The sequence below is a fragment of the Roseovarius ramblicola genome (assembly GCF_042430665.1).
Lineage (GTDB): Bacteria > Pseudomonadota > Alphaproteobacteria > Rhodobacterales > Rhodobacteraceae > Roseovarius > Roseovarius ramblicola.
Window position 1 is genome coordinate 108,921 of sequence record NZ_JBHMEC010000009.1, and the last position, 56,780, is coordinate 165,700.

Annotated in this window: 51 protein-coding genes and 1 tRNA gene (2 of these 52 cut by a window edge); 26 read left to right on the forward strand and 26 right to left on the reverse strand. The window is 68.3% G+C overall.

The window, feature by feature from the left end; genetic code table 11:
• From ACFFU4_RS05950 to ACFFU4_RS05965, 4 genes are all read right to left on the reverse strand, one after another.
• Nucleotides 1-433 carry the 5' end (the start) of an acyl-CoA dehydrogenase family protein gene (locus tag ACFFU4_RS05950; protein ID WP_377068063.1) on the reverse strand. Its footprint begins 794 nt before the window's first position, so 433 of the gene's 1,227 nt are visible here — the first part of the coding sequence; the start codon lies at nt 431-433; its stop codon lies off the left edge, out of view.
• 80 nt (nt 434-513) lie between these two features.
• A complete protein-coding gene (locus ACFFU4_RS05955; protein WP_377068065.1) occupies nt 514-2,877 on the reverse strand; it encodes a thiamine pyrophosphate-binding protein in 2,364 nt (787 codons plus the stop codon).
• A gap of 22 nt (nt 2,878-2,899) precedes the next feature.
• Nucleotides 2,900-4,018, reverse strand: coding sequence for a glycine cleavage T C-terminal barrel domain-containing protein (locus tag ACFFU4_RS05960; protein ID WP_377068067.1), 1,119 nt, complete (start codon nt 4,016-4,018; stop codon nt 2,900-2,902).
• A gap of 24 nt (nt 4,019-4,042) precedes the next feature.
• Nucleotides 4,043-5,245, reverse strand: a complete 1,203-nt coding sequence (locus ACFFU4_RS05965) for a methionine gamma-lyase (RefSeq protein WP_377068069.1) — start codon at nt 5,243-5,245, stop codon at nt 4,043-4,045.
• Between the two features lie 111 nt (nt 5,246-5,356).
• On the opposite strand from ACFFU4_RS05965, the gene ACFFU4_RS05970 reads away from it, so the two are divergent.
• Nucleotides 5,357-5,812 carry an Lrp/AsnC family transcriptional regulator gene (locus ACFFU4_RS05970; RefSeq protein ID WP_377068071.1) on the forward strand — a complete coding sequence of 152 codons (456 nt, stop codon included), beginning with the start codon at nt 5,357-5,359 and terminating at the stop codon, nt 5,810-5,812.
• 560 nt (nt 5,813-6,372) lie between these two features.
• Here the strand turns inward: ACFFU4_RS05970 and ACFFU4_RS05975 are convergent.
• From ACFFU4_RS05975 to ACFFU4_RS05985, 3 genes are all read right to left on the reverse strand, one after another.
• Nucleotides 6,373-6,459: transfer RNA gene (locus ACFFU4_RS05975), tRNA-Leu, on the reverse strand.
• A 114-nt stretch (nt 6,460-6,573) separates the two neighbouring features.
• Nucleotides 6,574-7,869: a peptidoglycan-binding domain-containing protein gene (locus tag ACFFU4_RS05980; protein ID WP_377068073.1), complete on the reverse strand. Its 1,296-nt coding sequence runs from the start codon at nt 7,867-7,869 to the stop codon at nt 6,574-6,576.
• Between the two features lie 185 nt (nt 7,870-8,054).
• Nucleotides 8,055-8,546 (reverse strand): DUF2306 domain-containing protein, encoded by a 492-nt coding sequence (locus ACFFU4_RS05985; RefSeq protein WP_377068075.1) that lies wholly within the window; start codon nt 8,544-8,546, stop codon nt 8,055-8,057.
• 101 nt (nt 8,547-8,647) lie between these two features.
• Between ACFFU4_RS05985 and ACFFU4_RS05990 the strand changes: the two genes are divergently transcribed.
• From ACFFU4_RS05990 to folP, 7 genes are all read left to right on the forward strand, one after another.
• Complete coding sequence (locus tag ACFFU4_RS05990; RefSeq protein WP_377068077.1) at nt 8,648-9,433, forward strand: LytTR family DNA-binding domain-containing protein; 786 nt, start codon at nt 8,648-8,650, stop codon at nt 9,431-9,433.
• The gene (gene lipB / locus ACFFU4_RS05995) at nt 9,426-10,079 is read left to right on the forward strand and encodes a lipoyl(octanoyl) transferase LipB (protein WP_377068079.1); all 654 of its coding nucleotides are present in this window, start codon (nt 9,426-9,428) and stop codon (nt 10,077-10,079) included. Before ACFFU4_RS05990 ends, lipB begins: the two co-directional genes overlap by 8 nt.
• Before the next feature lie 84 nt (nt 10,080-10,163).
• The gene (locus ACFFU4_RS06000; protein ID WP_377068081.1) at nt 10,164-10,553 is read left to right on the forward strand and encodes a c-type cytochrome; all 390 of its coding nucleotides are present in this window, start codon (nt 10,164-10,166) and stop codon (nt 10,551-10,553) included.
• 464 nt (nt 10,554-11,017) lie between these two features.
• A complete protein-coding gene (gene rlmJ, locus ACFFU4_RS06005; protein WP_377068083.1) occupies nt 11,018-11,797 on the forward strand; it encodes a 23S rRNA (adenine(2030)-N(6))-methyltransferase RlmJ in 780 nt (259 codons plus the stop codon).
• Between the two features lie 202 nt (nt 11,798-11,999).
• Complete coding sequence (ctaD, locus tag ACFFU4_RS06010) at nt 12,000-13,673, forward strand: cytochrome c oxidase subunit I (RefSeq protein WP_377068085.1); 1,674 nt, start codon at nt 12,000-12,002, stop codon at nt 13,671-13,673.
• 489 nt (nt 13,674-14,162) lie between these two features.
• Complete coding sequence (locus tag ACFFU4_RS06015) at nt 14,163-15,089, forward strand: dihydroneopterin aldolase (protein WP_377068087.1); 927 nt, start codon at nt 14,163-14,165, stop codon at nt 15,087-15,089.
• On the forward strand, nt 15,090-16,091 hold the full coding sequence (gene folP, locus ACFFU4_RS06020) for a dihydropteroate synthase (RefSeq protein ID WP_377068089.1): 1,002 nt from the start codon (nt 15,090-15,092) through the stop codon (nt 16,089-16,091). It abuts the gene before it with no gap.
• 109 nt (nt 16,092-16,200) lie between these two features.
• On the opposite strand, the gene ACFFU4_RS06025 is transcribed toward folP, so the two are convergent.
• Together ACFFU4_RS06025 and ilvC are read right to left on the reverse strand one after the other, a co-directional pair.
• A complete protein-coding gene (locus ACFFU4_RS06025; RefSeq protein ID WP_377068091.1) occupies nt 16,201-17,124 on the reverse strand; it encodes a DMT family transporter in 924 nt (307 codons plus the stop codon).
• Between the two features lie 66 nt (nt 17,125-17,190).
• Entirely contained in the window at nt 17,191-18,258 is a 1,068-nt protein-coding gene (ilvC, locus tag ACFFU4_RS06030) for a ketol-acid reductoisomerase (protein ID WP_377068093.1), read from the reverse strand.
• Between the two features lie 86 nt (nt 18,259-18,344).
• Between ilvC and ACFFU4_RS06035 the strand changes: the two genes are divergently transcribed.
• From ACFFU4_RS06035 to ACFFU4_RS06050, 4 genes are all read left to right on the forward strand, one after another.
• On the forward strand, nt 18,345-18,800 hold the full coding sequence (locus tag ACFFU4_RS06035; protein WP_377068095.1) for an Lrp/AsnC family transcriptional regulator: 456 nt from the start codon (nt 18,345-18,347) through the stop codon (nt 18,798-18,800).
• Nucleotides 18,797-19,255 carry an Lrp/AsnC family transcriptional regulator gene (locus ACFFU4_RS06040; RefSeq protein ID WP_377068097.1) on the forward strand — a complete coding sequence of 153 codons (459 nt, stop codon included), beginning with the start codon at nt 18,797-18,799 and terminating at the stop codon, nt 19,253-19,255. Before ACFFU4_RS06035 ends, ACFFU4_RS06040 begins: the two co-directional genes overlap by 4 nt.
• 65 nt (nt 19,256-19,320) lie before the next feature.
• The gene (locus tag ACFFU4_RS06045) at nt 19,321-20,448 is read left to right on the forward strand and encodes an aminotransferase class V-fold PLP-dependent enzyme (protein WP_377068099.1); all 1,128 of its coding nucleotides are present in this window, start codon (nt 19,321-19,323) and stop codon (nt 20,446-20,448) included.
• 294 nt (nt 20,449-20,742) lie between these two features.
• A complete protein-coding gene (locus ACFFU4_RS06050) occupies nt 20,743-22,167 on the forward strand; it encodes a protein adenylyltransferase SelO (RefSeq protein WP_377068101.1) in 1,425 nt (474 codons plus the stop codon).
• A 296-nt stretch (nt 22,168-22,463) separates the two neighbouring features.
• On the opposite strand, the gene ACFFU4_RS06055 is transcribed toward ACFFU4_RS06050, so the two are convergent.
• The gene (locus ACFFU4_RS06055) at nt 22,464-23,144 is read right to left on the reverse strand and encodes an FkbM family methyltransferase (protein WP_377068103.1); all 681 of its coding nucleotides are present in this window, start codon (nt 23,142-23,144) and stop codon (nt 22,464-22,466) included.
• A 74-nt stretch (nt 23,145-23,218) separates the two neighbouring features.
• Between ACFFU4_RS06055 and pth the strand changes: the two genes are divergently transcribed.
• The 4 genes from pth (at nt 23,219) to ACFFU4_RS06075 (ending at nt 25,949) form a co-directional block, all read left to right on the forward strand.
• Nucleotides 23,219-23,893 carry an aminoacyl-tRNA hydrolase gene (gene pth, locus ACFFU4_RS06060; protein WP_377068105.1) on the forward strand — a complete coding sequence of 225 codons (675 nt, stop codon included), beginning with the start codon at nt 23,219-23,221 and terminating at the stop codon, nt 23,891-23,893.
• 66 nt (nt 23,894-23,959) lie between these two features.
• Complete coding sequence (locus ACFFU4_RS06065; RefSeq protein WP_377068107.1) at nt 23,960-25,123, forward strand: serine hydrolase domain-containing protein; 1,164 nt, start codon at nt 23,960-23,962, stop codon at nt 25,121-25,123.
• Nucleotides 25,124-25,230: 107 nt separating this feature from the next.
• Nucleotides 25,231-25,551: a heme-degrading protein HmuQ gene (hmuQ, locus tag ACFFU4_RS06070; RefSeq protein WP_377068109.1), complete on the forward strand. Its 321-nt coding sequence runs from the start codon at nt 25,231-25,233 to the stop codon at nt 25,549-25,551.
• A 32-nt stretch (nt 25,552-25,583) separates the two neighbouring features.
• A complete protein-coding gene (locus ACFFU4_RS06075; RefSeq protein ID WP_377068225.1) occupies nt 25,584-25,949 on the forward strand; it encodes a DUF2237 family protein in 366 nt (121 codons plus the stop codon).
• Between the two features lie 133 nt (nt 25,950-26,082).
• Here the strand turns inward: ACFFU4_RS06075 and ACFFU4_RS06080 are convergent, their stop codons facing one another.
• From ACFFU4_RS06080 to ACFFU4_RS06090, 3 genes are all read right to left on the reverse strand, one after another.
• Nucleotides 26,083-27,285, reverse strand: coding sequence for a UbiH/UbiF family hydroxylase (locus ACFFU4_RS06080; protein WP_377068111.1), 1,203 nt, complete (start codon nt 27,283-27,285; stop codon nt 26,083-26,085).
• Nucleotides 27,286-27,318: 33 nt separating this feature from the next.
• Complete coding sequence (locus tag ACFFU4_RS06085) at nt 27,319-27,525, reverse strand: hypothetical protein (RefSeq protein WP_377068113.1); 207 nt, start codon at nt 27,523-27,525, stop codon at nt 27,319-27,321.
• 93 nt (nt 27,526-27,618) lie between these two features.
• Nucleotides 27,619-28,263: a pyrimidine 5'-nucleotidase gene (locus ACFFU4_RS06090; protein WP_377068115.1), complete on the reverse strand. Its 645-nt coding sequence runs from the start codon at nt 28,261-28,263 to the stop codon at nt 27,619-27,621.
• A 106-nt stretch (nt 28,264-28,369) separates the two neighbouring features.
• Here ACFFU4_RS06090 and ACFFU4_RS06095 point away from each other — a divergent pair, with 106 nt between their 5' ends.
• Complete coding sequence (locus ACFFU4_RS06095; RefSeq protein ID WP_377068117.1) at nt 28,370-29,014, forward strand: GntR family transcriptional regulator; 645 nt, start codon at nt 28,370-28,372, stop codon at nt 29,012-29,014.
• Here ACFFU4_RS06095 and ACFFU4_RS06100 read toward each other — a convergent pair.
• The gene (locus ACFFU4_RS06100) at nt 28,955-30,892 is read right to left on the reverse strand and encodes a glycosyltransferase (protein ID WP_377068119.1); all 1,938 of its coding nucleotides are present in this window, start codon (nt 30,890-30,892) and stop codon (nt 28,955-28,957) included. The genes ACFFU4_RS06095 and ACFFU4_RS06100 overlap by 60 nt on opposite strands.
• A 94-nt stretch (nt 30,893-30,986) precedes the next feature.
• Entirely contained in the window at nt 30,987-32,135 is a 1,149-nt protein-coding gene (gene carA, locus ACFFU4_RS06105) for a glutamine-hydrolyzing carbamoyl-phosphate synthase small subunit (protein WP_377068121.1), read from the reverse strand.
• Nucleotides 32,136-32,289: 154 nt separating this feature from the next.
• Between carA and ACFFU4_RS06110 the strand changes: the two genes are divergently transcribed.
• Nucleotides 32,290-32,748 carry a GatB/YqeY domain-containing protein gene (locus ACFFU4_RS06110; protein ID WP_377068123.1) on the forward strand — a complete coding sequence of 153 codons (459 nt, stop codon included), beginning with the start codon at nt 32,290-32,292 and terminating at the stop codon, nt 32,746-32,748.
• Nucleotides 32,749-32,989: 241 nt separating this feature from the next.
• On the opposite strand, the gene ACFFU4_RS06115 is transcribed toward ACFFU4_RS06110, so the two are convergent.
• Nucleotides 32,990-33,769, reverse strand: a complete 780-nt coding sequence (locus ACFFU4_RS06115) for an SDR family oxidoreductase (protein WP_377068125.1) — start codon at nt 33,767-33,769, stop codon at nt 32,990-32,992.
• Between the two features lie 209 nt (nt 33,770-33,978).
• On the opposite strand from ACFFU4_RS06115, the gene ACFFU4_RS06120 reads away from it, so the two are divergent.
• Both ACFFU4_RS06120 and ACFFU4_RS06125 read left to right on the forward strand, forming a co-directional pair.
• Entirely contained in the window at nt 33,979-34,980 is a 1,002-nt protein-coding gene (locus ACFFU4_RS06120) for a Hint domain-containing protein (RefSeq protein ID WP_377068127.1), read from the forward strand.
• A gap of 42 nt (nt 34,981-35,022) precedes the next feature.
• Complete coding sequence (locus tag ACFFU4_RS06125; protein WP_377068129.1) at nt 35,023-36,630, forward strand: peptide chain release factor 3; 1,608 nt, start codon at nt 35,023-35,025, stop codon at nt 36,628-36,630.
• A 29-nt stretch (nt 36,631-36,659) separates the two neighbouring features.
• Here the strand turns inward: ACFFU4_RS06125 and ACFFU4_RS06130 are convergent, their stop codons facing one another.
• From ACFFU4_RS06130 to ACFFU4_RS06150, 5 genes are all read right to left on the reverse strand, one after another.
• The gene (locus ACFFU4_RS06130) at nt 36,660-37,256 is read right to left on the reverse strand and encodes a NapC/NirT family cytochrome c (RefSeq protein ID WP_377068131.1); all 597 of its coding nucleotides are present in this window, start codon (nt 37,254-37,256) and stop codon (nt 36,660-36,662) included.
• A gap of 75 nt (nt 37,257-37,331) precedes the next feature.
• A complete protein-coding gene (locus tag ACFFU4_RS06135; RefSeq protein ID WP_377068133.1) occupies nt 37,332-38,054 on the reverse strand; it encodes a c-type cytochrome in 723 nt (240 codons plus the stop codon).
• A gap of 103 nt (nt 38,055-38,157) precedes the next feature.
• The gene (locus ACFFU4_RS06140; RefSeq protein ID WP_377068135.1) at nt 38,158-40,509 is read right to left on the reverse strand and encodes a TRAP transporter large permease; all 2,352 of its coding nucleotides are present in this window, start codon (nt 40,507-40,509) and stop codon (nt 38,158-38,160) included.
• A 15-nt stretch (nt 40,510-40,524) separates the two neighbouring features.
• Nucleotides 40,525-41,415: a TRAP transporter small permease subunit gene (locus ACFFU4_RS06145; RefSeq protein ID WP_377068137.1), complete on the reverse strand. Its 891-nt coding sequence runs from the start codon at nt 41,413-41,415 to the stop codon at nt 40,525-40,527.
• Nucleotides 41,416-41,524: 109 nt separating this feature from the next.
• The gene (locus ACFFU4_RS06150; protein WP_377068139.1) at nt 41,525-42,607 is read right to left on the reverse strand and encodes a TRAP transporter substrate-binding protein; all 1,083 of its coding nucleotides are present in this window, start codon (nt 42,605-42,607) and stop codon (nt 41,525-41,527) included.
• 190 nt (nt 42,608-42,797) lie between these two features.
• On the opposite strand from ACFFU4_RS06150, the gene ACFFU4_RS06155 reads away from it, so the two are divergent.
• The 4 genes from ACFFU4_RS06155 to lexA all read left to right on the forward strand — a co-directional run bounded on the left by ACFFU4_RS06155 (nt 42,798) and on the right by lexA (nt 46,955).
• The gene (locus ACFFU4_RS06155; RefSeq protein WP_377068141.1) at nt 42,798-44,060 is read left to right on the forward strand and encodes a SulP family inorganic anion transporter; all 1,263 of its coding nucleotides are present in this window, start codon (nt 42,798-42,800) and stop codon (nt 44,058-44,060) included.
• A 49-nt stretch (nt 44,061-44,109) separates the two neighbouring features.
• On the forward strand, nt 44,110-45,531 hold the full coding sequence (locus ACFFU4_RS06160) for a cache domain-containing protein (RefSeq protein ID WP_377068143.1): 1,422 nt from the start codon (nt 44,110-44,112) through the stop codon (nt 45,529-45,531).
• Complete coding sequence (locus tag ACFFU4_RS06165; protein ID WP_377068145.1) at nt 45,528-46,175, forward strand: response regulator transcription factor; 648 nt, start codon at nt 45,528-45,530, stop codon at nt 46,173-46,175. Before ACFFU4_RS06160 ends, ACFFU4_RS06165 begins: the two co-directional genes overlap by 4 nt.
• Nucleotides 46,176-46,250: 75 nt before the next feature.
• A complete protein-coding gene (gene lexA / locus ACFFU4_RS06170; protein ID WP_377068147.1) occupies nt 46,251-46,955 on the forward strand; it encodes a transcriptional repressor LexA in 705 nt (234 codons plus the stop codon).
• Here the strand turns inward: lexA and ACFFU4_RS06175 are convergent.
• Nucleotides 46,949-48,958 carry a ComEC/Rec2 family competence protein gene (locus ACFFU4_RS06175; RefSeq protein ID WP_377068227.1) on the reverse strand — a complete coding sequence of 670 codons (2,010 nt, stop codon included), beginning with the start codon at nt 48,956-48,958 and terminating at the stop codon, nt 46,949-46,951. The two genes, lexA and ACFFU4_RS06175, sit on opposite strands and share 7 nt — an antisense overlap.
• Nucleotides 48,959-49,052: 94 nt before the next feature.
• Here ACFFU4_RS06175 and gltX point away from each other — a divergent pair, with 94 nt between their 5' ends.
• Both gltX and gltA read left to right on the forward strand, forming a co-directional pair.
• Nucleotides 49,053-50,468, forward strand: coding sequence for a glutamate--tRNA ligase (gene gltX, locus ACFFU4_RS06180; RefSeq protein ID WP_377068149.1), 1,416 nt, complete (start codon nt 49,053-49,055; stop codon nt 50,466-50,468).
• 78 nt (nt 50,469-50,546) lie between these two features.
• The gene (gltA, locus tag ACFFU4_RS06185) at nt 50,547-51,842 is read left to right on the forward strand and encodes a citrate synthase (RefSeq protein ID WP_377068151.1); all 1,296 of its coding nucleotides are present in this window, start codon (nt 50,547-50,549) and stop codon (nt 51,840-51,842) included.
• Nucleotides 51,843-51,985: 143 nt separating this feature from the next.
• Here the strand turns inward: gltA and tdh are convergent, their stop codons facing one another.
• The 4 genes from tdh to ACFFU4_RS06205 form a co-directional block, all read right to left on the reverse strand.
• A complete protein-coding gene (tdh, locus tag ACFFU4_RS06190) occupies nt 51,986-53,008 on the reverse strand; it encodes an L-threonine 3-dehydrogenase (protein ID WP_377068153.1) in 1,023 nt (340 codons plus the stop codon).
• Nucleotide 53,009: 1 nt separating this feature from the next.
• Nucleotides 53,010-53,945 (reverse strand): PLP-dependent cysteine synthase family protein, encoded by a 936-nt coding sequence (locus ACFFU4_RS06195; protein ID WP_377068155.1) that lies wholly within the window; start codon nt 53,943-53,945, stop codon nt 53,010-53,012.
• Nucleotides 53,942-55,138: a glycine C-acetyltransferase gene (locus tag ACFFU4_RS06200; protein ID WP_377068157.1), complete on the reverse strand. Its 1,197-nt coding sequence runs from the start codon at nt 55,136-55,138 to the stop codon at nt 53,942-53,944. Before ACFFU4_RS06200 ends, ACFFU4_RS06195 begins: the two co-directional genes overlap by 4 nt.
• Before the next feature lie 72 nt (nt 55,139-55,210).
• A protein-coding gene (locus ACFFU4_RS06205; RefSeq protein ID WP_377068159.1) for a hydantoinase/oxoprolinase N-terminal domain-containing protein crosses the window boundary here: on the reverse strand, nt 55,211-56,780 show its 3' portion. The gene runs 431 nt beyond the window's last position; only the last 1,570 of its 2,001 coding nucleotides appear in the window; its start codon lies off the right edge, out of view; its stop codon occupies nt 55,211-55,213.

Below are 56,780 nucleotides of genomic sequence, written 5' to 3' on the forward strand. Positions count from 1 at the left end.
TTGCCACCTCCGGCTCGGTCATCAGGTAGGCCGAGCGGATCTCGCCCGCCATCAGCGGTTTCAGCCACCGCGCCTGCATGTCGGCGCTGCCATAGCGGTGAAACACCTCCATGTTGCCGGTGTCGGGCGCGTTGCAATTGAACACCTCCGGCGCCAGCGGGCTGCGGCCCATGATCTCGGCAAACCAGGCATAGTCCACGGTCCGCAGCCCGGCCCCGCCGTCTTCGGTCAGCCACAGGTTCCACAGCCCCTCGGCCCGCGCCCGCGCCTTCAGACCTTCGAGGATCTCCACCTGCCGCGGGCTCAGCGCCCAGCGGTCGCCACGCGCCACCTCGGCGTGAAACTCCGCCTCGCTAGGGGCGATCTCGTCGCGCACCATCGCCGCCACCTGTTCGAGACGCCCCTGCAACTCGGGCCGCAAACCCAGATCCATCCCGCTCTCCCCTGTCGCCAGATCCTGCCCGGCAGACTGCGCGCCAACGCGCACGGGTTACAAGCCCCGAATCGATCCGCTCATCCCCCGGTGGCCGAGGCCGCCAGCGCATCGCGGTCGATGCGGTAATGCCTGTAGAGATCGCCGATGGTGCCGGTCTGCCCGAAATGCTCCACCCCGTGGGAAATCACCCGGTGCCCGGCCACCGCCCCCAGCCAGGCCAGCGTCGCCGGGTGACCGTCGATCGCCGTCACCAGCGTGCAGTGCCGCGGCAACGGGGCCAGCAGCCGCTCGGCATGGCTCACCGCGTCCGCGTTGCCGCGGGCGCGCTCGCGCTGCGCCGCCGTCCAGCCCGCGTTGAGCCGGTCCGCCGAGGTCACTGCCAGCACGCCGACGTCGCGCCGCGTGCCGCCCGCCAGCCCCGCCGCCGCGATGGCCTCGTCGGCCACCGCGCCCTGATAGGCGATCACCACCTCGCAATTCGGCCCCGGCGGCCGCAGCCAGTAGGCCCCGTCGATGGCGCCCTGCCGGAATGCGTCATCGGCGCGCTTGCCCGGCTGTTCCAGCGGCTTGGTGCTCAGCCGCAGGTAGACCGAGCCGCCGGTCTCGTCGCGCAGCCATGTGCGCTCGTCCACGCCGCCTCCCCTGTCGCCCTCGCCATCGCGCTGCAAATAGTCGAACGCCCATTCCAGGATCACCGCCAGCTCGTCGGCAAATGCGGGCTCGAAGCTCGCCAGCCCGTCCTGCGCCATGCCCGTCAGGGGCGTGCCCACCGATTGATGCGCGCCGCCCTCGGGGGCCAGCGTCACCCCCGATGGCGTGCCCGCCACGATGAACCGCGCATCCTGGTAGCAGGCGTAATTGAGCGCATCGAGCCCGCGATGCACGAACGGATCATAGACCGTGCCGATGGGGATCAGCCGCCGGCCCCACAGGCTGTGCGCCAGCCCCGCCGCCCCCAGGAGCAGAAAGAGGTTCATCTCCGCGATACCCAGCTCAAGGTGCTGCCCCTCGGGCGAGAAATTCCACTTCGCGGTCGAGGGGATGCGATGCTCGATAAAGGCATCGCGCTGCTCGGTCCGCGAAAACAGCTTGCGCCGGTTGACCCACGGCCCCAGCCCGGTGGTGCCGGTCACGTCCGGCGAGGTGGTCAGGATGCGCGCCGCCAGCGCGCTGTCGCCCCGCGCCAGCCCGTCGAGCATCTTGCCGAACGCCATCTGCGTCGAGATTTCGCGGTCCGTCACCGCCGCGACGGCGGGCACCGCCAGCCGGTCGTCGCCGTACCGCCGCGCGCCCCCGGCAAAGAACGGCACAGCGTCGAGATAGGCGCGCAGGCTGTCCGCATCCCCGACCCCGGCAAGCGGCTCCCATTCCTGCCCCTCGGGGATGCCCATATGCGTCTGCCATTCGGCCATCTGCGCGCGGGTCATCAGCCCGCCATGGTTATCCTTGTGGCCCGCGATGGGTGTGCCCCAGCCCTTGATCGTGTAGGCGAGGAAACAGGTCGGGCGGTCGTGGTCGATGCCCGCGAAAGTCTCCGCCATGGTCGCCACGCAATTGCCGCCGAGGTTCTCCATCAGGTCGGCCAGTTCGCGATCGCTCCGCCGCTCGATGAGCGCGGTCACCTCGCCCTGATCGCCGAGGTCGTCCATCAGCCGCTGCCGCCAGACCGCGCCGCCCATATAGGTCAGCGCCGAATACTCCGCGTTGGGGCAGGCGTCGATCCAGTCGCGCAGCGCAGCACCCCCCGGCTCGGCAAAGGCCGCCCGTTGCAGCGCGCCGTATTTCACCCGCACCACATCCCAGCCGAAGGCGTCGAAAATCTTCTCGATCCGCTCGAACAGACGCTCGCGCACGATCCCGTCCAGCGATTGGCGGTTGTAGTCGATGATCCACCAGCAATTGCGCAGATCGTTTTTCCAGCCCTCCTGCAACGCCTCGTAGACATTGCCCTCGTCCAGCTCCGCATCGCCCACCAGCGCCACCATGCGCCCCAGCGGCACATCGGCACCCCAGTCCTTGGCGGCGATGTAGTCCTGCACCAGCGCGGCAAAACTCGTGATCGCCACGCCCAGACCCACCGACCCGGTAGAGAAATCGACGTCGTCCACGTCCTTGGTGCGGCTTGGATAGCTCTGCACGCCGCCATAGCCACGAAACGCCTCCATCCGCGCGCGGTCGAGATTGCCCATCAGGTATTGCATCGCGTGAAACACCGGCGAGGCGTGCGGCTTCACGGCCACCCGGTCCTCGGGACGCAGCGCCGAGAAATAGAGCGCCGTCATGATCGACACCATCGACGCCGAACTCGCCTGATGCCCGCCGGTCTTGATCCCGTCCACCTTGGGCCGGACGTGGTTGGCGTGGTGGATCATCCAGTGCGACAGCCACAGCAGCCGCTGCTCGATGGTCCTGAGGTGGTTATCGGTCTCTCTATCGGTCATGGCGCGCCCCATCGCTCTGTTTTCACTGATCCGCGAACGGAATCGGCGTGATCCGCGCCGGCACCGTGCCATCCTCCAGCACGGCCGTCAGCCCCTCGGCTCCCGCCGCCAGATCGGCCCGCACAATCCCGACACCGATGGTCCGCCCAAAGCGCCGGGAAAAGGCGAACTCGCACACCCGACCGACGGTCTCACGCCCCATCGCCAGCGGCACCGGGTGGCCCGGCGGCACCGGGCGGCCATCGAGGATCAGCCCCACACGCCGGCGCGCCGGGCCCTGCGCCGCGATCCGCTCCAATGCGGCGCGACCGACGAAATCGTGCCCCGCCCCGAGATCGACCAGCGCACCCAGCCCCATCTCGAACGGGTCCGCCCGCGCACCCTGCCAGCGCATGTCGGCCCCGTAGGAAATCAGCCCGCTTTCCAGCCGCTCGATATCGTTGGGCGCCCCGGGGCCGATCCCGTAGGGCGCGCCCGCCTCGGCCACCATCTCCCACAGCTCGCCACCGCGCGCGCCGTCCCTGAGATACAGCTCGAACCCGCCCTGCTTGGACCAGCCCGACCGCGCGAGGATCAGCGGGATGCCGCGCAACACGGTTTCCTCAAAGCCGAAATACCGCATGTCCCGCACCCGCGAACCAAACAGCGCCTCGGCCACCAACACCGCCTTCGGCCCCTGGATCGCCAGCGGCGACACGTCCGGCTCACTCACCGCCACGTCCCAGCGTCGCTCGCGCCCGATGGCCGCCGCCCACAGGTGGATGTCGCTGTCGGCGACCGACAGCCAATACCGGTCCTCGGCCAGCTTCAGCAGCACCGGGTCGTTGATCAGCCACCCCTCGTGATCGCAGAGCGGCACGTAACGGCCCTGCCCGATCCGCGTCGCGGTCAGGTCGCGCGGCGTCAGGTACTGCGCCAGCCGCCCGGCATCCGGCCCGGTCAGCTCCACCTGCCGCTGCGCCGCCACGTCCCACATCGCCACCCCGGTCATCAGCCGGTCATACTCGACCTCGGGATCACCGAAATGGCCGGGGATCAGCATGTGATTGTAGACCGAGAACCCCCGCACCCCGCTTCGAACGGTGGCATCGAAGAACGGCGATTTGCGCAGGTTCGGGCCGATGGAAATCTGGAATGGCATCAGCGTGCTTTCGTGCAGGACATATCAGGCGGTGTCGCGGAGCACGGTACGGCTCAGCGCCCCGTCCAGATCGTCGAGGATATCGGCGACATCCTCAAGCCCGACCGACAGCCGGATCAGCCCGTCGCCGATTCCGTGCGCGGCGCGCTCCTCGGGGCTGTAGGTCGAATGCGTCATCGACGCCGGATGCTGGATCAGCGTCTCGGCATCGCCCAGCGACACGGCGCGCGCGATCATCCGCAACCCGTTCATCATCCGCCGCCCGGCCTCCAGCCCGCCCTTCAGTTCGAAGGCGATCATCGCGCCGGGCAGCGCCATCTGCCGGCAGGCCAGCGCGTGTTGGCCAAAGCTCTCCAGCCCCGGATACTGCACGGCCGCCACCTCCGGGTGCCCCTCCAGCCACGCGGCCACCGTCTGCGCGCTTGCGCAATGCCGCTCCATTCTCAGGCTCAGCGTCTTGAGCCCGCGCATCACCAGCATCGCGTTGAACGGGGCCATCACCGCGCCGGTCATGTCCTTCATGCCCACCAGCCGGATCTCGCCTATCGCCTCGGCACGGCCCACGACCAGCCCCGCCACCAGGTCACCATGCCCGCCCAGGTACTTGGTCGCCGAATGCACCACCAGATCGGCCCCCAGCGCGATGGGGCGCGTCAGGTAAGGGGTGGCATAGGTGTTGTCCACCACCACCTGCGCGCCGTGCCCGTGGGCGATGGCCGCCACCGCCTCGATATCCACCAGCCGCATGTTGGGGTTGGCGGGCGTCTCGAAATAGACCACGCGGGTGCGATCCGACATCGCCGCGCGCAGGGTCTCGGGCTCGGTCATGTCCACGTGGGTCACCGTGATGCCGAACTTGCGCAGCCCGTGATGCATGAACGCAAACGTGCAGCCATAGAGCGTCTCGTCCACGATCACCTCGTCGCCGGGCGCCAGCAGCGTCCACAGCACGGCGGTGATCGCGCCCATCCCCGAGGCCAGCGCCAGCCCCGCCTCGGCCCCCTCGAGCGACGCCGCGCGACGCTCCAGCAGGTCGAGCGTGGGGTTCGAGATGCGGCTGTAGACGTGGCCCGCGCGCTCGCCGGCGAATATCTCGCCCCCCGCCTCTGCCGTGTCGAAGGCAAAGGTCGATGTCAGGTGCAGCGGCGGCGTCAGCGCGCCCTCGTGGTCGAGCGGGTCATAGCCGAGATGGATGGCGCGAGTGGCGAAACCTTGGGAATTGCTCATGTCTGATCTCCTGTTTTGTGGCAGGATATCGCAAAACATCCGCGCATATATTGCGCTTTTGACCCTGATGAGCCATCATTTTGGCATTACCTGCCAGAAAGAGGCTCCAGAATGGACGACAAGGACCGCCAGATCATCCGGGCCCTGCAACGCGACGGGCGCATGTCGAACCAGGACCTCGCGGCGCAAGTCCACCTTTCGCCCTCGCCCTGCCTGCGCCGGGTGCGCAACCTCGAAAAGGCGGGGGTGATCCGCGGTTACGCCGCGCGGGTGGACGCGCGTGCCTACGGGCTGCCGATCACCGCCTTCGTGCGCATCCGGTTGGAGCGGCACGACGAGACCACGGTACAGACCTTCGAGCGCGCCGTGGCGGGGATGGAAGAGGTGCTCGAATGCCACGTCATGACCGGGCAGACCGATTACCAGCTTCGCGTCGCGACAGCCTCGCTCGACGCCTACGAGGCGTTCATCCGCGCCCGGCTCCAGCGGATCGGCGGCATCGGCTCGATCGACACCAGCTTCGCCTACGGTGTCGTCAAGGACAGCCCGGTGTTCCCGGCGGGCTGAGGAACGCCGCCGCCCGCCCCCGTGTCATCCGCGCGGCACACCGCCACGCCGGCCGGATCTGTCCTGACGGGAGCGATTGGCGCGGTCCCCGACGACAACGATCCATGCCGTCGCCGTCGCTGCGCCAACGGCGGGCCATCGCCCGGACGGTGGTGGCCAAGCGCGTATCGCGCGGGCGGGCGATCGACCGGATTGGCCTGTTCCCGCCATTCGCCTCCCTGGCCCCGGCGCGGAATCAAGGCCGAAGGCCGCCGCCCCCTCCGCGACAACTCCCCCCACAGGCGGCACCGTCCGCACACCTGCGCCCGGATCGCGGTCCTCGCACCCGGGCGCGCCAGAGCCAGACCGGACGCGTATCGTCAGGGGGCCAACACCAGGTCTTTCGTCTCGAGAGAGCGGAAAATCTCTTTCTGTCCGACCACGGATTGACCCTCGACCGGACCCGGCAATCTGATGGCGCAGACGTCGCCACGCTTGCAAGGTGCTTTGGGAGATGTGCGGCTCACGGGTCATCCTTCCCCTTGCAGTGGGGAGAGTAAGCCCTTGATTTTATTAGGATTTGGTGCGGTCGAGAAGACTCGAACTTCCACGGGTGTTACCCCACAGCGACCTCAACGCTGCGCGTCTACCAATTCCGCCACGACCGCACGTGCCTGGTAGGCTGCGGGGCGTATACGCAATGCGCAAATGGTTGTGAAGGGGCAAATCGCATCGCCCCTCCGGTTTTTGCGCCCCGCACCAAAGACCCGCGCCGTCGGGCGTCAGTCCACGTCGAAGGTGGGCAGCGTCGAGGCGGGCTGCACGTCGCCGCCCTGCACGCCCGCCCCGAACACGGCCTTGCGCAGCAGCGCGTTGCGCCCCGAATCGCCGGGGGCAAAGACCGGCTCGGCGCCGTTCTCCACCGCCTCGACCGCCGCGGCGAACCACTCCTTGGCCAGTTCGGGGCGGCGCGCGGTGCCGAAGCCCTCGTTGAGGTGATGGCCCATCAGCTCGGAATAGGCGTCCTCGCCCAGCGCCGCCAGAAGCAGGCCGGACCCGAGCGCCACGTTCATGTTGTCGATGCGATACCCCACCGACAGGCAGATACGCGCCGTCCCGCCAAGCTGCGCGGGCGATTGCCCGGTCTCGCGCACGAATCCGCGCACCCCGTCGAGCACCTTTTGCCGGCCGTCGAGCGACAGCGCCGCGACGTGCTCGCGCATCGCCGGGCCAAAAGCGCGGCACTGCTCCTCGAGTTTTTCGGGCGAGATCCCCTTGAGCGAGGCGGCCATGCTCTCGCCCTCGGCGATGGCATAGGTCCGCGCGATGCAGAACTGCTCGTTGAGCGCGAACCGCGCGTCCTGCATCGAGGCGGCGGTGACAAAGCCGCCGTTCGAGCTGGTCACGAGGCTGACCTGGTTGCAATGCGACGCCAGCGACGGGCCGTCCCCGCCCGAGGCCATCAGGTTGGGCAGCGCCGAGCCGCCCGAGGCCGACGCCGATGCCGATTGCGTCTGCCCCTGCGTCTGCTGTTGTGAAGCCGAGGCCGTCGTCCCGCCCTGCCCCTGTCCCTGCTGGCGCTGGATACCCAGCGCCTCGTCACGATAGGCATGCAAAAGGCCGCGCGTGCCCTGCCCGCGCTGCGCGACGAGCTGCGCGGTGGCCGCACCGCCCGACTGCGCCCGGTAATAGGACGAGATCAGGAACTGACGCTCGTAATCCTGCAGGTGCCCCGTGGCGGGATAGCCCATATGCGCCTGGAACTGCGCCACCGCGTTGCGCGTGTTGCGCCCGCGGATGCCGTCCGGCGTGCCCGCCGGAAAGCCGAAATAGTTGAGCGCGGTCTGATTTTCGCGGACCTGCTGGCTGGAGACGGAGGGCGCGCGATACACCCGTCTTGTCGTCGTCGACCGCTTGCGCTCGCGCGCCTTGGCGCTCTCGTTGACGATGATGCCGCTCACCGCGCCGCCGACCAGCCCGCCGACCAGCCCGTCGGCGAAATCCGCCGCCGCCCGCGTCCCGGGCACGACCGCGACGCTCGCCATCAGCGCCGCCATGACAAATGCCTTTGAACCCATCTCGCATCTCCCTCATACAGGTGTCTCGATACTTCCACGATAATAGCACAACTCTCGCCGCTCGGGCTGCCCGAGTCACGCCTGGATATGCGTTTTCCCCCGCGCGCAGGGACAAAACACCCACATGCGGCAGGATTTTCGCCCGCCGCGGGGCCCGTCGCGGCCCCGTCAGGGGGCCGCGCGAATCAGGCCCGCGCACCGCGCCCGCGCCGCCACCGCCGGATCAGCACGAGCCCCGCCGCCGCCAGAAACGCGACCACGGCAAACCCGGCCCAGCCGGTCCCGTCCATCACCATCCGGTGCGCGATGCGCCCCGGCGCGAGGGTGAACATCCCCGCCACCGCCAGCGCCAGGCTCAGTTGCGTCATCGACGCGCGATGCCCGCGCACATCCCCCCGGATCGCCGCCCGCACGCCGACGACCAGCCCCGCCAGCGTCGCCACCGACAGCGCGTGGATCGGGCTGAACGGGCCGACCACGCCGAACTCGGTGATGGCGAAGGAACTGAGCGCCGCCACCGCCATGCCCAGCACCCAGGCATAGCCCGCCACCCGGTGCAGCCGGTCGCGCCGCCGCCGCCACAACGCGACCGGGGTCAACACCACGGCCAGCATGGCCGCCGCCACATGCACCTGTATCGCCGGCGGCGCGTTGAAAAGCGGATCGAAACTTGTCATGTCACACCTCGTGTCGGTTGCCTGTCTCGGGTCTGGCACGGGGCTGACATGACAGGCCGCGCCGGGGCGAGGGCCGATGCGCGAAACCGGGGGAGAGATGCGTGAACCAAAGGCTGCTGCACTCCGCGAAGCGTGAACTGCAGGCGATTCTCGCCAGCCGCCCGACGCTGGTCGCCCTCCTCGCGGCGGGGGTGGTGGCGGGGCTCGCAGGGCCGTTCGGCACGGTGGATATCCTGCCGCTCCTGCCAAGGCTGGCCTACTGGCTGGTGGTCTGCGCGCTGACCTACGTGACCGGCGCGGTGCTGGTGAGCCTCGCCCTCGCGCGGATGACGTCGCGCGGCTGGTCGCGCTGGACGGCGGCGGTCGCGGCGGCGATCCCCGCCGGGCTGGCGATCGCCGCGCTGGTCTCGCTGGTCAACCTCGTCGTCTTTGGCCCGCCCGTGCCCGCCGATCTCGCCGCCCTCGCCCTCAACGGCACCGCCATCGCGCTGGTCATCACCCTCGCGCAGATGCTCGCGCGCGGGGCCGACACACCCGCCGCGCCGGACACGCCCGCCCCGCCGCCGATCCTTTCCCGGCTGCCGCTCGACCGGCGCGGGGCGCTGGTCGCGCTCTCGGTGCAGGATCACTATACCGAGGTCGCCACCACCGGCGGCCGCGCCCTTGTGCTGATGCGCCTCGGCGACGCCATCGCCGAGACCGCCCCCACCCCCGGCATACAGGTCCACCGCTCGCACTGGATCGCCACCGATCAGGTGCGCGCGGCCCGCCGCGAGGGCGCGCGTGCGGTCTTGACGATGTCGGACGGACAGGACATTCCGGTAAGCCGGTCGCGCGTGGCGGCTGTCAGGGAGGCCGGGCTCCTGCCCGGACAGGCACATGGTTGAGTGGATCACCTCCGACCGTCCGGTTCCCTACCCCGAGGCGCTGGCCCGGATGGAGGCACGCGCCGACGCCATCGCGCGCGGCGAGGCGGCGGAGGCGATCTGGCTGCTCGAACATCCCCCCCTCTACACCGCCGGCACCTCCGCGCGCCCCGCCGACCTCGTGGACCCGGACCGCTTTCCGGTCTATGAGGCCCGGCGCGGCGGGCAGTATACCTATCACGGCCCCGGCCAGCGCGTCGCCTACGTGATGCTCGACGTGGGCCGCCGCGGTCGCGATGTCCGCCGCTTCGTCGCCCAGCTCGAATCCTGGGTGATCGCCACGCTGGCGGAATTCAACGTCACCGGCGAAATTCGCGAGGGCCGCGTCGGCGTCTGGGTGGTGCGCCACGACAGGCCGCTCACCGCCGCGGGCACACCCCCCGAGGACAAGATCGCCGCCATCGGCATCCGCCTGCGCAAGTGGATCAGCTTTCACGGCATCTCGATCAATGTCGAGCCCGACCTCGGGCATTTCTCCGGCATCGTGCCCTGCGGCATCTCCGGGCATGGCGTCACCAGCCTCGTCGATCTCGGCCTGCCGGTGACGATGGACGATCTCGACGCGGCGCTCATGCGCAGCTTCGAGACCGCCTTTCCCCCGGCCTGACGCAATGCGACGAATTGACGTTTGCATGACCACGCGGTGGGGGTATGGTCGGCCTCGGAGACGCAACCCAACCGAGAGGTAGCCATGAAATCCGTTCTCACCGCATCCGCCGCGCTCGCCCTGCTCGCCCTGCCCGCCTTCGCCGAGGGCGACGCCGCCAAGGGCGAGAAGGAATTCAACAAGTGCAAGGCCTGCCACATGATCGCCGATGGCGACGAGACCATCGTCCGCGGCGGACGCGTCGGCCCCAACCTTCACGGTGTGATCGGCCGGGTGATGGGCAGCGTCGAGGATTACCGCTATTCCGACGGGTTCGAGGCCAAGGCCGAGGCGGGCGAGGTCTGGACCGAGGAAAACCTTGCCGAATACGTCAAGGACCCGAGCGAATTCCTCGGCGACCGCTCCAAGATGACGTTCAAGCTGCGCAAGGGCGGCGAGGACGTGGCCGCCTACCTCGCCACCTTCTCCGAGTAACCCGCCCCGCCGGACCAACAGAATCGAGGCCGCGCGTCCCCCGCGCGGCCTTTTCACATCTGCCCCGTCGCCCGTCATCCCCGCACAAGGCGATGCCGGGCGTCACGGGACTGACCGGCGCGGCAGGAGATTTTGGCCTATACCTGCCATTCGCCTCTCTGGTCCCGGCGCGGAATCAAGGGCGAAGCCCGCCGCGCCATCGCATGTCCGCCCCGTCGCACCGGAGGTGCGCCGATACAGTCGGCACGCCTTTGGCGTGACGGACAGGCGATTTGGCCAAGCCAGCGCGCCGATTAAATCGTTTGCGGGAAAGCGGACATAAAGTGCACTGAAGAACCATCAGGTCGCCTGCCCGCGGACATGCGATGGCGCGGCTCACTCGAACGACCCCTCCAGACCAACAGCCCGGATACCTGCACCCGCGTGCCCCTTCCCCAGCCCCGTGCCGCCTGCTAACAGCGCTCATGCTCAGCTATCAGCACCATTACCATGCCGGCAATCCGGCCGATGTCCACAAGCACGCGGCGCTGGCGTGGATGCTTGCCTATCTCACCGCCAAACCCAAGCCGCTCAGCTATATCGAGACCCATGCCGGGCGCGGGCTCTACGACCTCGCAGACGCGGCGGCGCTGCGCACCGGCGAGGCGGCACAGGGTATCGGCAGGATGGAATCGGCCCTGTCCGCCGATCACCCCTACCGCCTGCGCCTCGACGCGACGCGCGCCGCCCACGGTGCCACCGCCTATCCCGGCTCGCCGCTCATCGCCGCGCTGTCGCTGCGGCCCGGCGACAGCCTCCACCTCGCCGAGATGCACCCCGGCGAACACGCCCGCCTGTGCGAGACGCTCGGCCCCCATGGCGCGCATATCCGCCGCGAGGACGGGTTCGGAATGGCCCGTGCACTCTGCCCGCCCACGCCCCGGCGCGGGCTGCTGCTGTGCGACCCGAGCTACGAGGTAAAGGCCGATTACGACCGCATTCCCGGGCACTTCGCCCGGATCAACCGGGTCTGGAATGTCGGCACCCTCGTGCTGTGGTACCCGATCCTCGGCAGCGGGGCGCATGCCGCCATGCTCGACACGCTCGCCCGCGCCTTTCCCGGTGCGCTCCGCCACGAGATCCGCTTTCCGCCGGTGCGCGCGGGCCACCGCATGACCGGCTCGGGGCTCTTCGTGGTCAACCCGCCCTATGGCCTCGCAGAGCAAACCGCGCGCCTCTCGCATGCCTTCGCCGCACCGGGCTGACCTCGGATCACACCACACGCCGGCGCGGCACCATCCACGCCGCGTCCGCCCCCAACCGCAACAGGGTGCGACAAAATTCTTTGATCTGCATCAAATTCGCACATTGCCCGCCCGCGCCCGAGGCTCTAGAACCAAGGGAATAACGGAGACGTGAGGCCGAGGGGCCCGTGTCGCCCGCGGCATTGTCAACAGGAGGCACCCAATGGCAGACGCAGCCATTCACGGCCACGAGCACGAGGATCAGCGTGGCTTCTTCACCCGCTGGTTCATGTCCACCAACCACAAGGATATCGGCATCCTCTACCTGGTCACCTCGGCGTTCGTCGGGCTGATCTCGGTCTTGTTCACCGTCTACATGCGGATGGAACTGATGGAGCCGGGCGTACAGTACATGTGCCTCGAAGGCGCACGGTTCATCGCAACCGACACCGCGAGTTGCACGCCCAACGGCCACCTGTGGAACGTGATGATCACCTATCACGGCGTGCTGATGATGTTCTTCGTGGTGATCCCGGCGCTGTTCGGCGGCTTCGGCAACTACTTCATGCCGCTGCAGATCGGCGCGCCGGACATGGCGTTCCCGCGGATGAACAACCTCAGCTTCTGGCTCTATGTCGCGGGCACCTCGCTGGGCGTCGCCTCGCTGCTGGCACCGGGCGGCAACGGTCAGCTTGGCTCGGGCGTGGGCTGGGTGCTCTACCCGCCGCTCTCGGTCAACGAAACCGGCATGTCGATGGACCTCGCGATCTTCGCGGTGCACGTCTCGGGGGCCTCCTCGATCCTCGGCGCGATCAACATGATCACCACCTTCCTCAACATGCGCGCGCCCGGCATGACCCTCTTCAAGGTGCCGCTCTTTTCGTGGTCGATCTTCGTCACCGCGTGGCTGATCCTTCTCAGCCTGCCGGTGCTGGCGGGGGCCATCACGATGCTGCTCACCGACCGCAATTTCGGCACCACCTTCTTTGACCCCGCAGGCGGCGGCGATCCGATCCTCTATCAGCATATCCTGTGGTTCTTCGGTCACCCCGAGGTCTACATCATCATCCTGCCCGGCTTCGGTATCATCAGCCACGTGATCGCCACCTTCTCGCGCAAGCCGGTGTTCGGCTACCTGCCGATGGTCTGGGCGCTGATCGCGATCGGCTTTCTGGGCTTCATCGTCTGGGCGCACCACATGTACACCGTGGGGATGTCGCTGACACAGCAGAGCTACTTCATGCTCGCCACGATGGTCATCGCGGTGCCGACAGGGGTCAAGGTGTTCAGTTGGATCGCCACCATGTGGGGCGGCTCGGTGGAGTTCAAGACACCGATGCTCTGGGCGTTCGGCTTCCTGTTCCTGTTCACGGTGGGCGGCGTTACCGGCATCGTGCTCAGCCAGGCGGCGGTGGACCGCGCCTATCACGACACCTATTATGTCGTGGCCCACTTCCACTACGTGATGAGCCTCGGCGCGGTGTTCGCGATCTTCGCCGGCATCTACTTCTACTTCCCCAAGATGACCGGGCGGATGTTGCCCGAATGGGCCGGCAAGCTGCACTTCTGGGCGATGTTCATCGGTGCCAACCTGACCTTCTTCCCGCAGCACTTCCTCGGGCGTCAGGGCATGCCGCGCCGCTATATCGACTACCCCGAGGCGTTCGCGGTCTGGAACTGGTGGTCCTCGATCGGGGCGTTCATCTCCTTCGCGTCGTTCATCTTCTTCTTCGGGCTGGTGTTCTACACGTTGCTGCGCGGGGCGCGCATCACCCAGGCCAACCCGTGGAACGAATACGCCGACACGCTGGAATGGACCCTGCCCTCGCCACCGCCGGAGCACACCTTCGAGCAGCTCCCCAAGCGCGAGGACTGGGACAGGCAGCCGGCGCACTGACCCCCGGCTGACAGGACATGCAAAGGCCCCGGGGCGCGCACCCCCGGGGCCTTTTGCGTTTCGGCGGCAGGGCGGAGATGGGTCTGTAGGGTATTTGGGCAATTGGAGATGAACCGCGAGAGCGCCTGACCGCCGGGTGGGCACGTTCCAGCCGCGCATCGAAGGGCCGCGGCGCGGCGATCCCACGGTGGTTCTGCCGTGCTTTATGGCTGCCGAATCCGAGAAGGGCCCGAGCGGTGCGCAGGTTGCAGCCATATCGCCGTGCCGGGGGGCGGGTCATGCTGAAAGCATGCCTCCGGCATGACCGATGCGCGGCGGCGCGTGAACGCGCCTCGATTCCGCGCATTGGCACCAGGCCCCGACCGTCCCCTCCAGACCAAATCCTGCCCGGCCCCTGCCGCACTGCTCCCTCCATGCGTCGGTTTCCCCCATTCCCCGCATCTTCCCGCCATGCTACCCAACCGGCACGCAAGGACAGGGACCGCCCGCATGAGCCACGAAATCCGACTCGCCTTCGAGCATCCCTCCGCCCGCGCCTCGGCCACCGCCCCCGATGGCCCGCTCGATCGCATTTCCGTGCGCGACCATATCGTCGAGGTCGAGATCGGCGCCTTCCAGGCCGAGCGCGGCACCACCCAGCGCATCTGCTTCAACGTGGTGGTCGAGGTGCGCCCGGTGACCGGCGCGCTCGAAGACGATGTCGATCGCATCCTCTCCTACGACCGCGTCACCGAGGCGATCGAGGCGGCGCTCGCCGAAGAGCGCCTCAACCTGCTCGAAACCCTCGCCGAACGCATCGCCGAGCGCATCCTGTGGGAGCCGCAGGCGGTGCGCTGCTTCGTCCGCATCGAAAAGCTTGATCGCGGCCCCGGCGCGCTCGGGGTCGAGATCGTGCGCTCGATGGACGATCTGCCCACCCGTGCCCCCGCCGCCCCCGACACCGCGCCGCACCCGCATGTGGTGTTCCTCACCAACCCGGCCATCGCCTCGCCCAACCTTGCCCGCTGGCTCGACCAGCTTCAGGCGCGGGCAGAGCCGGTGATCCTCTGCGTCGGGGCTCCCGACGCAGCCGCGCCAGAGACCGGCCACCGCATGACCCAGCGCCGCGTCGATCTGCTGGCACTGGAACAGAACGCCTGGGTGCTCGCCGGGCGCGATGACCGCTGCGTCGTCACCGCCACCCGGACCGAGCTTGACTGGGCGATGAAGCACGGCCAGATCAGCGTCTGGGCGCCGTCCAAGATCGTGCTCGACGCGGTGGACGGTCCCGCGTCCACGACCCATGATCCGGTGGATCTCGCGGCGTGGTTCGCCGGCCATATCGAGGCGTCGGACCTGCTGCTCATCGGCGCGACCCCGCCCTCCGCGTGCCGCGTGCCGGTGCTGATCCAGGACATCGCCCGCTCCGGCCTCTAGATGACCCATTACCGTCCCGTCGCCCGCACCGATGCCCTCCGCCCCGACGACGCGCTGCCGCTCGCGGGCGGCTGGTGCTGGTTCGACACCGTCGAGGTGCTCGAACGCGGTGCGCCCCCCCGCCTGATGCCCGCACGCGATCTGCCCGGCGGCATGGCCGCGCGCCTGACCGCGCCGCGCCCGCCAATCGCCGGTATGGCGATGGACGCGCCGCGCGTCATGGGCATCCTCAACGTCACCCCCGACAGCTTCTCCGACGGCGGGCAGCATTTCGACCCGCGCGAAGCGCTCGCCCATGCCCGCGCCATGACCGGCGCGGGGGCCGACATCCTCGACGTGGGCGGCGAATCCACCCGCCCCGGGGCCGCGACCGTCCCCCTCGACGACGAGATCGCCCGCACCGCGCCGGTGATCGCCGCTATCCGCGCCGAAATCCCGGTGCCGATCTCCATCGACACCCGCAAGACGCCGGTGGCCGACGAGGCGATCCGCGCGGGTGCCAACCTCATCAACGACGTGTCGGGCTTCACCTTCGACGCCGCGCTCGCCCCGTTCGCCTCCGAACACGCCCTGCCGGTCTGCATCATGCACGCTAGGGGCACCCCCGAGACGATGCAGCGCGACCCGCGCTACGACGATGTACTGCTCGATGTCTATGACTGGCTTTCTGCCCGCGTCGAGGCGCTGACCGCCCTCGGCATCCCGCGCGGGCGCATCGCCGTCGATCCCGGCATCGGCTTCGGCAAGACGCGGGCGCACAATCTGCGCCTGCTGCAGGGCATCTCGCTGTTCCACGGGCTCGGCTGCCCGGTCCTGCTCGGCGCCTCGCGCAAACGCTTCATCGGCGACCTGACAGGCACGCCCGTCGCCGCCGACCGCGTGCCCGGCTCGCTCGCCGTGGCGGTGATGGCCGCCGGGCAGGGCGTGCAGATCCTCCGCGTCCACGACGTGGCCGAGACGCGCGCCGCGCTCACCTTGTGGGAGGCGGTTCGCGCTTGCTGAATCCCGATCCCGGGGCCGGAATCATCCCCGGAATCGCGTCAAACCTTGCCGAAACCCTGCATCACCGCGCGGTTATCCCCGCGAACCGTGCGGTTCGCGCGCCGAACCTTCAGGTTGGCCGCCCAGCGAACAGCCGCCGCAGGGCACCCCATTGGCTGATCGCCACGCCTGCGAGGATCATCGCCATCGCCAGGAACAGCCGCGGCGGCACCGCCTCGGCAAGGATCGCGGCCCCGAGGATCACCGACCAAACCGGCACCATGTAGTTGACAAGGCCGAAGAATCCCGGCCCCGCCTCGCGCGTGACCTGCACCAGCAGCAGTTGCGCCACCCCCGTGGGCAGGATGCCGAGATAGATAAGCGCGAAAAACCCCTTCGCACTCAATGCGTTGGGAATGCCCTCGACGATCAGCGCCACCGGCACGATCATCCCCGCCGCCAGCGTCATCACCGCCGCCGCCAGCGCCAGCAGGTGCACGGGCGGGCACAGCCGCGTCAGGATCGAGCCGGTCGCATAGCACATCGCCGCCCCGAGGCACGCCAGTCTTGCTAATGATTCCAAATCCTTGCCGGTCGAAGCGAAGGCATCCGCCCCGATCAGCACCACCACCCCGAATGTGCCCAGCACGAACCCCCCCAGTCGTCGGAGGTTCATCGCCTCGCCCGGCACAAAGACATGCGCCAGCGGCAGGATCAAGAGCGGCACCGCCGCCATGCACACCCCGGCGAATCCCGAGGCCACCGATTGCTGTGCCCAGCCCAGCAAGGAGAATGGAATAACGTTTGAAAACAACGCCATGCAGAGCGCAAAGCCCCACACCCTGCGCCCCGGCCCCGGTGCCGTGGGCGGCAGGCGCAGCCCCCGTATCCGCAGCAGCGACAGCAGGAACACCGCCCCCAGCGTGATCCTCACAGCGGCCACGGTGAACGGCCCCACATCCCGCAGCGCCACCGAGATGAAGGTAAAGGACGCCCCCCAGATCAGACCCAACGCCCCGATCCTCAGCCAGTTGACCGGTGCGATGTCCTGCAAGGGGGGCCTCCAGGGTCTGGAAAGGGCGCCCGGCCAAGGCACCCTTTCCCTTTTACTTCAACGGGTTCAGTTCTTTTCCTGATCCACGAGCTTGCCGGCGCTGATCCACGGCATCATGCCGCGCAGCTTGGCGCCCACCTCCTCGATCTGATGCGCGTCGTTCATCCGGCGCGTGCCCTTGAAGAAGGGTTGGCCAACCGAATTTTCCTGCATGAAATCACGGACAAAGGCACCACTTTGAATGTCGTGGAGGATCTTCTTCATTTCCGCCTTGGTGCGGTCATAGGGCAGCACCCGCGGCCCGCTGACATACTCGCCATACTCCGCGGTGTTGGAGATCGAGTAGTTCATGTTGGCGATGCCACCCTCGTAGATCAGATCGACGATCAGCTTCACTTCGTGCAGGCACTCAAAGTAAGCCATTTCAGGGGCATAGCCCGCCTCGACGAGGGTTTCAAAGCCCATGCGGATGAGCTCCACCAGCCCGCCACAGAGCACCGCCTGCTCGCCGAAGAGGTCGGTTTCGCATTCCTCCCGGAACGAGGTCTCGATAATCCCCGAGCGCCCGCCGCCGATGGCCGAACAGTAGGAAAGCCCCAATTCCAATGCCTTGCCGGACGCATCGGTATCGACCGCCACGAGGCAGGGCACGCCGCCGCCCTTGACATATTCGCCGCGCACCGTGTGACCGGGGCCCTTGGGCGCCATCATGATGACGTCCACGCCTTCCTTGGCATCGATCAGCCCGAAATGGATGTTGAGCCCATGAGCAAACGCGATCGCCGCGCCCGGCTTGATGTTATCATGCACATATTTGCGATAGGTTTCGCCCTGCAATTCGTCGGGCATGGTGAACATCATCAGGTCGCACCACGCCGCCGCCTCGGCGATGTCCATGACCCTGAGCCCCTCCGCCTCGGCCTTTTTGGCCGATTTGGACCCCTCGCGGAGCGCGACGACAAGGTTTTTCGCACCGGAATCCCGCAGGTTAAGTGCATGGGCGTGGCCCTGGCTGCCATAGCCGAGGATGGCGACCTTCTTGTCCTTGATGAGGTTGATATCGCAATCGCGATCGTAATAGACGCGCATGGCGGTCTCCTTCTGTCTGGATTGATGATCGAAGCCTAGACTCACACGTCGGAAATGGCGCTTGGTATTTTCCGTGTATTGACGAGATTTTTCGAGTATTCATTCGCAAGATGAAAATTTATGGATGAATCATGCTCGACGATATCGACCGTCGCCTCCTGCGTCAGTATCAGCACGCCCCGCATCTCGGCCCGGCAGAGCTGGCCGAGCGCACGGGCCTCACCCCCGCCACCTGCGCGCGGCGCCTCGACCGGCTGCGCGGCAATGGCATCATCCGCGCCAACCGCGCGGTGATCGACTGGCGCGCGCTTGGCTACGAGGTCGAGGTGAGCCTGCGCGTCTCGCTCGACAAGACCCATCCCCGCGCCTTCGACGAGTTCGCCGCCGAGGCGAGGAACGTGCCCGAAGTCATTGAAATTCAGACATTTCTTGGCCGCGTCGATCTCCGTCTTTCGGTCATCGCGCGCGACATGGCGCACTACCAGCAGCTATACCGCAGCGCCATTCTCACCCTGCCGCACATCGCCGATATCGAGGCGCTGATGCATGTGGCGCGCATCAAGTCCGACGACGGATTGCCGCTGTGATCGCGCTCGACACCACCGACCGCCGCATCCTGCGGCTTCTGGCCGGGGATGCCACGCTGTCGGCAAGCGCCATCGGCCGCCGCCTCGGCCTGTCGCAGCCTGCCGCGTGGCGGCGCATCCGCAAGCTGCGCGACAGCGGTGCAATCAGGGGCCAACGCCTTGATCTCGATCATGAAAAGCTTGGCTTTGGCGTCACCGTCTTTCTCGGGGTCAAGCTCGCCACCAAGGGCCGTGTCAGCCTCGACGATTTCGAGCGCGCCGTTACCGCCATCCCCGAGGTGCAGACGGTCGAGCACATCCTCGGCCTCTACGACTACCGCCTGCGCGTGGTCGCCCGCGACATCGCCGATTTCGAGCGCGTGCTGCGGCGGCGGATCATGACGCTGCCGGGCCTCGGCAATGTCGAGGCCAACGTGCTGCTGAGCGAAGAGCGCCGCCCCGGGCCCATCGGCTGAGGCGCGGCTCTGGACATCGTGCGGCGCGCGCTGCATCGTGCCGCCGAAACAGCAGGAGATGCCCCATGACCGCCCTTCTCGACACCGTCGATCCCGATGGCCTCTTGGAATACTCGGTCGTGTTCACCGACCGGTCGCTCAACCATATGAGCCAATCGTTTCAACAGGTTATGCGTGACATTTCGACCATGCTGAAGGAGGTCTACGCCGCCGACGCGGTGGCGCTGGTGCCCGGGGGCGGGTCCTACGCGATGGAGGCGGTCGCGCGGCAGTTCGGTCACGGCGCGCATGCGCTCATCGTGCGCAACGGCTGGTTTTCCTACCGCTGGAGCCAGATCTTCGATGCGGGGGCCTTCGCGTCTGATACCACGATCTGCATGGCCCGCCAGACCGGCAACGGCGCCGCCACGCCCTTTGCCCCCGCCCCCGTCGACGAGGTGGTGGCGAAGATTCGCGAGGCGAGGCCGGACGTGGTGTTCGCCCCCCATGTCGAGACCTCCGCCGGGCTGATCCTGCCCGACGATTACGTGACGGCGCTGGCATCCGCCGCGCACGAGGTCGGCGCGCTCATGGTGCTCGACAGCATCGCCTCGGGCTGCGCCTGGGTGGACATGAAGGCCACCGGCGTCGACGTCCTGATCTCCGCCCCGCAAAAGGGCTGGTCGGCTTCGCCCTCCGCCGGGCTGGTGATGCTGTCGACGCGCGCGATGGCGCGGCTGGAGGCGACCACCTCGGACAGCTTCGCGCTCGATCTCAAGAAATGGCGTGCGATCATGCAGGCTTACGAGGATGGCGGCCACGCCTATCACGCCACCATGCCGACCGATGCGCTGCGCGGTTTTCGCGATACGATGATCGAGACGCGCGAATACGGCTTTGAAAAACTGCGGCAGGCGCAATGGGAATTGGGCGACGGTGTGCGCGCGATGCTCGCCGCGCGCGGCGTCACCTCGGTCGCCGCCGAAGGATTCGGCGCGCCGGGGGTGGTGGTGAGCTACACGAGCGATCCCGACATCCAGAACGGCAGCAAATTTGCCGCCCAGGGCATGCAGATCGCCGCCGGCGTGCCCCTGCAATGCAATGAGCCCGAGGGTTTTCGCACCTTCCGCCTCGGGCTGTTCGGGCTCGACAAGCTTTATGACGTGCCGGGCGCGCTCGGGCGGCTGGAGACCGTACTCGACCGCGTGTTGTGACCGCGGGCGAGTATCCGCATCAAGGGCCTTGAGCGGGCGTCGGGTGCCTTGCGATGAGCCGCGCGAGCGCCCTCCGGGGCCGGATCATGGCCACCGGACCACGCCGGAAGCGTGCCTGTGGCAGGACCGCTTGTGCCGTGATGCCTGCGGCCCCCTGACCGCGCGCATCGCCGCCGGGACGCGAACCCTGGCCAAAGGCGTTTCGGACCGCCACGTCCCGGTGCAAGGCTTGCGCTCTGCGGCAGGCCGATTACCTATCAGGGAGACACCCCCACCGCCCGCGAAAGGCCGCGCATGACCCTCGTTCTTGCCTTCGACAACAGCTACGCGCAGCTCCCGCCCCGGTTCTACACACGCCAGAGCGCAGTGCCGGTGCGTGCGCCACGCCTCGTCGCCTGGAACACCGCCCTGGCGGCGGAGCTTGGCATCGCGGGCGGCGGCGACGAGGCGGCCCTCGCGCGCATCTTCGCGGGCAACGAGGCCCCCGAGGGGGCCACGCCGCTGGCACAGGTCTATGCCGGGCACCAGTTCGGCGGGTTCTCGCCGCAACTGGGCGACGGTCGCGCGCTCTTGCTGGGCGAGGTGGTGGACCGGACGGGTCAGCGCCGCGACATCCAGCTCAAGGGATCGGGCCCCACGCCCTACAGCCGGATGGGCGACGGGCGCGCCTGGCTGGGCCCGGTGCTGCGCGAATACGTGGTGAGCGAGGCGATGCACGCGCTCGGCCTGCCCACCACCCGGGCGCTCGCCGCCGTCGAGACCGGCGAGCCGGTCTACCGCGAGCCGGGTGCCCTGCCCGGAGCGGTGCTGACCCGCGTCGCCGCAAGCCATTTGCGCGTCGGCACATTCCAGTATTTCGCCGCGCGCCGCGATATCGAGGGCCTGCGCGCGCTCTACGATTATACCGTCACCCGACATTACCCGCAGATCGAAGGCCCCGCCCATCTGCTGGCCGAGGTGATCCGGCGGCAGGCGCGGCTCGTCGCGCAATGGCTCTCGGTGGGCTTCATTCACGGGGTGATGAACACCGACAATACCGCCATTTCCGGCGAGACGATAGATTACGGCCCCTGCGCCTTCATGGATGACTATCACCCGCAGACGGTGTTCAGCTCAATCGACGCGCATGGCCGCTACGCCTATGACAATCAACCACATGTGATCGTCTGGAACATGGCGCAGTTCGCCACCGCGCTCGTGCCCCTGATGCCCGATCAGGATGCCGCCATCGAGGAATTCACGGCGCTGGTGCATGCGATGCCCGAGCGGATCGAGACCGAGTGGCGGCGTCTGTTTGGCCGCAAGATCGGGATCGAGAATGCCAGCGCCGGGGATGCCGCCCTCGCCGCCGACCTGCTGGCGCGCATGGCCGAGGGGCGCGCCGACTTCACCAACACGTTCCGGGGTCTTCTGGACGGCACCGCGCGCGATCAGTTCGTTGAGCGCGACGCCTTCGACACATGGGCCGAAGGCTGGCGCGCGCGCATCGCCAGGGAACGCGACCCCGAGGCGGTGATGCGCGCCGCCAACCCGGCCTTCATCCCGCGCAACCACCGCGTGGAGCAGATGATCGAAGCGGCGGTCGCGGGCGATTTCGCGCCCTTCGAGCGGCTCATGGACGTGCTGTCGCGCCCATACGACGACCAGCCCGACGCCGCCGACCTGCGCCGCCCGCCGACAGCGTCGGAGGTAGTGCACGCCACGTTCTGCGGAACGTGAGCGGCGGTCGTTTTCTCGGCGGTCATGGCCTATACCTGCCGTTCGGGTCCTGCCCCGCGCGGAATAGAGGCGTGCTTGCACGCCGCCGCGCGAGCGCCAGCCCGCCCCCCGGGCTGGCGATTGGGTGATGCTGGCGCAAAGCTCTGATCTCTCTCGGGAACTCAAAAATAAAGCGCGATAGACCAACCGTTGCATCGCCATCCCGCGGGCTGGCGCTCGCGCGGCTCATCACCGGATAGGTCAACGTCCCCTTCAGGCCATTCTCCCCCGTCAAACCGATGGTCAGCCACAGCCCACTACCGCCCGCGCACCCGGCGAAAGCACAGGATGCGCCCGCGAGAGGGGCCGGGATCGTAGGTCAGGCCCGAGGCGGACAGGCAATCGACGATGCGCTTGATCACCGTGTCGGGATAGCGCCCGGGGTGCAGCTCCATCATCACGTGGCGGACATGCGCGGGCCAGGGCGCATCGAAGAGATGCGCCTCCGCCCCCTCGATATCCATGATGACAAGGCCGGGGCGCACCCGCGCCATCAGGTCGCGCAGCCCCAGATGCGGCACCTCGGTCACGCGCTCGGCGGCACTTGCCTCGTCGGCGATATGCCCCGCCCAGAAGCTGCGCGCGGCATCGAAGGCGATCGGCGCCTCGCCGCCCTCCATACCGCCCACGGCACCGTGGAGCACCGTGACCACGTCGAACCCGTTGCGCGCGAGGTTGCCCGCGATCACCGGCAACAGGTCGGGGTTGGCCTCGACCGTGGTCACGTTCCCGGCCCCCGCCACCCGCGCGCAGAGGCAGGCGATGAAGCCGATCCCCGATCCAAGCTCCAGCACCCGCTGCCCGGGCCGCAGCCGCATCAGCGCCGCGCGGGCCTCGTGCCCCTCGTAGCCGCCCGAGGCGAGCTTGGCCCGGATCCGGTCATTGAGATGCGCGTCGGGCACCTCGAGGCGCAGCCCCTCGTTCTCGAATTCCGCCATGCCCGGCCCCCTGCCGTTGATTCCGCCGCCCGCGCACCCTACACCACCCTCACCTGGGAAAGGGAGCATCGTCCATGCAGCTCTTCGTCGGCCTTGGCAATCCGGGCGCGAAATACGCCCGCAACCGCCACAATATCGGTTTCATGGCGGTGGACGCCATCGCCGCCGATCATGGCTTCGGCCCGTGGCGGTCGAAGTTCCGGGGCCGCGTGGCCGAGGGCAGCCTCGGCGGCGAGAAGGTGCTGCTGCTCAAGCCCGAGACCTTCATGAACCTTTCGGGCGAGTCGGTGGCCGAGGCGGCGCGGTTCTACAAGATCGCGCCCGGCGATATCACCGTGTTCCACGACGAGCTGGACCTCGCGCCGGGCAAGCTGCGCGTCAAGCGCGGCGGCGGGCACGCGGGCCATAACGGGCTGCGCTCGATCCACGCCCATCTCGGGGCCGAGTATGCGCGCGTGCGCCTCGGCATCGGCCGTCCCGGCCACAAGGACCGGGTGGCGGGCTACGTGCTGCAGGATTTCGCCAAGGCGGATGCGGCGTGGCTCGACGACCTGATGCGCGGGATCGCCGACGGTGCGCCGTGGCTGGCGCAGGGCAAGCCCGACCGCTTCCAGACCGCCGTGGCGCAACGCATGGCCCCGCCGCGCCCGACCGCGAAGCCGGCCGGGGAAGCGCCGCAGGCCCCGCCCGAAGAGCCGCCGCAGGACACGCGCAGCCCCTTGCAGAAACTGGCGGACAGGTTCCGCTAGCCGCCGCGTCACGCTTGTATTCCTGCGGCACACCGGCTTTGCTGCGGGCAAAGGGGAGGGCCGGCCATGCGCAACATCCTGAAATGGGCGGGGCGGATCCTGCTGGCGCTCATCCTCGCGGCGGCGGCGGTGGGGCTCTGGAAGCGCGAGGAGATCGCGCGCCTGTGGGCCGTCAACACGCTGTTCTCCGAGGGGCGCATCGTCGCGAATTTCTCGGGCATGGAGCGCGCCTTTCTCACCGTGCCGGTGCCGCGCGGGGACGCTCCGGTCTCGGATTTGCCGCAAGGCACGGATGTGGCGCTCCCCGAGGACGTGACCGCCTGGGCGGAGGCGCGCAACGTGACCTCGCTGCTGGTGCTGCACGAAGGCCGCGTGGTGCACGAGAGCTATCGCCTCGGCACCACGGCGCAGGACCGCCGGATAAGCTGGTCGGTGGCCAAGAGCTTTCTCGCCTCCCTCATCGGCATCTCGCTGGAGCGGGGCGAGATCGCGACGCTCGACGATCCGGTGACGAAATACGCCCCGCGCCTGGCGGGCAGCGCCTATGACGGGGTGACGCTGCGCCAGCTTTTGCAGATGACGAGCGGGGTGGCGTTCGACGAGGATTATCTCGACTACCATTCGGACATCAACCGCATGGGCCGGGTGCTGGCGCTGGGCGGCTCGATGGACGGGTTCGCCGCCGGGCTCAGCGCGCGCGCCGCCCCGCCCGGCACGCGGTGGAAATACGTCTCCATCGACACGCACGCGCTGGCCATGGCGCTGCGCGGGGCCACCGGGCGCGCCCTGCCCGGCCTGCTGTCCGAGCGGATCATCGCGCCGCTGGGGCTCGGGGCCGAGCCCTATTACATCACCGATGGCGAGGGCGTGGCCTTTGCGCTGGGCGGGCTCAACCTGACCACGCGCGACTATGCGCGCTTCGGGCTGATGGTGGCACGGATGGGTCGCCATAACGGGCAGCAGATCGTGCCCGAGGCGTGGATCGCCGCCTCGACCGTGCCAAGCGCGCCGACGCCGGAGGGCGCGCTGCAATACGGGCTGCACTGGTGGATGCCCGCCGATGCGCGCGAGGGCGAATTCTATGCCCACGGCATCTATGGCCAGTATATCTATATCGACCGCGCCCGCGACGCGGTGATCGTGGTGACATCCGCCGATCGCGGCTTTCGCGAAGACGGGGTGAGCGAGGCCAATATCGACGCGCTGCGCAGCCTCGCCGCCGCGCTCTGAGCGCGGCTTGCCTGTGCCCGCAGGCGCGCTATGATACCGGTGTAAGCCGGGGCGCGCGGCGCGACCCCAAGCCAGCCTTTCACACCAGAACGAAGGAAGGGCACGACATGACATTCATCGCCATGAACCGGTTTCGCGTGAAGCCGGGATTCGAGGACGGGTTCGAGCGGATGTGGGCCGCGCGCGAAAGCCACCTGGCCAGCGTGCCTGGCTTTCGCGAGTTCCGGCTGCTCAAGGGCCCCGAAGGCGACGGCCACCAGCTCTATTCCAGCCACGTCATTTGGGAGAGCCGCGCGGCGTTCGAAGCGTGGACCAAGTCCGACGCCTTCCGCGCCGCGCACAGGGACGCGGGCAACCGCAGCACGCAGGACGCGCTGATGGGACCGCCGGAATTCGAGGGCTTCGAGACGGTGCTCGAGGAAAGCTGAGAGCAAAGGGGGATGGCCAAGTGGCTGTGCAGATGGACGATCCCGAGAACGTGCTTGGCGGGCGGCTTGCGGAATGCTCGTCCGATCCGGTGACCGGGTTCTTTCGCGACGGGCATTGCAACACCTGCGCCGAGGACCGCGGCAGCCATACGGTCTGCGCGCTGATGACTGCCGAATTCCTCGCATTCTCCAAATATGTCGGCAACGACCTGAGCACCCCGCGCCCGGAATTCGGCTTTGCCGGGCTGAAACCGGGGGATCAGTGGTGTCTGTGCGCCGCGCGGTTCCTGCAGGCCCACGAGGAGGGCTGCGCGCCGCAGGTGCGGCTCGCCGCCACCCACGCCCGCGCGCTCGATGTCGTACCGCTTGAAGTGTTGCAACAAAACGCCGCCATCTGACGGGATCGGGCACGCGGGGATCAGCAGCCTTGAGGGAATATTGAGGGGACGTTGGACTGAAGCCCCTGCAGGGTGGCTTTCACCCGCCCTGCCATTCGCTGATCAATGACCGCTCCAGGCCCGGGGCACCCTCTCACCCGCGCGCCCCGAGCCCCATCTGCATCAGCGTCTTGCGCACCGGTGCCAGCGCGTAGATCGCATCAAGCGCCTGCGCCCGGGCGTTCCGCAAGGGCTGTGCGCGCAGCATCGAGGCGCGGTTGAGCACGTCGATTCCGGTCACCCGCGCGCGCACCTCCATGTGGCGGCGGCGGTGGTAGGTCTCGAGCATGGCGCGCTCACCCAGCCGGTCGGGCGCGGCCTCTGCCAGCTCCAGCAACACCCGCATGTCACCGAGGCTCATGTTGAGCCCCTGCGCCCCGATGGGCGGCACCACATGCGCCGCCTCGGCCACCAGTGCCACTCGCTCGGCCCACATGCGCGTCGCGATCTGGCTGATGATCGGCCAGACCGTGCGCCGCGAGGCCAGCGTCAGCGGCCCGAGGAGATGACAGGAGCGCGCAGTCATCTCCGCCTCGAACGCCTCCACCGGCAGCGCGGCCAGGCGCTTGACCTCCGGCCCCTCCTCCATCCAGACGATGGCCGACGACGGCCGTCCCTCGAAATCCGGCAACGGCACCAGCGTGAAAGGCCCGCCCGAGCGGTGCACCTCCGTCGAGATGTTGTCGTGCGGAATCGGATGGGTGACGGCAAAGGCCAGCGCCTTCTGCCCGTAGCGCGTTGTTTTCACACCAATTCCCGCAGCTTCGCGGATGGGCGAATTGCGCCCGTCGGCGGCGATTACCAGCCGCGCGCGCACGCCGGTCCCGTCGCTCAGCCCCACGATCGCCTCGCGCTCGCGGGTGAGCAGCGTCGTGGTGCCGGTGCCAGGGCGAAACCGCACCCCCGGCAGGCTCTCCAGATGCGCCACGATCTCGCGGCGCAAGAGCCAGTTGGGCAGGTTCCAGCCGAACGGCCGGTCCGAGATGTCGGCGGCGTCGAAGTCCTTGACGATGCGCGGCTCGGGCTCCGCCCCACCCGCATCCACGATCCGCATCACCTGAAGCGGCATGGCGTGGGGGGCCAGCCGTGTCCACAGCCCCGCACGCTCCAGCAGCGCCTGCGCCGGTTGCAGGAAGGCGGTGGTGCGAAGGTCGGCCCCGTCGGCCTCGCGCTCGGTCACCGGCGCGGCGGGATCGACGCAAAGCACAGAGAACCCGGCCTGCCCGAATACCGATGCGGCGGCAAGCCCGGCGACGCCGCCGCCCGAGATCAGGATATCGACAGTCTCGCGCGTCATCCATGCCCCCTTTTTGCCACCGCAGTTCCGCGCTCAGCCCCGCGAGATGACGATCAGCATTCCCCACGCGACCGGTACCAGCGCCAGTGCGGGGATATAAAGCCCCGGAACGCCCCAGAGTGCAACGCTCGTCGCCCAGCCTGCGACGAAAACCGCCACGCTCAGCAGGATGCGCAGCACCGTGATGGTCTCGGCATCGGTCGTCGCCTGCGGTGCGGCATGGGTGTCGGTCGCGGTCATCGTCGGTCCTTTCACGGAAATGTTGCATGTGAAAATCAGGTAAGCCGGGCATCCGCCCCCTTCAAAGGGACGTCTCGCCGCAGGTGCGCAGGCTCAGACCAGCCGCGCGAGAAAGCCGCCCAGATCGTCGGTGTGGTGGTGGATATGTGCCGCCGGTTCGGGCGCGGGCGCGACATGGACAGTGCGCATCCCCATCGCGTGCGGAGCCGCGAGGTTGCGCGGGTCGTCCTCGAACATCGCCGCGCGCCCCGCCTCCGACCCGTCACGCTCCAGCACGGCGGCAAAGGCACCGGCCTCGGGCTTGGGGCGAAAGCCCGCGTGCTCCACGCCGTAAACCGCGTCGAACACGCCCCCGAGGCCCCGCGCCGCCACCACCCGGCCCGCGTAGTCGCCCGAGCCGTTGGTATAGACGATCTTGCGCCCCGGCAGCGCGCGGATCGCGCCCGCGAGGCCCGGATCGGGGTCGAGATGATCGAGCGAGATGTCGTGCACCTCGCGCAGGTAAGGCCGGGGGTCGAGATCGTGCCGCCGCATCAGCCCCGCCAGCGTGGTGCCGTGCTCGCGCCAATAGTCGTGGCGGATGCGATCGGCCTCGGCCCGGTCCACCCGCAGGAACGCCATGACAAAGGCGGTCATGCGCGCCTCGATCTGGTCAAAGAGCCGCGCCTGCGGCGGGTAGAGCGTGTTGTCGAGATCAAAGACCCATGTCGTGACATGGGTGAAATGCTGCCTTGCCATGGCCCCGCGTATAGGCCAACACGACAAGCCGCGCAATCGGGCGGGCTTGATCGTGCCCTCAAAGCGCGTAAGCTGCCGGTTCCATGGCCAAAAGGATCGCCTCTCCATGAAACCGCCGAGTACCGACGCCTATTCGCTGATCCTCGAGGCCATCGACAGCGGCGTGTTCAAGCCCGGCGACCGGCTGGTCGAGAGTGACCTGGCCGAACGCTTCGGCGTGTCGCGCACACCCATCCGCGAGGCGCTCCAGCGGCTCGAGACGCAATCCATGCTCACCCGCGACGGGCGCAGCCTGATTGTCGCCTCGCTCGATTACAACCAGCTCTCGGAGCTCTACACCGTGCGCGCCGAACTCGAGGGGCTGGCCGCGCGGCTCGCCGCCATGCACGCCACCCCCGAGGAAATGCGCGTGTTGCGCGATATGGTCGAGGACGACCGCGCGCTGATCGGTCGCCCGCAGGACATGGCGCGCGCCAACCGGCGGTTTCACAAGCAGGTCCACCTGACCTCGCACAACCGGTTTCTGGTGCAACAGCTCGATCTCGTGCACCGCTCGATGGCGCTTCTGGCGACCACCTCGCTCGCCGCGGAGGGGCGGGGCGAGGACGCGCTGACCGAGCATGACGCCATCGTCGGCGCGATCGAGGCCCGCGACGGCGAGGCCGCCGCACGGGCGCTGCGCGATCATATCTCAAAGGCCTTCGTGACCCGGCTCAAGCTTGATTCCGGCGAGATCAAAACCACCGTCTGAACGCCGCCGCCCGCGCGCCGCGACCGACAGGCCATGAGCCGTCTTGTCCCAGAAGAACGGCTTGAAGATCAGCTCGTAGAGCGCCTTGTAAGCCGCGACCGCCGCCAGCGGCGCGTAGAAATGCATGGTCGGCACCCACGCAACAAGATGCCGGTGACGCCGCCCCGACACGGCCTGCGCGTGGATCAGCATGTTGATCGCCTCAACGGTCAGGAACAGCACCCCGATGCCCACCATCGTACCGCGCGCCAACACCCCGTCCAGCGGGTGCGGAAGCCCCGGCAGAACCAGCCAGAAGGACCACAGCACCGGGGCCAGCAACACCTGGCTCACCGCCGAGACGAAATGCGCCTGGAACCCCCAGAATTGCCGCGCACCCAGTTGCGCGCGCAAGCGGCGCGGCGACCGCATGTGCACCAGATACGTGGTCATGTAGCCCTTGAGCCAGCGCGAGCGCTGCTTGACCCAGGCCCAGGGGCGGCAATTGGCCTCTTCCTCGGTGACAGAGCCGATCATCCCGGTGCGCCAGCCGTGGCGGGCAAGCCGGAAGCCCAGATCGGCATCCTCGGTCACGTTGTGCGCGTCCCAGCCACCCAGGCTCTCCAGCACATCGCGCCGCATGTAGAGCGTCGTGCCTCCCAGCGGCAGCGCCAGCCCCAGCCGCGCCATCCCCGGCATCATGGTGCGGAACCAGGTGGCGTATTCGATGGTGAAACAGCGCGCCAGCCAGTTCTGGCGCGGGTTGTAATAATCAAGCACCCCCTGAAGGCACGCGAGGTCGCACGGCGCGGATTTGAAACGCCGCGCCACCTGCGTGATCTGATCGGGGTCGGGGGCGTCCTCGGCATCGAAGATACCGACGATCTCGCCCTCGCAGAAATCGAGCGCATAGTTCATCGCCCGCGGCTTGGTGCGCGGCTGCCCGTCGGGCACGATCACCGGACGGATCCAGGGCGGCAGGTCGATGGTGGCCAGCGTCTCCTGCGTGAGCCGGTCTTCCTCCTCCAGCACGAGGATCACGTCGAGCAGGCATTTCGGGTAGGTCAGCCGCGTGAGCCGCGCCACCAGCGCATGCGCGATCTCGGTCTCGCGAAAGAGCGGCACGAGGATCGACACCCGCGGCAGCGGCACGCCGGGGACCGGCAGCGGCGGGACGACACCCGGGGTCCCCGTGGCGGCGACGAAGGCGGCGATCTTGAGCCCCGCCGCGACGACGAGCGTCAGCACCGCCCACGCCGCCAGCACGCCGAAAACCGCCACCGGAAAGACGATGCACAGCGCGCAAATCCCCGCCATCGCCGCACAGGTCAACCGCAGCCGCGCGCGCGCCTGCGCCCCCCAGCCCCGGCAGCTTTCGCTCTCGTCGGGGCGGGCGGCGGCCATGTCGCGCAGCGCGTCGCGGTGGAGCTCGGCGATGCGCGCCTGCACGGCGGCGCGCGGCGCGACCAGGTTGCGCGCCCGCGCGAGATCGGCAGGAAGCGCCGCGCGCAGCGGCGCGAGGCTCTCGGCTCCGTCGCTCACGATCCGGGGCTCGCCCTGCGCATCGCGCAACACCAGCGCGCCGTGGCGGAGCAGCGCCCGCGGATCGAGCCCGGTCTCGACAGGGGCCATCGCGGCAAGCGTCCCCGCATCGATCCGCCGCGCCTCGAGTCGGCGGGCATGGGCGGCGAGCAGATCCTCCTCGCGTGCGAGCCCCTCGGACAGCAGCACCCGGTCGAGCGAGGTGTCGCAGCGGCGCCGCACGAGATCGGCCAGCGCGGCGTCCGCTCCGCTGATGACGCCGCGGCGCACGAGATCGCGGCCCAGCCCGTCGCGCGGGAACGGCACTGTCCCCGTTCCACGGTCGAAACCGCCCTCGCGCAATTCGGATATCCCCATGCCCGGCCTCCGCTGCCTGTCCCTGCGGCAAGGCTAGCGGGCGGAAGGTTAACTAACGCTTAACGGGTGGTTAACGCGCCGGAAAATCCAGGGGTCAGCGGGCCATCGAGGCCGCGAACCGCTCGAAAAGGTAAAAGCTGTCCTGCGGGCCGGGGCTCGCCTCGGGGTGGTGCTGCACGGAAAAGACCGGGCGTCCCTCAAGCCGGATGCCGCAATTCGAGCCGTCGAACAGCGACACATGCGTCTCGACCACCCCGTCGGGCAGGCTTTGGCCATCCACCGCGAAGCCGTGGTTCATCGACGTGATCTCGACCTTGCCGGTCCCGATCTCCTTGACGGGGTGGTTCGCCCCGTGGTGCCCGTGGTTCATCTTGACGGTCTTGCCGCCCAGCGCCAGCGCCAGCATCTGGTGGCCGAGGCAGATACCGAAGAGCGGCAACCCCTTGTCCAGCACCCCCCGGATCATCGGAACGGCGTAGTCGCCCGTCGCCGCCGGATCGCCGGGGCCGTTCGACAGGAACACGCCATCGGGCGACTGCGCCAGCACCTCCTCGGCGGTGGCGGTGGCGGGCATGACCGTCACTTCGCAGCCCGCGCTTGCCAGACAGCGCAGGATGTTGCGCTTGGCGCCGTAGTCGATCGCCACCACCTTGTGGCGCGCCGCTTCCTGCCGCTTGTATCCGTCGGGCCAGGCCCAGCGCATCTCGTCCCAGCGGTAGGATTGCCGGCAAGAGACATCGCGCGCAAGGTCCATCCCCTCAAGCCCGGCAAAGCCGCGCGCGCGCGCCACCAGCGCCGCGGCGTCGAACTCTCCCGACGGGTCATGCGCCAGCGCCACATGCGGCGCGCCCTGCTGCCGGATCGCACGGGTCAGGCGGCGGGTATCGACACCGCCGATGGCGATCCGCCCGCGCCGCGCCAGCCATGTCGAGAGATGCTCCCCGGCGCGCCAATTAGACGGCTCCGTCGGGTCCCACTTGACAACCATACCCGCCGCCACCGGCTCGGCGGTTTCGTCATCCTCGGCGTTCACCCCCACGTTGCCCACATGCGGAAAGGTAAAGGTGATGACCTGCCCGGCATAGGACGGGTCGGTCATGATCTCCTGGTAGCCGGTCATCGCGGTGTTGAAGCACAGCTCTGCCACCGTCTCGCCGATAGCGCCGAAACCCTGCCCGTAGAACAGCGATCCATCGGCCAGCGCAAGGCAGGCGGTCGGGCGGGGTCTGGACGCTTGGGCCATCGCGGGGGCTCTCCGGGCTGCGGGCAAATCGGCGTATCCATACGGCCCGCCCCCACCGTGGTCAACCCACCACCACGCGCCGCCGGGCCGGTTGTCATGACCGTGCCCAGACGCTAGGCTGTTTGTCTTGCAAACGGTCACGGGGATGGACCAGATGGAGTTACGCGACCGGATCGGTCAGGCGCTGAAACAGGCGATGAAGGACAAGGACCGCAATCGCCTCGCGACCCTGCGGCTCATCAACGCCGCGATCAAGGACCAGGAAATCGCCACCCGCGGCTCGGACGATGCGCCGGCGCTCGGCGATGCAGAGATCAGGGCGATCCTCGCCAAAATGGTCAAGCAGCGCAACGAGAGCGTGCGCGCCTATGAAGAGGGCGGGCGCGTCGATCTGGCCGAGCGCGAGCGCTCGGAGACCGCGGTGATCGAGGAATTCCTGCCGCGTCAGCTCGACAAGCAGGAGATCGACGCCGCCATCGACCGCGCGATCTCGGATGTGGGCGCCGCCTCGATCCGGGACATGGGCAAGATCATGGGCAAGCTGAAGGAGCGCCACGCCGGGCAGATGGATTTCGGTGCCGTCGGCGCACGGGTCAAGTCGCGGCTCGCGTAGCGCGCGGCGCGGAGCGCTCTGCACAACCCGCGGGCAACGCGACAATACAGACGGCAAAGACACCGCGCGTGAAACCTCTCCCGGATCGTGACCCGGGAGGGGCAGATCGTGTCGCTACAGGACGGCAACAGGGTAGGAACCGGCCTTGAGGTCCCCGAACATGCGACATCAGGACGTTGGAGCGTGACTGCGGAGACCGGGCGCGCGCGCCGGGCCGCCGCGCGCCGCGGGCACTCCGGGATTACAGCGTGGCGTTCACCGCACCGCCGTCGAGCAGGATGTTCTGCCCGACGATAAAGCCCGCAAGCGTGCTGCACAGGAACGCGCAGGCCGCTCCGAACTCCTCCGGCGTGCCGTAGCGGCCGGCAGGGATGGTGGCGCAGCGTTGCGCCCTGGCCTCTTCCATCGAAATCCCCTCGCGCTCGGCCACGCCGGTATCGAGCGCCACGGCGCGGTCGGTGGCATGGATGCCGGGCAGCAGGTTGTTGATGGTCACGCCGCTGCCCGCCACCTGCCGCGAGGTGCCCGCGACATAGCCGGTCAGCCCGGCACGCGCCGAGTTCGACAGGCCGAGGATGGCGATGGGCGATTTCACCGATTGCGAGGTGATGTTGACCACCCGTCCCCAGCCGCGCTCCATCATCCCCGGCACCAGCGCCTTGATCATGGCGATCGGGGCCAGCATGTTGGCGTCAAGCGCCGCGATGAAATCCTCGCGGTCCCAGTCGGTCCACATGCCCGGCGGCGGCCCGCCCGCATTGTTGACGAGGATGTCCACATCCCCCGCCTCGGCCAGCACGGCGGCGCGGCCCTCTTCGGTGGTGATGTCGGCGGCCACGGTGGCGACCGCAACGCCGAAATCGGCGCGAATCGCTGCCGCCGAGGCCTCCAGCGCCTCGGCCCCGCGCGCATTCATCACGAGGTCGACACCGGCCTCGGCCAATGCCCGCGCACAGCCCTGCCCCAGCCCCCTGGATGCGGCGCAGACCAGCGCCCTCTTGCCGCGAATTCCCATATCCATCGCGTTTCCCTCCTTTGTTCACCGCGAGTTAACACCGCCGGAGGCAGGATGGCCAGCGGGCCCTGCGCCCGGCCCGGCACGGTTTTGCCGCCGTGCCGGGATTTCTTGCCGGAATCGGCCAGAAGGTGCCACAATCATACCCTAGCTTGCCAGCATCGCGGACGGTCGCGGCACCGCCCGCCTGCGTAACCAGGACCCGGACACACCAGATGACCACGCCCGCCCCGCGCCCCGCGCAATTCGTCACCGTTTTCGAGGCCACGGACCTGCGCGTGGTCAGCGGGGCGAATCTCGGCGACACGCTGTCATTTGCCGCGGAGCTGGACCTCGACGACACCTACGAGCTCGGGCCACGCGCCCGCGCACGCCGCCTCGGGCTGGTGATGGAGGGGGTCGGCCCGTTCCGCGTGGCCGACGAATCGGAGATCGGCAGCCCCGGCGCGCCGGTGCATCTCGATAGCTGCCTCACCCTGATGCCCGCCACCGGCAGCGTGGCCGAGCTGCTGATCTTTGTCGAGACTGACGAGGAGGGGCGCGTCGCCAATGTCTATGCCATGCCGCTGGCACACATGTCCCCGCGCACCGGCTATGTGCTGGTGCAGGTCGAGCGCGACACCGCACGGCAGCGATTCGCACAGGCGGCCTGCGTGTCGTTCACCCGCGGCACCCGGATCACGATGGCCACCGGCGCGCAGAAACCGGTCGAGACGCTGCAACCCGGCGACATGGTGCTGACACGCGACGATGGCGCGCAGCCGCTGCGCTGGATCGGGCAGACCACGCTGCGCGCGATCGGCGACTTCGCCCCGGTGCGCATCCGCGCGGGCGCGCTCAACAACGACGGCGACCTGCTGGTCAGCCCCGATCACCGCCTGTTCATCTACCAGCGCGACGACGCCGTCGGGGCCGGGCGGCGCGAGGTGCTGGTGCGCGCGCGTCACCTCGTCAACGGCGACAGCGTGCGCGTCGAGACCGGCGGCCATGTCGATTACGTCCAGCTCCTCTTTGACCGGCACCAGATCATCTTTGCCGAGGGCATCGCCGCCGAAACCCTGCTGCTCGACCCGCGCACCCGCTCGGCCCTGCCCGCCGAGCTGCTGCCCGACACCGCGGGCCACGACACACCCGCGCATCTGCAATTCGAGATCGGGCGCGCCCTGCTCGACCACCCCGACGCCGCCGACCTCTTGCGCCGCGCCTCGCTGCGCTGAGGGCCATTGCGCCCCACGGGACGCGCCACTATACGGCAGCCCATGCTGGACCAGCCCCCCAACCGCCCCGCCCTGCCGCCCGAGATCGCGCGGCGGCGCACCTTTGCCATCATCAGCCACCCGGACGCGGGCAAGACCACGCTGACCGAGAAATTCCTGCTCTACGGCGGTGCGATCCAGATGGCCGGACAGGTCCGCGCCAAGGGCGAGGCGCGGCGCACCCGCTCGGATTTCATGCAGATGGAAAAGGACCGGGGCATTTCCGTCTCGGCCTCGGCCATGTCCTTCGATTTCAACGAGTTCCGCTTTAATCTCGTGGACACGCCGGGCCACTCGGACTTTTCCGAGGACACCTACCGCACGCTGACGGCGGTGGATGCCGCCGTGATGGTGATCGACGGCGCCAAGGGGGTCGAGAGCCAGACCCGCAAGCTCTTCGAGGTCTGCCGGATGCGCGACCTGCCGATCCTCACCTTCTGCAACAAGATGGACCGCGAGGCGCGCGACACGTTCGAGATCATCGACGAGATCCAGGAAATGCTGGCGCTGCACGTCACCCCGGCAAGCTGGCCCATCGGCCAGGGGCGCGATTTCCTCGGCTGTTACGACATGCTCAACGACCGGCTCGAGCTGATGGACCGCGCCGACCGCAACCGCGTCGCCGAGACCATAGAGATCGCCGGGCTGGACGACCCGAAGATGGCCGACCACGTCCCCCCCGCGCTGCTGGACAAGCTGCGCGAGGATGTCGAGATGGCGCGCGAGTTACTGCCCGCGCTCGACGCGCAGGCGGTGCGCGAGGGGCAGATGACTCCGATCTGGTTCGGCTCGGCGATCAATTCCTTCGGCGTGCGCGAGCTGATGCAGGGGATCGGCGCCTACGCCCCCGAGCCGCAGCCGCAGCGCGCCACCCCCCGCCAGATCGCCCCCGAGGAGGAGGCGGTCAGCGGCTTCGTGTTCAAGGTGCAGGCCAACATGGACCCGCGCCACCGCGACCGGGTGGCGTTTCTCCGCCTCGCGTCGGGGCATTTCCGGCGCGGCATGAAGCTCACCCATGTGCGCGCGAAGAAGCCGATCACCGTCTCCGCCCCGGTGCTGTTCCTCGCCGCCGACCGGGAACTCGCCGAAGAGGCGTGGGCGGGCGACATCATCGGCATCCCCAACCACGGGCAGTTGCGCATCGGCGACACCCTGACCGAGGGTGAGAACCTGCGCGTCAGCGGCATCCCGGCCTTCGCCCCGGAACTGTTGCAACAGGCCCGCGCGGGCGACCCGATGAAGGCCAAGCACCTGGAAAAGGCGCTGATGCAATTCGCCGAGGAGGGCGCGGCCAAGGTGTTCAAGCCCGCCTTCGGGTCGGGCTTCATCGTCGGCGTGGTGGGACAGTTGCAGTTCGAGGTGCTGGGGTCGCGCATCGAGATGGAATACGGCCTGCCGGTGCGCTTCGAGGGCTCGCAATTCACCTCGGCGCGCTGGGTGACAGGGCCGCACGACAAGGTCGAGGCGTTCATCGCCGCCAACAAGCAACATATCGCCCACGACAATGACGGCGACGTGGTCTATCTCACGCGGCTGCAATGGGACATCGACCGCGTGGCGCGGGATTATCCGGACATCACACTCTCGGCCACCAAGGAGATGATGGTCTGACGCGCGGCCAACGGGCGGCGCGACCGGCGTCAATCGTCGCGTTCGACCTTGGGCAGCTTGTGGGCGATGCCCTTGTGACAGTCGATGCAGGTTGACGATCCGTCCGGCGCATGGCCTTCCATGGCCACCACCTCCATCTTTTCGCGCGACCGGCGCCCCTGCTTCTCGAAATCCATCGCCTCGAAGCTATGGCAGTTGCGGCATTCACGGGAATCCGTGCGCTTCATCACCGCCCAGACATGGTTGGCCATTTCCTCGCGCTTGGCCTCGAATTTCTCCGGTGTGTCGATGGTGCCGCGCACCTTGTGCCAAAGCTCGTTGGTGGCCTGGATCTTGCGCACCACCTTGGGCCCCCAGGCGTGCGGCACATGGCAATCCGAGCAGACGGCGCGCACACCCGAGGCGTTCTTGTAGTGCACGCTGGTCTTGTATTCCTGATAGACGGTGTCGCGCATTTCGTGGCAGGAGACGCAGAATTCCAATGTGTTCGTCGCCTCCATCGCGGTATGGAACCCACCCCAGAAGACAACGCCCCCGATACCGCCGATGACCAGTAACACCCCCTGCCCGATCAGCACACTGGGTCGGGTAAACCAGTGCCAGAGCCGTTTGACGATCCGTATCATGTATTGTGTCCCGAAAGGAATGCCTGCCCGGGCGCCACAGGCTGCGCCCGGTCCGTCCTTGTCATGCCTGGGCCATCACTGGTCGGGCAGTTCCGCGTCGATATAGGCGATGACGTCCGCCGCAATCTGGTGGTCGAGGGCGCGCAGCGCCGGCATCGCCTCGCCCGGCTGGCCGTTGAGTACCTTGTGCATCAATTCCCACGGGTTGCCGGTCAAAGAGCCGAGCATCGGCATTTCCTTGGGTTCCTTGCCATCGACTCCGTGGCAATTGGCGCAGACGGTGTTGTAGATCTGCCTGCCGTTCTCGACGTCGCCGACGATCTTGCCGTCGGTGATGTAGTTGGCATAGTCGCTCTGCCCATGGACGACGAAATTGGCCAGATCGGTCAGATCCTCGTCATAGAGATACTCGCCAAAGCCGTGTTCCGGGGCCGCGAGAAGCGCCACGACGGCCGCCGGATCGCCGCCCTTCATGCCGTTGATGCCCTTGATGCCGGTATAGTGCTTGCCGCTGCTATAGGCCCCGTCGGCCCCCATCCCATCCCAGCCGTGGCATTCCTTGCAGCGCCAGTTCGACTTGGCCTTTTCGGCATATTTCGCATCAGCGGGATAGAGCTTGTGCGACTCGGCTGGTGCCTCTTGTTTCGTCACCTTGTACCACTTGTCATAAAGCTTGCCGCCGCGGGCGATCGAGCCCTCGTCAGCAGCAAGGCTCGCCGTCGCCGCCACCATGCCTACGCCCGTGGCGAGCGCAGCCAGCCGGGCAAATCCCTTGTTCGATACCGGACCCATCGTCATCTCCCTCCGCGTCTCCGGCCTTGCCCACCGGGACAAGCGCCACAGGGGAAATGCTAGGCGCTGCGCTCACCTTTGTCGTTGATGCAGATCATTGAAATCCGCCTCACCCCATCAGATCCGGCAGGATCGTCACGATATCGGGGAAGAACCACAGGATCGCCAGTCCCACCACCTGGATGAGCACGAACGGGAACACGCCCCTGTAGATGTGGCCGGTCGTCACCTCCGGCGGGGCCACCCCGCGCAGGTAGAACAGGGCAAAGCCAAAGGGCGGTGTCAGGAACGAGGTCTGCAGGTTCACCGCGATCATGATCGTCACCCATTTCGGATCGAAACTGCCGCCATAGATCACCGGGCCGACGATCGGGATCACGATGTAGATGATTTCGAGAAAGTCGAGCACGAAGCCAAGAAAGAACAGCACCAGCATCACGATCAGGAACACCTTGAACTCGTTGTCAAAGCTCTTGAGGAATTGCTGGATGTAATGCTCGCCGCCGAACGAGATGACCACGAGGTTGAGAAGCTGCGAGCCGATCAGGATGGTGAACACCATGCTCGTGACCTTGGCCGTCTCGCGCACCACCGGGCTGAGCACACCGCCGGAGTAGAGCACCCAGCAGGCAAAAAGCAGGCCGAACAGCGCGTAGAGATAGGCGGCATAGGCAAAGGTGAACGCCATCCAGCTCTCGAAACTCACCTCCTCGTTGTTGATGCGCAGGTCGAAATTGATGCCGATGAGAATCGCCACCACCACCGCCAGCGTCGAGAACAGGATGATCCGCGGCGACCGGTCCTGGTCGCGCAGCTTGCGGTAAGCCGCCAGCATGATCGCCCCGCCCGCGCCCAGCGCGGCGGCGGGGGTGGGGTTGGTGATGCCGCCCAGGATCGAGCCCAGCACCGCCACGATCAGCACCAGCGGCGGGAATACCACCCGGATCAGCTCGTTCTCCGCCAGCCGCCTTGCGCCATGGGCGCAGCCATAGAGCGCCAGTCCCATAGGGACCGCGAGGATCAGCCATGTCGCCCCCGAGGACATAGTCGGCGAAATGAGCAGGATGTCGGCCAATAGCCCCAGCACGATACCCAGCGCGCCAACCAGCAGCGGCGCGGGCGGGGCCGAGGGCTGCACGCCCCGCGCCAGCGCCAGCACCAGTCCCAGCATCACCATGATCGTGGCCACTCCGCTGCCGATCGGCGCGGCATCCGCCGCCTTTTCGGCGATCAGCGTCTCGATCTCCTCGGGGCTGAGCCGCACGCTCTGTTCCACGCCGCCCGCCTCGTCGATGGCCTCCTGCTCGGCCACCGCCGCATCCCAGGCCTCCTGCCCGTGCAGCTCGATCATCGAGGCGCGGCACTCGTCGCTCACATTGGTGCGCAGCGAGGCGGTCTCGCCCATGTCGGTAAAGCTGTCCACCCGCAGGCTCTGCGAGCCGACCACGCCCAGCGACGTGAGCAGCATCGTACCCGCGACCAGCGCCACCGGCACGCCCGCGAACCAGGTAAAGCGCTCGGAGCGGGTGAGCGGCTCGCCGCCGCTGGCGGCAAGCTGCACCGCCGGGGCCTTGGACGGGTTCACCAGCGCGTAGCCGAAGGCATAGAGCGCATAGAGCAGCGCCAGCAGGATACCGGGCAACAGCGCCGCCTGAAACAGCGTGCCGACCGACACCACCGCCGGCTCGCCCAGGTAGGTCAGCGCGTCGCTGCACCCCGCCAGTTGCGCGCGGTTCTCCTGCGCCACGGAATAAAGATCGCCCGCCAGCGTGCCCAGCAGCACGATCACGATCGAGGGCGGGATGATCTGCCCAAGCGTGCCCGATGCGGCGATCACCCCGGTGGCGATCTGCGGGGAATAGCCGTTGCGCAGCATGGTGGGCAGGCTCAGCAGGCCCATCGTCACCACCGTCGCGCCGACGATGCCCGTCGAGGCGGCGAGGAACGCGCCCACCACCACCACCGACACGGCAAGCCCGCCGGGCAGCGGGCCAAAGACGCGCGCCATGGTGGTCAGCAGGTCGTTGGCGATCTTCGAGCGCTCCAGCGTGATGCCCATCATCACGAACATCAGCACCGCCAGCAGCGTCTCGATCGCCGCCCCCGCCAGCACCCGCTCGTTGATACGGTTGACAATGAAAGAGATATTGCGGTCGAGCGCCATCTCCCACCCGCGCGGAAACACCGGCTCGCCGACGCGCGGCAGCTCCGGATATCGGAAGATCGAGATGGATTCGGGCCGCGCGCCGCTGTTCACCAGCGCGTTATAGGCATCGCTCGACGTGTCGATCGCCTGGTGGATCAGCAGCCCGGCGCTGTCCAGCCCGGCGACGATGGCAAACGACATCACCCCCGCACCGCCGATGGCAAAGGCCACCGGAAAGCCCGACAGGATCCCCCCGAACAGGCACAGGAACACGATGATCAGGCCGATCTCGACGCCGTCAAGTCCGAATAGCATGGCTCACCCGCCCCTTTAATGCGTGCCTTCATAGGCTTCTTCGCCCGCGCCCAGCGTGTCGCGGTCGAGATGTTTGTCGGCGCTCTCCGGCCCTTCGCGGAATTCCAGCAGCGACCGCCAGAAGAACGCCATCGCGTGAAGAAAGATCATGCCGGCAAAGAACACCAGCAGCACCTTGAACAGGAAATACCCGTTGAAGCCGTTGGGGCTAAAGCCGATGGTCTCGACATTCCAGCGCAGCGCCCGCGCCTTCATCAGCAGCCGGTCGATACCGTCAGAGGCCGACGGCTTGGGCACGATCAGGTGCCGCCACAGGAAATACCAGCCATACATCCAGATCAGCACCGCCATCGGCATCATGAAGACGAGGCTGCCCGCCATGTCGATCACGCGCTTGGTGCGGTGGCGGACCTGTGCATAGATCAGGTCCACCCGCACATGCCCGCCCTGCACGAAGGTGTAGGTGCAGCACAGCGCCACCACCATCGCGTTGTAGAGCTTGAGCTCCTCGGCCCACCAGCTGATGTCGAACTCCAGCGGGATGCCCACCCCCAGAACGATGTCGGGCCGCGCAAAGATGCGCTGGATAAAGACGATGACGATCTGCTGCAGCACCATGATCAGCCCCGCCCAGGCCACAAGGCGGCCCACCGTGTTGGCAAACCCTTCGAGCGCGCGCACGCAGGCCCACATGATGCCGGCGCGCCAGATACCGAGCGCGGTCAGCACCAGAAAGGCGGTGAACACCACGAAAAAGAACTCGACCGAGCCGCCGTAAAAGACCACCCGCATGACGGCCTGCTTGTCCGACCAGTCGAGCCACAGGCCCGGATGCGTGACCGCATAGCCGAGATTGACGAAGGCCATCGCGACATTCTGGAAAAACCACAGCACTGCGTCGATCATCTTTCCCCCTCGCACCCGCGCGCCGCCGCGCCGGTGCCTCTCCCGTCCGGGTATGCGCGCAGGCCCCGGATGCGCCGGGGCCTGCGGCCTTTGCTAGACGTCCGTGGTCTTAGCCCAGCACGCGGTTGCGCTGCGCGACATAGGCACCGTCGGATTTCTGGATCCACGAGGACGAGGCCGCCATCGACGCCATGTAGCTGTCATAGACGCGCTTGTAGATGTCATCGCCCATGTTCTCCTGATGCACGGCGTCCGACGCCTCGCCGAAGGCGTCCCAGACGCTGTTGGGGAATTCCAGCGTCTTGACGCCCGCCGATTGCAGGCGCTGCAGCGCGGCGCCGTTGTTGGACAGGAACTGTGCGAGGTTCCACTGGTGCGCCTCGGCGCAGGCGATCTCGACCATCTTCTGCTGCTGCGCGTTCAGGCTCTCGAACACCTCGCGGTTCATGCCGATCGACAGACCCGCGCCCGGCTCGTGGAAACCGGCGGTATAGTAGGTCTTGGTGATCTCCTGGAAACCGGCCTTCTCGTCGGCCCAGGGTCCGATCCACTCGGTCCCGTCGATCGCCCCCGAGGCCAGCGCCTGGTAGACTTCCGAGCCGGGCAGGTTCTGCACGCTTGCGCCCAGCTTGCCCAGCGCCTTGCCGCCAAGGCCGGGCATGCGGAACTTGAGGCCGTTGAAGTCCTCGGGGCCCTTGATCTCCCTCGAGAACCAGCCACCCGCCTGCGCGCCGGTGTTGCCCGCGAGGAACGACTTGAGCCCGAAGATCTTGCCCAGCTCGTCGTGAAAGCCCGCGCCGTCGCCGTGGTAGTACCAGTTGACCAGCTCCTGCGCGGTCATGCCGAAGGGCACCGAGGTAAAGAAGGCATAGGCCGGGTGCTGACCGACGAAGTAGTAATCGGCCCCGTGATACATGTCGGCCTGACCGGCGGTCACCGCATCGAACACCTCGAACGCGCCGACGAGCTCGCCCGCGCCCTTGACGTCCACGGTCAGGCTGCCGTCGGTCATGCCGTTGATGGTGTCGGCCACGCGCTGCGCGGCGTCGAACACACCGGCAAGGCCGCGGCCCCAGGTGGTGACCATGGTGAGCGTGCGGTTGCCCTGCGCGATGGCGGGCGCGGCCAGGGTCGAGGCGGCAGCAGCCCCGCCGCCAAGCGCGGTATTTCTCAGAAACGAACGGCGATCCATTTTTTTCCTCCCGGTTGTATGATGCGGTCGCCTCTCTCCCGGACGTCCCGCGGATCGTTGAGTGTCGGGACATTAGCCCGCGATTCGCGACCTGCAAATACCGATTACTGCGTAGTCACACGAATTTTGTGGCCCCGTCCCGCGTCGATTCGGCCTTGCACCCGCGCGGGCGCGGGTGTTGAACCTCGCCATGAAGCCCAAGATCCTCACCACCCTGCCCGGCTATACCGCGGCGCTGTTCCGGGCCGATCTGCTCGCCGGGATCACCGTGGCCACGGTGGCCCTGCCGCTCAGCATCGCCATCGCCATCGCCTCCGGGGCCCCGCCCGCGACCGGGCTGACCACGGCGATCATCGGCGGGTTCCTCATCTCGGCGCTCGGTGGTAGCCGGGTTCAGATCGGCGGGCCCACCGGGGCCTTCATCGTCGTGGTCTACGGTGTCATCGCCGAGTACGGCCATGACGGGCTGGTGCTGGCGACCCTGATGGCGGGGATCATCATGATGATCGCGGGCGTCTTCAAGGCCGGCAGCCTTGTGAAACACATCCCCGAAGCGGTGATCAGCGGTTTTACCATCGGCATCGCGATCATCATCGCCACCAGCCAGTTGCGCGACCTCTTCGGCCTGTCCGTGACCGACCTGCCCGCCGACTTCCTGCCCAAGATCGCCGCGCTCTGGTCGGCGCGCGACACCTTCGATCCGCGCGCACTCGCGATCGGGGCGGTGGCTCTGACAGTGATCGTCGGGCTGCGCCGTCTGTTGCCGCGCTTTCCGGGGCTGATCGTGGCCATGGCGCTCTGTTCGGCAGCGGTCGCGATGCTCGACCTGCCGGTGGACACGCTGCAATCGCGCTTCGGCGTGCTGCCCAACACCCTGCCGTGGCCACAGATACCGGAGATAACGCTCCAGCGGATGATCGAACTGCTGCCCTCGGCGCTGGTCATCGCCTTTCTCGCCGGGGTGGAGTCGCTGCTGTCGGCCTCCGTGGCCGACCGCATGATCGGCGGCAACACCCGCCCCAATGCCGAGGTAATCGCGAATGGCGTGGCCAATACCGGCGCGGCGCTGTTTGCCGGGCTGCCGGTGACCGGGGCCATCGCGCGCACCGCCACCAATGTCCATGCCGGCGGGCGGACGCCGGTGGCCGGCATGGTGCACGCGCTCGTCATCCTGCTGGTGATGCTGCTTGCCGCGCCGCTCGCGGGGTTTCTCGCCATGCCCGCGCTGGCCGGGCTGTTGCTCGTCACCGCGTGGAACATGTCCGAGCCGCAGCACTGGCACCGCCACCTGGCGGCGCGCCGGTCGGATCAGGTGCTGCTTGTCATCACCCTGGTGCTGACCGTGCTGACCGACCTTACCCTCGCCATCGGGGTGGGGGTCGCGCTCGGGCTGGCGCTGCGCCTGAGACGCCGCCACGTCCCCGAGGCCGAATGGCACGACCCCGAGCGCTGAGCCGCGCGAAAGACTGGATTTCCGGCGCGCGGAGTCGTATCGGAAAGCCATGCCCGCGCGGTTTCACCTCAACTATGGGCAGAAGCTCTTTCTGCTCGCCACGCTGCCGCTGATCCTCACGGCGCTGGCGATCTCGGTCGTGGTGACGCTCGAGTCGCGGCAGATGGCCGAACGCGAGATCGAAACGCTGGAGGCGCAGCTCATCGCCGCCAAGCGTGCGGAGCTGAAGAATTACATCTCCATCGCGCGCACCGCCTTCGTCAACATCTATGGCCGCGCCGCCCCCGACGACCGCGAGGCGATGCAACAGGTCAGCCAGATCCTCGCCGCGATGCTCTACGGGCAGGACGGCTATTTCTTCGTTTTCGACTATGACGGCACCAACCTCGTCAGCCCCAGGCGCACCGAACTTATCGGGCGCGACTGGACCGGGCTGGAGGATTCGTCGGGCGTGCCCGTCACCAACGAGCTCATACGGCTGGCGCGCTCCGGCGGGGGCTATCACAGCTTCATCTGGCCCAAGCCCTCGACCGGCGAGCGCACGCAGATGGTGGCCTATGTCATCGGGCTTCAGGACTGGCGCTGGGCGATCGGCACGGGGGTGTTCATCGACGACGTGATCGCCGCCGTCGCCGCCTCGCGCCAGCAGGTCGAGACGCGCGTGCAGCGCACCTTCTTCTTTATCGGCGGGGCGACGATCCTCGCGCTGGTCTTCGTGTTCGTGACCGGCCTCTTCATCACCATCCGCGAGCGCCGCCTCGCCGATGCCAAGCTCAAGCGGCTGACGCAGCGGGTGTTCGACGCGCAGGAGGAAGAGCGCGGGCGCGTCGCGCGCGAACTGCACGACGGCATCAGCCAGATCCTCGTCGGCGTGCGCTACGCGCTGGAAACCGCGCGCAGGCGGCTGGCCACGGGAGATGCGCGCGCCGGCGACACACTCGACCGCGGGGCCCTGCACCTCTCCACCGCCATCCAGGAGGTGCGCCGCATCAGCCGCGACCTGCGCCCCGGCGCGCTCGACGATCTCGGCCTCGGCCCCGCGCTCAAGGCGCTGTCGGAGGATTTCGGCCGTCGCACCGGCATCGTCACCGAATTCGACACCGTGGTGTTCCGCAACCGGCTCGACGACGAGGCCAAGATCGCGCTCTACCGCGTCGCGCAGGAGGCGCTCACCAATATCGAGCGCCATTCCGGCGCGACCCGCGTCCATATCGACCTGCGCGGCCACGCAAGCGGCGGCACCCTGCGCATCACCGACAACGGCTGCGGCATCGACACCGCGCGCGCCGGCGCGGGCGGCGGGCTCGGGCTGCGCAACATGCAGGAACGCATCGAGCAGATCGACGGGAGCCTCACGATCCGCTCCACGTCCGAGGGCACCGAGATCGCGGCCACCGTGCCGCTCACCCATCTTCTCACGCCACAGGGCCAGTCCGAGACGGTCCCCGAAACGAAAAGGGCAACGGCATGACCCACGCTCCCACCCGCGTCGTCATCGTCGACGATCACCCGATGGTCACCGAGGGCATCCAGTCCATCCTCGAAGGCTATGAAGATATCGAGGTGATCGCCGCGCTCGCCAGCGGGCAGGCGATCATCGACCAGGTCGGAGAGCTTGCCCCCGACGTGGTGCTGCTCGACCTCAACATGCCGGGCATCGGCGGGCTCTCGACCGCCGAGATCCTGCTCGAACGCCGCCCCGGCACGCGCATCCTGATCCTGTCGATGCACGACAGCCCCGAATATATCGCTTCGGCGCTCAGCCACGGCGCCTTGGGCTACGTGCTCAAGGACGTGCCGGTGGACGAGATCAAGCGCGCCATCGACGCGGTGATGGCCGGAGAGCGCTATCTGTGCACCGGCGCGCAGGGCTCGCTCGCGCCCTACGCGGCACCCGAGCGCGAACAGCTCACCAACCGCGAGCAGACCATCCTGCTCCTGCTCGCTCAGGGCAAATCCAACAAGGAGGTCGCGTGTGCGCTCGATATCTCGGTGCGCACGGTCGAGACCCACCGCAAGAACATCAAGCGCAAGCTCGGCATCTCCTCCACCGCGGGGCTGACACGCTACGCGCTCGAACATGGCGTGTTGCAGGGCACCGGCGTGCGTATCTGATCCGGGCGCGGAACGGATTGACACAAAACGGGAACACCTGTAGAACGTGATCGACCTGTGCGAACGGAGGCCGTGATGCTGACCCGAAAACAACGCGACCTGCTGGAATTCATTCACAAGCGCGTGCAGCGCGACGGTGTCCCGCCCAGCTTTGACGAGATGCGCGAAGCCCTTGATCTGCGCTCGAAGTCCGGCATCCACCGGCTGATAACGGCGCTCGAGGAACGCGGCTTCATCCGGCGGCTCGCGCATCGCGCCCGCGCCATCGAGATCGTGCGCCTTCCCGACATGATCGCCGATCAGGGGCAGACCGGGTTCGTCCCGCGCGTGGTCGAGGGGGATCGCCGCTCCGCCCCGCCGCACCCCGCCAACGCCCTGCCGGTCGAAACCGCGGACGCGCTGTCGCTGCCGGTGATGGGCCGCATCGCCGCCGGCACACCGATCGAGGCGATCGCCCATGCCAGCCACAATATCAGCGTCCCCGCCGGGATGATCTCGGGGCAGGGCGATCACTACGCGCTCGAAGTCAAGGGCGATTCCATGATCGACGCCGGTATCAATGACGGCGACGTGGTCATCATCCGCGAAACGCAGGTGGCCGATAACGGCGACATCGTGGTCGCGCTGGTCGAGGATCAGGAGGCCACGCTCAAGCGTTTCCGGCGCAGCGGGCACACCATCGTGCTCGAGGCCGCCAACCCCGCCTACGAGCCGCGTGTCCTGCCGCAGGACATGGTGCGCGTGCAGGGCCGCCTCGTCGGGCTGATCCGCACCTACTGATCCGTCGCGGGGGCCCACGGGCGCCGCCCTGCCAGCGCCGCGGCGCCCGGCAGCGGCGTGCCGTCGGCGGCGAACGCCAGCGAGCCGGTCTCGCGCAGCGTGCGCGGAGACGCGACGCGGCAGCCGCCTTCGGGCGGCCCCTCCGGATCGGCCGTCAGCACGAGGATTTTCGCCCCCGCGCAATCGAGCGGCCCGCGCGCCGCGGCGCGGCCAGGCCGCGCGCTGACCGCGAAGGGGGCCAGCAGATCGTCGCGCCAGCGCGCGTGCGCCTCCTCCTGCGCGACCGGATCGCCGTCGTTCTCCAGCCAGTTGCGCGCCACGAACCCGCCGCCCCTCGGCTTGTTGAGCGCGCGGCCCGCCCCGGTCATCACGCCCACCAGCCCGCCGCTGTCGGCGATCAGCAGCGCCGGGCGCTCGGCCTGCGTCCACAGCCCCGCGGCCACCGCCACCGGCACCAGGCCCAGCAGCCGCGCCCGCCCCTGCCACAGCACCACGAAGAGCGCGCCCAGCGCGATCACCGGCAGCACCGCCGGTCCGGGTGCCACCACCGGTATGCGCGCCCCCTCCAGCCCCGCGGCCCGGTTCGCGACACCGAGAATCCAGTCGAGCCCCAGCCCCATCGCCCACAGCGGCAGCGCGTCGAGCCCAACAGGCAGCAACAGCGCCGCGATCACCGCTGCGGGCATCACCAGCACGCCCATCAGCGGCACGCTCAACAGGTTGGCGGGCAGGCCGTATTGCGCGAGCTGGTTGAAATGCGCCGCCGCCACCGGCGCGGTCGCGGCGCCCGCCACCGCCGACGAGACGACCACCGCCAGCACCGGGCGCAGCCAGCGCGGCCCCATCGGCACCTGCGCGTCGCGCAGCCAGCCGAACACCGCGACAAGCGCCACCGTGGCGGCGAACGACATCTGGAAACCGGGGCCCGGCAGCGCCTCGGGCCGCAGCACCAGCACGATGATCGCCGCCACCGCGACCGCGCGCAGGCTGAACGCGCGGCGGTCGAGCATCACCGCCACCAGCATCACCGAAACCATGACAAAGGCGCGCTCGGTGGCCACGTTGCCCCCCGACAGGCCCAGATAGCCCGCCCCCGCGAGGATCGCGAGCGCGGCGGCGATCTTCTTGGTGGGCCAGACCAGCGCCACCCGCGGAACCGCCGCCAGCACCAGCCGCGCGGCGGCAAAGACGAACCCCGCGAGCAGCCCCATGTGCAGCCCCGAGATCGCCAGCAGGTGCGCGAGGTTGGACAGGCGCATGTCCTCCAGCGTGTCCTGCGACAGGCCCGATCGGTCGCCGGTCATGATCGCGGCGGCAAAGGCCCCGGCCTGCCCCGGCAGACGCTCGCGGACATGACCGGCCAGCGCCATGCGCGTGCGAAAGAGCGGCTGCGCACCCGCCGCCCGGGCCAGCGCCAGCACCGGCACGCGGGTATAGCCGACCGCGCCGATCCGCTGAAACCACGCGTGGCGGCGGAAGTCGAAGCCACCCGGCTCGACCGGCCCGCCGGGGGGCACCAGATGGCCGGTTGTCATCACCCGCAGCCCCGGCGCGACGTCGGCCACATCCTGCGCCGCGACCCCGTGCAGCGACAGGCGCACCCGCCGGGGCACCCGCTCGGGATCCATCCGCGAGAGCACCACCCGGTCGAGCGTGATCCGCAGCGCATCCGAGGCCGAGCGGTCGATCGCCACAATCCGCCCCTCCACCGGCCCGTAATAGCGAAAGCCCAGCACCGGCCCCGCCACCAGATGCGTGCGCAGCCCCGCAACGGCCACCCCCGCGAGCAGCACCGCCAGCGCACAGACCAGCGGCCCCGACCATTCCCGCCCGCGCCACAGCGCCAGCCCCAGCAGGGCCGCCGCAATCGCCCCGCAGGCGGCGAGCATCGCCCCCGGCGGTTCGGCCGGCAGGGCGAAATAGAGGCCGACCCCGCAGGCCAGCAGGACCGGCACCCATGGAAACAGCGCCCCGCGCTGACGCAGCCATCCGCGCTCGATCATCTCCGGGATGCGTGCCACTTGTCTCCCTCCCGGCGGGCCGATAGACAGGCGGCATTCTCGCCCGACATCCCTTAAGAAAAGGTTAAACCCGCCGATGAGCCAACAGGTCGTGACCCGTTTCGCCCCCTCGCCCACCGGGTTCCTGCACATCGGCGGGGCGCGCACGGCGCTGTTCAACTGGCTTTATGCGCGCGGGCGCGGGGGTAAGTTCCTGCTCCGCATCGAGGATACCGACCGCGCCCGCTCCACCCCCGAGGCAAGCCGCGCGATCCTCGACGGGCTCGCCTGGCTCGGCCTCGGCCATGACGGCGAAGCCATGAGCCAGGCCGCCCGCGCCGACCGCCACGCCGAGGTGGCGTATCAGCTTCTGGCCGCAGGCCGCGCCTACAAGTGTTTTGCCACCCAGGACGAAATCGAGGCGTTCCGCGAAGCCGCCCGCGCCGAGGGCCGCTCGACCCTGTACCAGAGCCCGTGGCGCGACGCCGACCCGGCCACCCACCCCGGGGACGGCGCGCCCCATGTCATCCGCATCAAGGCCCCGCGCGACGGCGCGACGGTGATCGCCGACGCGGTGCAGGGCGACGTGTCGATCCGCAACGATCAACTCGACGACATGGTGCTCCTGCGCAGCGACGGCACGCCGGTCTACATGCTCGCCGTGGCGGTGGACGATCACGACATGGGCGTGACCCACGTGATCCGCGGCGACGACCACCTCAACAACGCCGCGCGCCAGATGCTGATCTACCGGGCGATGGGCTGGCCGCTGCCGGTCTATGCCCATATCCCGCTGATCCACGGGCCTGACGGCAAGAAACTCAGCAAGCGCCACGGCGCGCTCGGCGTGGACGAGTATCAGCGCATGGGCTACCCGGCGGCCGGGATGCGCAACTATCTCGCCCGCCTCGGCTGGAGCCACGGCGATGACGAATTCTTTACCGACGCGCAGGCGCGGGCGTGGTTCGACATCACCGGCATCGGCAAGTCCCCCGCGCGGCTCGACTTCAGGAAGCTGGAGAATCTCTGCGGCCAGCATATCGCCGCGACGGAGGATGCTGCGCTGCTGCATGAATTGCAGGGATTCCTCGCCGCGACCGGCGCGCAGCCCCTGTCAGAGGACAAGGCGTCGCTGCTGGAACGCGGTATGTATTGCCTCAAGGACCGGGCCAAGACATTCCCGGAACTACTTGACAAGGCAGCATTTATCATGGCCGACCGCCCGATCGAACCGGACGGGCGGGCGGCGGCCCAATTGGATAATGTATCCCGTGGTATACTGACGGAATTGACGCCGCACCTGCAAAATGCTACGTGGTCCCGCGACAGCCTCGAGACCGTGGCGACGGCGACCGCCGAGCGCCACGGGATCAAGTTCGGCAAGCTGGCGGGACCGCTCCGGGCCGCGCTGGCAGGACGCACGGCAACGCCGAGCGTGTTCGACATGATGCTGGTCCTCGGGCGGGAGGAAACGATCGCCCGGCTGACCGACGCCGCTTGCGACGAGGGGTAATCCTCTGGCAAGGAGATGAATGGACCCAGTCCGGCGCGCCGCCACGCGGCCCCGGACTCTGAGAGGGAGGACCCCGGAATGTCAGACAAGCAAAGAACCGCGAAGCTCGAAATCGACGGCAACACCTACGATCTGCCGATCTTTTCGCCCACGGCGGGCCCCGACGTGGTGGATATCCGCAAGCTCTACGGCACGGCGGGCGTCTTCACCTACGATCCCGGCTTCACCTCGACGGCAAGCTGCGACAGCACCATCACCTTCATCGACGGCGACAAGGGCGAACTGCTGCATCGCGGCTACCCGATCGACCAGCTTGCCGGCAAGTCGCATTTCCTCGAGGTTTGCTACCTGCTGCTCTACGGCGAGTTGCCCAAGCCCGCCGAACTCGAGGATTTCGAGGCCCGCGTGACCGGGCACACCATGCTGCACGAGCAGATGGTGTATTTCTTCCGCGGCTTCCGCCGCGACGCGCACCCGATGGCGATCATGGTGGGCGTGGTGGGCGCGATGTCGGCCTTCTACCATGACAGCACCGATATCAGCGACCCGTGGCAGCGCGAGGTGGCGTCGATCCGCATGATCGCCAAGATGCCGACCATCGCCGCCTGGGCCTACAAGTATTCCATCGGGCAGCCCTTCGAGTATCCGCGCAACGATCTCGACTACGCGTCGAACTTCCTGCGCATGTGCTTCTCGGTTCCGGCCGAGGAATACGAGGTCAACCCGATCCTGAGCCGCGCGATGGACCGGATCTTCACCCTGCACGCCGATCACGAGCAGAACGCCTCGACCTCGACGGTGCGGCTCGCGTCAAGCTCGGGGGCCAACCCGTTCGCCTGCATCGCCGCCGGCATCGCCTGCCTGTGGGGGCCCGCGCATGGCGGCGCCAACCAGGCCTGCCTCGAAATGCTGCGCGAGATCGGCACGCCCGACCGCATCCCCGAATTCATCGCCCGCGCCAAGGACAAGGACGACCCGTTCCGCCTGATGGGCTTCGGCCACCGCGTCTACAAGAACTTCGACCCGCGCGCCAAGGTGATGAAACAGTCCGCCGACGAGGTGCTCGAGCTTCTGGGCGTCGAGAACAACCCGACGCTGCAGGTCGCCAAGGAACTGGAAAAACAGGCGCTGGCCGACCCGTATTTCACCGAGAAGAAGCTGTTCCCCAATGTCGATTTCTACTCCGGCATCATCCTCGAGGCGATGGGCTTTCCGACCTCGATGTTCACGCCCATCTTCGCGGTGTCGCGCACCATCGGCTGGATTTCCCAGTGGAAGGAAATGATCAGCGACCCGCAGATGAAGATCGGCCGCCCGCGCCAGCTCTATCAGGGCGAGACGCTGCGCGACTACGTGGACATCGAAAAGCGCTGACCCGCGAAAGCCGCCCCCATATCCGCAGCAAGGCCCGCCATTGGCGGGCCTTGTCCGTTCGCGGATCGTGGTGTGGGCCGGTCCGGGTCGGATGACCGCGCGGGGCCGCCAACCGCACGACCGCCCCGGGCGATCCCCGCCCGTTACCAGTCCATCACCACCTTGCCGGAATTGCCCGAGATCATCGCGGCGAACCCCGCCTCATAATCGTCGATCCCGATCCGGTGGGTGATCAGCCCCGACACATCCAGCCCCGATTGCACCAGCGCGATCATCTTGTACCAGGTCTCGAACATCTCGCGGCCATAGATGCCCTTGATATGCAGCATCTTGAAGATCACCGCGTTCCAGTCCACCGCGAATTCGGTGGGCGCAATCCCCAGCAGCGCCAGCTTGCCGCCATTGTTGAGCCGCGCGATCATCTGCTGCATCGCCGGCGCGGCCCCGGACATCTCCAGCCCGACGTCGAACCCCTCGGTCATGCCGATGCCGTCCATCACGTCGCGCAATTGCTGATTGCCCACATCGACCACATGCTGCACCCCCATCCGCCGCGCCAGATCAAGGCGGTAGGGGTTGATATCGGTGATCACCACCTTGCGCGCGCCAACCTTTTGCGCGACCAGCGCACCCATGATCCCGATCGGCCCGGCGCCCGTCACCAGTACGTCCTCGCCCACCAGATCGAAACTCAGCGCGGTGTGCACGGCATTGCCGAACGGGTCGAAGATCGCCGCGATCTCGTCGGGGATGTCCTCGGGGATCGGCACCACGTTCATCTCGGGAATACAGACATACTCCGCGAAAGAGCCGGGCCGGTTCACGCCCACGCCGCGCGTGTTGCGGCACAGATGCCCCCGCCCCGCGCGGCAATTGCGGCACGCCCCGCAGACGATATGCCCCTCGCCCGACACCCGCTGCCCGATCCTGTACTTGGTAGCGGCAGGCCCGGTATCCACGATCTCGCCGACAAACTCATGCCCCACCACCATCGGCACCGGCACCGTCCGGGCCGAGAATTCATCCCATTTCCAGATATGCACATCGGTGCCGCAAATCGCGGATTTCCTCACCTTGATCAGCACATCCGCCGGGCCGACCTCGGGCACCGGCACATAGTCCATCCAGAGGCCCGGCTCGGGCTTCGCCTTCACCAGTGCCTTCATCTCATTCTGCATTGCCCTGCCCCCACAAATCGGTGCTCAGATATTTCAAGCCGCTGTCGCAAACCACGAAGGCGACACAGCCACCGCGCTCCGGCCCTCGCAACAGCCGGACCGCCGCCGCCAGATTGGCCCCGGCGGAATAGCCGCCGAAAATGCCCTCGGTCCGGGCCAGAAGCCGCGCATGCTCCGCCGCCTCGGCCCCCGTGACCGTCACATCCCCCGCCAGATCGACCCCGCGCAGATGCACGAGATCGGGCATCGAGTATCCGCCGCCCTGTATCGGATGATCCGCCCGGTCAGGTTGCACCGCGTAGCACCGCACCCCCAAGGGCGCGAAGACCCGCGCCGCACCGCCGATCGTCCCGCCAGAGCCGACGAAATCGCAAAACGCCGTCACCGCATGGCCCGACTGCTCCCAGATCTCGGGCGCGGTGCCGGTGGCATGCGCCTCCGGGTTGCCCTCCCGCGCGAACTGATCCGCCCGGAACGCGGCGCGATCCTCCGTGATCCGCCGCGCCGCCGCCTCGACCAGCGCCAGATCCGCCCCCGACACCTCGCCGGGCTTTGCGCCCTCCGCTTGGCGCACCAGCACCACCTCCGCGCCGAGGCCGCGCATCATCCGCGCCCGCTCCTCGGAATTGCCAGCGCTCATCACCGCGACAAAGGGATGCCCCAGCACCGCACAGACAATCGCCAGCCCGGTGCCCATGTTGCCCGAGGTCAGTTCCACCACCACCTGCCCATCGCGCAACTCACCGCTCGCGCGCGCGGCCTCGATGATCGCCCGCGCCGCACGGTCCTTCTTGGAAAACCCGGGGGTGAGATAATCGAGCTTGGCCAGCAACCGCCCCTCAAGGTCCAGCGCCGCGCGGATGCGGTGCAACTCGACCAGCGGCGTATCGCCAATCGCCTCGATCACCGATGGCAGCGGCGTCATGCAATGACCCCCAACGCGCGCCCGACCGACTCAAAAGCGTCAATCGCCCGGTCCAGCATGTCGCGGCTCAATGCGGCACTCATCTGCGTGCGGATGCGGTCCTGCCCTTTCGGCACCACCGGGTACGAAAACGCCGTCACGTAGACACCCCGCGCGTTCAGCTTGGCCGCCATCTCCTGCGCCAGCTTCGGGTCGCGCAGCATCACCGGGATGATCGCGTGCTCACCGGGCAAGAGCTCAAACCCCAGCGCCCCCATCCGCGCGCGGAAATACGCCGCATTCTCCCACAGTCGCGCCCGGAGCGCCTCGCCATCCTCCAGCATGTCAAAGACCTTGAGCGACGCGCCGGCGATGACAGGCGCCAGCGTGTTCGAGAAGAGATAAGGCCGCGAGCGCTGCCGCAACCAGTCCACCACTTGGCGAGATGCCGCCGTATACCCGCCCGACGCGCCGCCCAGCGCCTTGCCCAGCGTGCCGGTCAGGATATCCACCCGGTCCATCACCCCGAAATGCTCGGGCGTGCCGCGCCCCGTGGCCCCGACAAAGCCGGTCGCGTGGCAATCATCCACCATCACCAGCGCATCATACCGCTCCGCCAGATCGCAGATCTCGTCGAGCGGCGCGTAATACCCGTCCATCGAAAACACGCCATCGGTCGCAATCAACCGATGCCGCGCCCCCTGCGCCTCCTGCAAACAGCGCTCCAGATCCGCCATGTCGCGATTGCCATAGCGCCAGCGCTGCGCCTTGCACAGCCGCACCCCGTCGATGATGCTCGCATGGTTGAGCGCATCCGAGACGATCGCGTCCTCCGGCCCCAGAATGGTCTCGAACAACCCGGTATTGGCATCAAAGGCGGCGGCGTAGAGGATCGCATCCTCTTTCCCCAGAAACCCGGCAATCCGCGCCTCCAGCGCCTTGTGCTCTTCCTGCGTGCCGCAGATGAACCGGACGCTCGCCATGCCGAACCCGTAGCGATCCAGCGCCGCATGCGCCGCCGCGATGACCTCCGGGTTGTCGGCGAGCCCGAGGTAATTGTTGGCGCAAAGGTTCACCACCTCGGCCCCGTCCGCAAGCCGCACCTCGCCCGCCTGCATCGAGGCGATCACCCGCTCGGACTTGTAAAGCCCCTCCTCGCGCAGCCCGTCGAGCCGCCCGGCCATATCCGCATCGAACCGATCCCGTGCCGTCATGATCCCCTCCTTCATCTTGCCCCAAATATCCCGGGGGAGCCGCCCGGCACGGGCGACGGGGGCAGCGCCCCCTCATCCCTCGGCCACCCGCGGCCGCCCCCCGGCCTCTACCACGATCTCCGCCTCCAGGAACACCCGCCGCCCCTCGGCCTCCGCCTCGCGCACCTCCCGCCGCGCGCGCACCTGCACATCCACCGCCCCCGCGGCCTCCGCCGCCGCCCGCGCCTCGGCCCCCAGCGCCGCCTCCAGCGCCGCCATCGCCGCCTCCGCGTCGCCGAAATCCTCCGGCCCGGCCTCCAGATGCGCGCGATACCGCCCCGCGGCGGGGGCCGTCACCACCCCCGCGCGCCGGATCACCACCCGGCCCACCACCGCGCCAATGGCGTTGGCCACGCCGGCATCCCCCGGCACGATCATCTCGCAGCCCAACCGCGCCCCCACCGCCGGGTAATAGCTCGCCGCCGACGCGCCCAGCCCGATCACCGGCACGCCCAGCCCGGTCTCGATCCGCACCAGCCCCCGGTGCGGCCCCAGCCCCCGCTGCATCAGCACATGCGCCGCCAACGCCTCGGGCGGCAGGCCGAACGCCTCCTCCTCCTCGGCAAACCCCACCTCCAGCAGCGCCAGCGCCGTCTGATGCGTCAGCCGCGCGACGATCATCGCCGCCAGCGCCGCCGCCCCATCGGCCAGCCGCGCACCCGATCCGACCCGCTTGCGCGCCACCAGCGCCAGCGCCAGCCGCGCCGCCTCCGCGTCCCAGGCGTCCAGCCTGCCCAGCACATGCGCCGCATCCGACGGCGTCACCCCGCCCAGTTGCACCAGCCCCCGACGCACCAGCCGGCCCAGAGCGCTGCGATCCATGCGGCTCCGCAGCACCCCGCCAAGCGGCCACACATCCGCCCCGATCCGCGCCAGCAGCGCCGCCTCGCGCTCCGACAGGCCGCCGGCCTCGATCCCCGGCACCGCCCGCACAAAGCGCGCATCCATCTCGCCCGGCACCGCCGCGCGCGCCTGCGCCTCCAGCGCCCGATGCACCGCCGCGGGGGCCTCCACCGCCATCAGGCTCACCGGCACCAGCCGCCGCGGCCCGAGGATCACGCCGCCCGCCAGCCCCTCGGCCACATGCACCTCGCTGTCACCGCCAAGGCCGAAGGTGCGCATCGCCACCGCCTCGACCATCGTGCGCCAGGGGCCCACGCGCGCCCCCTCCGGGTCGATCGCGGGGCGCCCGCCGCGCAGCACCGCCACATCGGTCGTCGTCCCGCCGATATCCGAGACCAGGGCGTGCCCGGCCCCGGTCAGCCACCGCGCCCCCACGATACTCGCCGCGGGCCCGCTCAGGATCGTCTCGATGGGCCGCTCCCGCGCCTGCGCCGCCGAGATGAGCGCGCCGTCGCCGCGCACCACCATCAGCGGCGCGGTGATCCCCTGCGCCCGCAACACCCCCTCCGCCCGCTCGATCAGCCGCGCGATCATGCCGATCAGCCGCGCATTGAGCAGCGCGGTCAGCGCCCGTTTCGGCCCATTGAGCTTGGCCGACAGGTGGTGCGACAGGCTCACCGGCCTGCCGGTCACCTCGCGGATGATCTCCGCCGCGCGCAATTCGTGGCCCGGGTTGCGCGTGGCGAACAGCCCGGCCACG

Coding starts and splice junctions, on each gene's coding strand:
- ACFFU4_RS05955 (WP_377068065.1), bottom strand. CDS start 2,877: ATGACCGATAGAGAGACCGATAACCACCTCAGGACCATCGAGCAGCGG.
- ACFFU4_RS05960 (WP_377068067.1), bottom strand. CDS start 4,018: ATGCCATTCCAGATTTCCATCGGCCCGAACCTGCGCAAATCGCCGTTC.
- ACFFU4_RS05965 (WP_377068069.1), bottom strand. CDS start 5,245: ATGAGCAATTCCCAAGGTTTCGCCACTCGCGCCATCCATCTCGGCTAT.
- ACFFU4_RS05970 (WP_377068071.1), top strand. CDS start 5,357: ATGGACGACAAGGACCGCCAGATCATCCGGGCCCTGCAACGCGACGGG.
- ACFFU4_RS05980 (WP_377068073.1), bottom strand. CDS start 7,869: ATGGGTTCAAAGGCATTTGTCATGGCGGCGCTGATGGCGAGCGTCGCG.
- ACFFU4_RS05985 (WP_377068075.1), bottom strand. CDS start 8,546: ATGACAAGTTTCGATCCGCTTTTCAACGCGCCGCCGGCGATACAGGTG.
- lipB (WP_377068079.1), top strand. CDS start 9,426: ATGGTTGAGTGGATCACCTCCGACCGTCCGGTTCCCTACCCCGAGGCG.
- ACFFU4_RS06000 (WP_377068081.1), top strand. CDS start 10,164: ATGAAATCCGTTCTCACCGCATCCGCCGCGCTCGCCCTGCTCGCCCTG.
- rlmJ (WP_377068083.1), top strand. CDS start 11,018: ATGCTCAGCTATCAGCACCATTACCATGCCGGCAATCCGGCCGATGTC.
- ctaD (WP_377068085.1), top strand. CDS start 12,000: ATGGCAGACGCAGCCATTCACGGCCACGAGCACGAGGATCAGCGTGGC.
- ACFFU4_RS06015 (WP_377068087.1), top strand. CDS start 14,163: ATGAGCCACGAAATCCGACTCGCCTTCGAGCATCCCTCCGCCCGCGCC.
- folP (WP_377068089.1), top strand. CDS start 15,090: ATGACCCATTACCGTCCCGTCGCCCGCACCGATGCCCTCCGCCCCGAC.
- ACFFU4_RS06035 (WP_377068095.1), top strand. CDS start 18,345: ATGCTCGACGATATCGACCGTCGCCTCCTGCGTCAGTATCAGCACGCC.
- ACFFU4_RS06045 (WP_377068099.1), top strand. CDS start 19,321: ATGACCGCCCTTCTCGACACCGTCGATCCCGATGGCCTCTTGGAATAC.
- ACFFU4_RS06050 (WP_377068101.1), top strand. CDS start 20,743: ATGACCCTCGTTCTTGCCTTCGACAACAGCTACGCGCAGCTCCCGCCC.
- ACFFU4_RS06055 (WP_377068103.1), bottom strand. CDS start 23,144: ATGGCGGAATTCGAGAACGAGGGGCTGCGCCTCGAGGTGCCCGACGCG.
- pth (WP_377068105.1), top strand. CDS start 23,219: ATGCAGCTCTTCGTCGGCCTTGGCAATCCGGGCGCGAAATACGCCCGC.
- ACFFU4_RS06065 (WP_377068107.1), top strand. CDS start 23,960: ATGCGCAACATCCTGAAATGGGCGGGGCGGATCCTGCTGGCGCTCATC.
- hmuQ (WP_377068109.1), top strand. CDS start 25,231: ATGACATTCATCGCCATGAACCGGTTTCGCGTGAAGCCGGGATTCGAG.
- ACFFU4_RS06075 (WP_377068225.1), top strand. CDS start 25,584: ATGGACGATCCCGAGAACGTGCTTGGCGGGCGGCTTGCGGAATGCTCG.
- ACFFU4_RS06080 (WP_377068111.1), bottom strand. CDS start 27,285: ATGACGCGCGAGACTGTCGATATCCTGATCTCGGGCGGCGGCGTCGCC.
- ACFFU4_RS06085 (WP_377068113.1), bottom strand. CDS start 27,525: ATGACCGCGACCGACACCCATGCCGCACCGCAGGCGACGACCGATGCC.
- ACFFU4_RS06090 (WP_377068115.1), bottom strand. CDS start 28,263: ATGGCAAGGCAGCATTTCACCCATGTCACGACATGGGTCTTTGATCTC.
- ACFFU4_RS06095 (WP_377068117.1), top strand. CDS start 28,370: ATGAAACCGCCGAGTACCGACGCCTATTCGCTGATCCTCGAGGCCATC.
- ACFFU4_RS06100 (WP_377068119.1), bottom strand. CDS start 30,892: ATGGGGATATCCGAATTGCGCGAGGGCGGTTTCGACCGTGGAACGGGG.
- carA (WP_377068121.1), bottom strand. CDS start 32,135: ATGGCCCAAGCGTCCAGACCCCGCCCGACCGCCTGCCTTGCGCTGGCC.
- ACFFU4_RS06110 (WP_377068123.1), top strand. CDS start 32,290: ATGGAGTTACGCGACCGGATCGGTCAGGCGCTGAAACAGGCGATGAAG.
- ACFFU4_RS06115 (WP_377068125.1), bottom strand. CDS start 33,769: ATGGATATGGGAATTCGCGGCAAGAGGGCGCTGGTCTGCGCCGCATCC.
- ACFFU4_RS06120 (WP_377068127.1), top strand. CDS start 33,979: ATGACCACGCCCGCCCCGCGCCCCGCGCAATTCGTCACCGTTTTCGAG.
- ACFFU4_RS06125 (WP_377068129.1), top strand. CDS start 35,023: ATGCTGGACCAGCCCCCCAACCGCCCCGCCCTGCCGCCCGAGATCGCG.
- ACFFU4_RS06130 (WP_377068131.1), bottom strand. CDS start 37,256: ATGATACGGATCGTCAAACGGCTCTGGCACTGGTTTACCCGACCCAGT.
- ACFFU4_RS06135 (WP_377068133.1), bottom strand. CDS start 38,054: ATGACGATGGGTCCGGTATCGAACAAGGGATTTGCCCGGCTGGCTGCG.
- ACFFU4_RS06140 (WP_377068135.1), bottom strand. CDS start 40,509: ATGCTATTCGGACTTGACGGCGTCGAGATCGGCCTGATCATCGTGTTC.
- ACFFU4_RS06145 (WP_377068137.1), bottom strand. CDS start 41,415: ATGATCGACGCAGTGCTGTGGTTTTTCCAGAATGTCGCGATGGCCTTC.
- ACFFU4_RS06150 (WP_377068139.1), bottom strand. CDS start 42,607: ATGGATCGCCGTTCGTTTCTGAGAAATACCGCGCTTGGCGGCGGGGCT.
- ACFFU4_RS06155 (WP_377068141.1), top strand. CDS start 42,798: ATGAAGCCCAAGATCCTCACCACCCTGCCCGGCTATACCGCGGCGCTG.
- ACFFU4_RS06160 (WP_377068143.1), top strand. CDS start 44,110: ATGCCCGCGCGGTTTCACCTCAACTATGGGCAGAAGCTCTTTCTGCTC.
- ACFFU4_RS06165 (WP_377068145.1), top strand. CDS start 45,528: ATGACCCACGCTCCCACCCGCGTCGTCATCGTCGACGATCACCCGATG.
- lexA (WP_377068147.1), top strand. CDS start 46,251: ATGCTGACCCGAAAACAACGCGACCTGCTGGAATTCATTCACAAGCGC.
- ACFFU4_RS06175 (WP_377068227.1), bottom strand. CDS start 48,958: ATGATCGAGCGCGGATGGCTGCGTCAGCGCGGGGCGCTGTTTCCATGG.
- gltX (WP_377068149.1), top strand. CDS start 49,053: ATGAGCCAACAGGTCGTGACCCGTTTCGCCCCCTCGCCCACCGGGTTC.
- gltA (WP_377068151.1), top strand. CDS start 50,547: ATGTCAGACAAGCAAAGAACCGCGAAGCTCGAAATCGACGGCAACACC.
- tdh (WP_377068153.1), bottom strand. CDS start 53,008: ATGAAGGCACTGGTGAAGGCGAAGCCCGAGCCGGGCCTCTGGATGGAC.
- ACFFU4_RS06195 (WP_377068155.1), bottom strand. CDS start 53,945: ATGACGCCGCTGCCATCGGTGATCGAGGCGATTGGCGATACGCCGCTG.
- ACFFU4_RS06200 (WP_377068157.1), bottom strand. CDS start 55,138: ATGACGGCACGGGATCGGTTCGATGCGGATATGGCCGGGCGGCTCGAC.